This is a genomic window from Pseudomonas sp. Marseille-Q1929, from assembly GCF_017316265.1.
Classification (GTDB): Bacteria; Pseudomonadota; Gammaproteobacteria; order Pseudomonadales; family Pseudomonadaceae; genus Aquipseudomonas.
Genome location: NZ_JAFLWU010000001.1, coordinates 226723 through 283609, shown reverse-complemented (window position 1 = coordinate 283609; position 56887 = coordinate 226723). Strand labels below are relative to the sequence as shown.

Annotated in this window: 55 protein-coding genes (2 of these 55 running past the window's edge); 26 read left to right on the top strand and 29 right to left on the bottom strand. The window is 60.6% G+C overall.

The features are described from left to right. From J1G37_RS01350 to J1G37_RS01335, 4 genes are all read right to left on the bottom strand, one after another. Positions 1 to 597 carry the 5' portion of an OpgC domain-containing protein gene (locus tag J1G37_RS01350; RefSeq protein WP_207039913.1) on the bottom strand. It extends 519 nt beyond the left edge of the window, so 597 of the gene's 1116 nt are visible here — the first part of the coding sequence; it begins with the start codon at positions 595 to 597; its stop codon lies beyond the left edge, outside the window. Positions 598 to 721: 124 nt separating this feature from the next. Continuing rightward, complete coding sequence (locus tag J1G37_RS01345; protein WP_207039912.1) at positions 722 to 1018, bottom strand: cupin domain-containing protein; 297 nt, start codon at positions 1016 to 1018, stop codon at positions 722 to 724. A 63-nt stretch (positions 1019 to 1081) separates the two neighbouring features. Further along, a complete protein-coding gene (locus tag J1G37_RS01340) occupies positions 1082 to 1366 on the bottom strand; it encodes a putative quinol monooxygenase (RefSeq protein ID WP_207039911.1) in 285 nt (94 codons plus the stop codon). A gap of 11 nt (positions 1367 to 1377) precedes the next feature. Next, positions 1378 to 2997 carry an FMN-binding glutamate synthase family protein gene (locus tag J1G37_RS01335; protein ID WP_207039910.1) on the bottom strand — a complete coding sequence of 540 codons (1620 nt, stop codon included), beginning with the start codon at positions 2995 to 2997 and terminating at the stop codon, positions 1378 to 1380. A 181-nt stretch (positions 2998 to 3178) separates the two neighbouring features. On the opposite strand from J1G37_RS01335, the gene J1G37_RS01330 reads away from it, so the two are divergent. The 5 genes from J1G37_RS01330 (at position 3179) to J1G37_RS01310 (ending at position 6707) form a co-directional block, all read left to right on the top strand. Continuing rightward, complete coding sequence (locus tag J1G37_RS01330; protein ID WP_033896384.1) at positions 3179 to 3451, top strand: type B 50S ribosomal protein L31; 273 nt, start codon at positions 3179 to 3181, stop codon at positions 3449 to 3451. 167 nt (positions 3452 to 3618) lie between these two features. Further along, positions 3619 to 4959: an HD domain-containing phosphohydrolase gene (locus J1G37_RS01325; RefSeq protein WP_207039909.1), complete on the top strand. Its 1341-nt coding sequence runs from the start codon at positions 3619 to 3621 to the stop codon at positions 4957 to 4959. Between the two features lie 168 nt (positions 4960 to 5127). Further along, the gene (locus tag J1G37_RS01320; RefSeq protein WP_207039908.1) at positions 5128 to 5541 is read left to right on the top strand and encodes an NUDIX domain-containing protein; all 414 of its coding nucleotides are present in this window, start codon (positions 5128 to 5130) and stop codon (positions 5539 to 5541) included. Between the two features lie 24 nt (positions 5542 to 5565). Further along, complete coding sequence (locus J1G37_RS01315; protein WP_207039907.1) at positions 5566 to 6204, top strand: LysE family translocator; 639 nt, start codon at positions 5566 to 5568, stop codon at positions 6202 to 6204. Then, positions 6201 to 6707, top strand: a complete 507-nt coding sequence (locus J1G37_RS01310; RefSeq protein WP_207039906.1) for a GNAT family N-acetyltransferase — start codon at positions 6201 to 6203, stop codon at positions 6705 to 6707. The genes J1G37_RS01315 and J1G37_RS01310 overlap by 4 nt, the downstream gene beginning before the upstream one ends. A 129-nt stretch (positions 6708 to 6836) precedes the next feature. On the opposite strand, the gene metR is transcribed toward J1G37_RS01310, so the two are convergent. Then, on the bottom strand, positions 6837 to 7754 hold the full coding sequence (gene metR / locus J1G37_RS01305) for a transcriptional regulator MetR (protein WP_017736266.1): 918 nt from the start codon (positions 7752 to 7754) through the stop codon (positions 6837 to 6839). 182 nt (positions 7755 to 7936) lie between these two features. Between metR and J1G37_RS01300 the strand changes: the two genes are divergently transcribed. The 5 genes from J1G37_RS01300 to J1G37_RS01280 all read left to right on the top strand — a co-directional run bounded on the left by J1G37_RS01300 (position 7937) and on the right by J1G37_RS01280 (position 11542). After that, entirely contained in the window at positions 7937 to 8956 is a 1020-nt protein-coding gene (locus J1G37_RS01300) for an alpha/beta hydrolase (protein WP_124526135.1), read from the top strand. 55 nt (positions 8957 to 9011) lie between these two features. After that, the gene (locus J1G37_RS01295; protein WP_207039905.1) at positions 9012 to 9665 is read left to right on the top strand and encodes a DsbA family oxidoreductase; all 654 of its coding nucleotides are present in this window, start codon (positions 9012 to 9014) and stop codon (positions 9663 to 9665) included. A gap of 190 nt (positions 9666 to 9855) precedes the next feature. Next, on the top strand, positions 9856 to 10776 hold the full coding sequence (locus tag J1G37_RS01290) for an arginase (RefSeq protein ID WP_207039904.1): 921 nt from the start codon (positions 9856 to 9858) through the stop codon (positions 10774 to 10776). Then, positions 10773 to 11153, top strand: a complete 381-nt coding sequence (locus J1G37_RS01285) for a transporter (protein ID WP_017736270.1) — start codon at positions 10773 to 10775, stop codon at positions 11151 to 11153. Before J1G37_RS01290 ends, J1G37_RS01285 begins: the two co-directional genes overlap by 4 nt. Further along, positions 11150 to 11542 carry an EamA family transporter gene (locus tag J1G37_RS01280; RefSeq protein ID WP_207039903.1) on the top strand — a complete coding sequence of 131 codons (393 nt, stop codon included), beginning with the start codon at positions 11150 to 11152 and terminating at the stop codon, positions 11540 to 11542. Before J1G37_RS01285 ends, J1G37_RS01280 begins: the two co-directional genes overlap by 4 nt. A gap of 134 nt (positions 11543 to 11676) precedes the next feature. On the opposite strand, the gene J1G37_RS01275 is transcribed toward J1G37_RS01280, so the two are convergent. Next, a complete protein-coding gene (locus J1G37_RS01275) occupies positions 11677 to 12447 on the bottom strand; it encodes a MipA/OmpV family protein (RefSeq protein ID WP_207039902.1) in 771 nt (256 codons plus the stop codon). 217 nt (positions 12448 to 12664) lie between these two features. On the opposite strand from J1G37_RS01275, the gene J1G37_RS01270 reads away from it, so the two are divergent. The 6 genes from J1G37_RS01270 to J1G37_RS01245 are packed head-to-tail and all read left to right on the top strand — an operon-like array spanning position 12665 to position 20000. After that, a complete protein-coding gene (locus J1G37_RS01270) occupies positions 12665 to 13366 on the top strand; it encodes an HAD-IB family phosphatase (RefSeq protein ID WP_207039901.1) in 702 nt (233 codons plus the stop codon). Next, the gene (locus J1G37_RS01265) at positions 13359 to 14753 is read left to right on the top strand and encodes an aminotransferase class III-fold pyridoxal phosphate-dependent enzyme (protein ID WP_207039900.1); all 1395 of its coding nucleotides are present in this window, start codon (positions 13359 to 13361) and stop codon (positions 14751 to 14753) included. Before J1G37_RS01270 ends, J1G37_RS01265 begins: the two co-directional genes overlap by 8 nt. Continuing rightward, on the top strand, positions 14750 to 15688 hold the full coding sequence (locus tag J1G37_RS01260; protein WP_207039899.1) for an alpha/beta fold hydrolase: 939 nt from the start codon (positions 14750 to 14752) through the stop codon (positions 15686 to 15688). Before J1G37_RS01265 ends, J1G37_RS01260 begins: the two co-directional genes overlap by 4 nt. Before the next feature lie 31 nt (positions 15689 to 15719). Then, a complete protein-coding gene (locus J1G37_RS01255) occupies positions 15720 to 16844 on the top strand; it encodes a GNAT family N-acetyltransferase (protein WP_207039898.1) in 1125 nt (374 codons plus the stop codon). After that, positions 16844 to 18613 carry a HAMP domain-containing sensor histidine kinase gene (locus J1G37_RS01250; RefSeq protein WP_207039897.1) on the top strand — a complete coding sequence of 590 codons (1770 nt, stop codon included), beginning with the start codon at positions 16844 to 16846 and terminating at the stop codon, positions 18611 to 18613. The genes J1G37_RS01255 and J1G37_RS01250 overlap by 1 nt, the downstream gene beginning before the upstream one ends. Further along, positions 18603 to 20000 (top strand): sigma-54 dependent transcriptional regulator, encoded by a 1398-nt coding sequence (locus J1G37_RS01245; RefSeq protein ID WP_017736167.1) that lies wholly within the window; start codon positions 18603 to 18605, stop codon positions 19998 to 20000. Before J1G37_RS01250 ends, J1G37_RS01245 begins: the two co-directional genes overlap by 11 nt. A 147-nt stretch (positions 20001 to 20147) precedes the next feature. Here the strand turns inward: J1G37_RS01245 and J1G37_RS01240 are convergent, their stop codons facing one another. From J1G37_RS01240 to J1G37_RS01190, 11 genes are all read right to left on the bottom strand, one after another. Further along, positions 20148 to 20486, bottom strand: a complete 339-nt coding sequence (locus J1G37_RS01240; RefSeq protein WP_124526125.1) for a GlpM family protein — start codon at positions 20484 to 20486, stop codon at positions 20148 to 20150. After that, the gene (locus J1G37_RS01235) at positions 20486 to 21823 is read right to left on the bottom strand and encodes a sigma-54 dependent transcriptional regulator (protein ID WP_207039896.1); all 1338 of its coding nucleotides are present in this window, start codon (positions 21821 to 21823) and stop codon (positions 20486 to 20488) included. Before J1G37_RS01235 ends, J1G37_RS01240 begins: the two co-directional genes overlap by 1 nt. Then, complete coding sequence (locus tag J1G37_RS01230) at positions 21820 to 23721, bottom strand: sensor histidine kinase (protein ID WP_207039895.1); 1902 nt, start codon at positions 23719 to 23721, stop codon at positions 21820 to 21822. The genes J1G37_RS01235 and J1G37_RS01230 overlap by 4 nt, the downstream gene beginning before the upstream one ends. 231 nt (positions 23722 to 23952) lie before the next feature. Continuing rightward, positions 23953 to 24687, bottom strand: a complete 735-nt coding sequence (locus tag J1G37_RS01225; protein WP_017738301.1) for an amino acid ABC transporter ATP-binding protein — start codon at positions 24685 to 24687, stop codon at positions 23953 to 23955. Continuing rightward, positions 24684 to 25355 (bottom strand): ABC transporter permease subunit, encoded by a 672-nt coding sequence (locus tag J1G37_RS01220; RefSeq protein ID WP_017738300.1) that lies wholly within the window; start codon positions 25353 to 25355, stop codon positions 24684 to 24686. The genes J1G37_RS01225 and J1G37_RS01220 overlap by 4 nt, the downstream gene beginning before the upstream one ends. After that, positions 25355 to 26101 (bottom strand): amino acid ABC transporter permease, encoded by a 747-nt coding sequence (locus J1G37_RS01215; RefSeq protein WP_017738299.1) that lies wholly within the window; start codon positions 26099 to 26101, stop codon positions 25355 to 25357. Before J1G37_RS01215 ends, J1G37_RS01220 begins: the two co-directional genes overlap by 1 nt. Positions 26102 to 26295: 194 nt before the next feature. Further along, positions 26296 to 27222: a glutamate/aspartate ABC transporter substrate-binding protein gene (locus J1G37_RS01210; protein WP_133074503.1), complete on the bottom strand. Its 927-nt coding sequence runs from the start codon at positions 27220 to 27222 to the stop codon at positions 26296 to 26298. Positions 27223 to 27534: 312 nt separating this feature from the next. Beyond that, positions 27535 to 29073, bottom strand: a complete 1539-nt coding sequence (gene glpD / locus J1G37_RS01205; protein ID WP_207039894.1) for a glycerol-3-phosphate dehydrogenase — start codon at positions 29071 to 29073, stop codon at positions 27535 to 27537. 285 nt (positions 29074 to 29358) lie between these two features. Next, positions 29359 to 30114: a DeoR/GlpR family transcriptional regulator gene (locus tag J1G37_RS01200; protein ID WP_034118315.1), complete on the bottom strand. Its 756-nt coding sequence runs from the start codon at positions 30112 to 30114 to the stop codon at positions 29359 to 29361. A gap of 83 nt (positions 30115 to 30197) precedes the next feature. Continuing rightward, positions 30198 to 31703, bottom strand: coding sequence for a glycerol kinase GlpK (gene glpK / locus J1G37_RS01195; RefSeq protein WP_017738296.1), 1506 nt, complete (start codon positions 31701 to 31703; stop codon positions 30198 to 30200). 78 nt (positions 31704 to 31781) lie between these two features. After that, positions 31782 to 32639 carry an MIP/aquaporin family protein gene (locus J1G37_RS01190; protein WP_207039893.1) on the bottom strand — a complete coding sequence of 286 codons (858 nt, stop codon included), beginning with the start codon at positions 32637 to 32639 and terminating at the stop codon, positions 31782 to 31784. A gap of 326 nt (positions 32640 to 32965) precedes the next feature. On the opposite strand from J1G37_RS01190, the gene ybaK reads away from it, so the two are divergent. Beyond that, the gene (gene ybaK / locus J1G37_RS01185; protein ID WP_207039892.1) at positions 32966 to 33436 is read left to right on the top strand and encodes a Cys-tRNA(Pro) deacylase; all 471 of its coding nucleotides are present in this window, start codon (positions 32966 to 32968) and stop codon (positions 33434 to 33436) included. A 138-nt stretch (positions 33437 to 33574) separates the two neighbouring features. On the opposite strand, the gene J1G37_RS01180 is transcribed toward ybaK, so the two are convergent. Together J1G37_RS01180 and argF are read right to left on the bottom strand one after the other, a co-directional pair. Continuing rightward, a complete protein-coding gene (locus J1G37_RS01180; RefSeq protein WP_207039891.1) occupies positions 33575 to 34684 on the bottom strand; it encodes an ABC transporter ATP-binding protein in 1110 nt (369 codons plus the stop codon). Continuing rightward, positions 34681 to 35601 (bottom strand): ornithine carbamoyltransferase, encoded by a 921-nt coding sequence (gene argF, locus J1G37_RS01175; protein ID WP_207039890.1) that lies wholly within the window; start codon positions 35599 to 35601, stop codon positions 34681 to 34683. Before argF ends, J1G37_RS01180 begins: the two co-directional genes overlap by 4 nt. Before the next feature lie 435 nt (positions 35602 to 36036). Here argF and J1G37_RS01170 point away from each other — a divergent pair, with 435 nt between their 5' ends. Together J1G37_RS01170 and grxD are read left to right on the top strand one after the other, a co-directional pair. Continuing rightward, complete coding sequence (locus tag J1G37_RS01170) at positions 36037 to 38145, top strand: molybdopterin oxidoreductase family protein (protein ID WP_207039889.1); 2109 nt, start codon at positions 36037 to 36039, stop codon at positions 38143 to 38145. Between the two features lie 77 nt (positions 38146 to 38222). Further along, positions 38223 to 38561: a Grx4 family monothiol glutaredoxin gene (grxD, locus tag J1G37_RS01165; protein ID WP_135287643.1), complete on the top strand. Its 339-nt coding sequence runs from the start codon at positions 38223 to 38225 to the stop codon at positions 38559 to 38561. A 69-nt stretch (positions 38562 to 38630) separates the two neighbouring features. On the opposite strand, the gene bfr is transcribed toward grxD, so the two are convergent. After that, positions 38631 to 39101 carry a bacterioferritin gene (gene bfr / locus J1G37_RS01160; protein WP_017738288.1) on the bottom strand — a complete coding sequence of 157 codons (471 nt, stop codon included), beginning with the start codon at positions 39099 to 39101 and terminating at the stop codon, positions 38631 to 38633. A 201-nt stretch (positions 39102 to 39302) separates the two neighbouring features. Beyond that, positions 39303 to 39521, bottom strand: coding sequence for a bacterioferritin-associated ferredoxin (locus tag J1G37_RS01155; protein WP_003208706.1), 219 nt, complete (start codon positions 39519 to 39521; stop codon positions 39303 to 39305). 242 nt (positions 39522 to 39763) lie between these two features. On the opposite strand from J1G37_RS01155, the gene J1G37_RS01150 reads away from it, so the two are divergent. Further along, positions 39764 to 40366, top strand: a complete 603-nt coding sequence (locus J1G37_RS01150; protein ID WP_003172097.1) for a peroxiredoxin — start codon at positions 39764 to 39766, stop codon at positions 40364 to 40366. 65 nt (positions 40367 to 40431) lie between these two features. Here the strand turns inward: J1G37_RS01150 and rnt are convergent, their stop codons facing one another. Together rnt and pyrC are read right to left on the bottom strand one after the other, a co-directional pair. After that, complete coding sequence (gene rnt / locus J1G37_RS01145) at positions 40432 to 41103, bottom strand: ribonuclease T (RefSeq protein ID WP_017738287.1); 672 nt, start codon at positions 41101 to 41103, stop codon at positions 40432 to 40434. Next, entirely contained in the window at positions 41100 to 42146 is a 1047-nt protein-coding gene (pyrC, locus tag J1G37_RS01140; protein WP_207039888.1) for a dihydroorotase, read from the bottom strand. Before pyrC ends, rnt begins: the two co-directional genes overlap by 4 nt. A 156-nt stretch (positions 42147 to 42302) precedes the next feature. Here pyrC and J1G37_RS01135 point away from each other — a divergent pair, with 156 nt between their 5' ends. The 3 genes from J1G37_RS01135 to J1G37_RS01125 all read left to right on the top strand — a co-directional run bounded on the left by J1G37_RS01135 (position 42303) and on the right by J1G37_RS01125 (position 45827). Then, the gene (locus J1G37_RS01135) at positions 42303 to 43211 is read left to right on the top strand and encodes an OmpA family protein (RefSeq protein WP_207039887.1); all 909 of its coding nucleotides are present in this window, start codon (positions 42303 to 42305) and stop codon (positions 43209 to 43211) included. A 129-nt stretch (positions 43212 to 43340) separates the two neighbouring features. Next, on the top strand, positions 43341 to 44558 hold the full coding sequence (locus J1G37_RS01130) for an argininosuccinate synthase (protein WP_017738284.1): 1218 nt from the start codon (positions 43341 to 43343) through the stop codon (positions 44556 to 44558). A gap of 636 nt (positions 44559 to 45194) precedes the next feature. Further along, positions 45195 to 45827, top strand: a complete 633-nt coding sequence (locus J1G37_RS01125; protein WP_122719714.1) for a response regulator transcription factor — start codon at positions 45195 to 45197, stop codon at positions 45825 to 45827. Between the two features lie 91 nt (positions 45828 to 45918). On the opposite strand, the gene J1G37_RS01120 is transcribed toward J1G37_RS01125, so the two are convergent. The 4 genes from J1G37_RS01120 to metG all read right to left on the bottom strand — a co-directional run bounded on the left by J1G37_RS01120 (position 45919) and on the right by metG (position 50269). After that, a complete protein-coding gene (locus J1G37_RS01120) occupies positions 45919 to 46101 on the bottom strand; it encodes a hypothetical protein (RefSeq protein ID WP_207039886.1) in 183 nt (60 codons plus the stop codon). Between the two features lie 107 nt (positions 46102 to 46208). Beyond that, positions 46209 to 46847 carry an endonuclease III gene (gene nth, locus J1G37_RS01115; RefSeq protein ID WP_207039885.1) on the bottom strand — a complete coding sequence of 213 codons (639 nt, stop codon included), beginning with the start codon at positions 46845 to 46847 and terminating at the stop codon, positions 46209 to 46211. 93 nt (positions 46848 to 46940) lie between these two features. Further along, positions 46941 to 48134: an electron transport complex subunit RsxB gene (gene rsxB, locus J1G37_RS01110; RefSeq protein ID WP_277990628.1), complete on the bottom strand. Its 1194-nt coding sequence runs from the start codon at positions 48132 to 48134 to the stop codon at positions 46941 to 46943. Positions 48135 to 48217: 83 nt separating this feature from the next. Then, positions 48218 to 50269: a methionine--tRNA ligase gene (metG, locus tag J1G37_RS01105; protein WP_207039883.1), complete on the bottom strand. Its 2052-nt coding sequence runs from the start codon at positions 50267 to 50269 to the stop codon at positions 48218 to 48220. Between the two features lie 172 nt (positions 50270 to 50441). On the opposite strand from metG, the gene apbC reads away from it, so the two are divergent. Next, positions 50442 to 51536, top strand: a complete 1095-nt coding sequence (apbC, locus tag J1G37_RS01100; RefSeq protein ID WP_207039882.1) for an iron-sulfur cluster carrier protein ApbC — start codon at positions 50442 to 50444, stop codon at positions 51534 to 51536. 486 nt (positions 51537 to 52022) lie between these two features. On the opposite strand, the gene fdxA is transcribed toward apbC, so the two are convergent. Both fdxA and mutS read right to left on the bottom strand, forming a co-directional pair. Then, a complete protein-coding gene (gene fdxA, locus J1G37_RS01095; protein WP_017738276.1) occupies positions 52023 to 52346 on the bottom strand; it encodes a ferredoxin FdxA in 324 nt (107 codons plus the stop codon). Between the two features lie 143 nt (positions 52347 to 52489). After that, positions 52490 to 55081 carry a DNA mismatch repair protein MutS gene (mutS, locus tag J1G37_RS01090; protein WP_207039881.1) on the bottom strand — a complete coding sequence of 864 codons (2592 nt, stop codon included), beginning with the start codon at positions 55079 to 55081 and terminating at the stop codon, positions 52490 to 52492. 198 nt (positions 55082 to 55279) lie between these two features. Here mutS and J1G37_RS01085 point away from each other — a divergent pair, with 198 nt between their 5' ends. Continuing rightward, the gene (locus J1G37_RS01085) at positions 55280 to 56014 is read left to right on the top strand and encodes an XRE family transcriptional regulator (RefSeq protein WP_207039880.1); all 735 of its coding nucleotides are present in this window, start codon (positions 55280 to 55282) and stop codon (positions 56012 to 56014) included. A 595-nt stretch (positions 56015 to 56609) separates the two neighbouring features. Next, positions 56610 to 56887: the 5' portion of a phage holin family protein gene (locus J1G37_RS01080; protein WP_207039879.1), read on the top strand. The gene runs 52 nt beyond the window's last position; 278 of the gene's 330 nt are visible here — the first part of the coding sequence; its start codon is at positions 56610 to 56612; its stop codon lies off the right edge, out of view.

Genomic DNA, 56887 nt, shown 5'->3' with positions numbered 1-56887 from the left:
CCAGGTCACTGGGTTGAAATACCAAACGCCATCCTCGATGGCCCGCAGGTTCCAGCCCATCCATGGCGCCAACAGGTACACCGTCGCCGACACCGCCACCACTGCCCACGGCGCGCGCAGCATTAGTGGCAACACCAGCGGCAGGCTGGCCAGTAATACGATGTACAACGGCAAAGGGTCCATCAGGTTGGGCTTGAAGCGCAGCAGCAACTCATCCAGCAAGGCTTGCTGCGGGTGGGTGATGAAGTGGGTCATGCCCATCTCTTGCACCAGATCGCGGGTCTCCACATGGCTGTTGGCGAAAAACACGATGCCCATCAGCATCGCCAGCAAGAAGATGTGCACCACATAGAGCACCCAGGTGCGCCGCAAAATCTTCAGGCAGGCCATCCAGTAGCCTTCGCGCTGCAGGACCTTGCCGTAGGCCATCACCGAGGCGAAGCCGGCGAGGAACACGAAGACTTCCGCCGCATCGCTGAAACCGATGTTGCGCAGGGTAATCTGGCCGAGAGGGTTGTGGGGGACGTGATCCCAGAAAATGAAGATCAACGCCAGGCCCCGAAAAAAATCGATGCGCGGGTCGCGTCCGTTCAGCATGGCAGCGGGCTCTTGTACAGAATGTTGAGTAGTGACGGGCAGGCGCGAGGGCGCCTCACGTCGGGCGGGCGCAGGTTGGCGGTATTTGTAAGCAATTGCAAAGGTTGGGTATTACTGAATGTCTCTAGACATCAATGATCACCAGGGTGCCTTGGCTACCGGCGAGAACCCCATGGGCAATGCCGGCTTCCACGAGGTACATCTGGCCGGCCTCCACGCGGATGGCTTGATCGGCGATGCTCAACAGCAGATGGCCGCTGATCACCAGCAGCCCTTCGGTGTAATCGTGGGTCTCTTCCTCATAGGCCTGCGCATCCATGCGCAGCACCTTGATCTGTGCCGGGCCGACCTGGCCCAGGCGCGTGGATTTCCAGGTGTCGGGCAGTTGTGCGGCAATGGCAGTGAAGTCCAGCAACGGCATGTGAATCTCCTTGTTTCAACAATGCCGTCGGTGGTCCGGTTCAGCGGGGGAAAGGTGGTTGGCTCAGAACGCATCCATCAGCAGCACTCGGCACGGCTTGGCTTGATACGCGTTGATCTGCGGCACCAGGCGGGTGAAGTGTTCGGTCTGGCAATGGGTGTCGAGGGCGGCCTGGTCGGGCCATAGCTCGATGAAGATAAAGTGCCCGGGGTCTTTTTGATCAATGAACAGATCGTAGGCAATGCACAGCGGTTCCTGGCGGGTTTTTTCCACCAGTTCGGCGTACCACGCGCGTACCGTTTCGACGTGTTCGGGCTTGATGAAATCTTCGGCGATGACCTTCAACACAGTGCGGCTCCTTAAGCGGCAACAACTTCATGGGGTTCAAAACTGTCGGCCCGCGCCATCTGCCACATGCGCGAATAGAACTCGCCATTCACCTCGCCGGTCAGCAGTTCGCCGGGCTTGAGGAACACATGCAGTTGCGAGAACAGCTTGATCTCGGTCGCCGACATACGCCGCACCAAGTGCTTGGCCGACAATTGCGACGGGTGATCAAGGCCGGCAGCGGCGAGCATTTCCGCGAGGGCCTTGAGGGTGTTGCGGTGGAAGTTGAACACCCGCTGGGCCTTGTCCGGCACCACCAGCGCGCGCTGGCGCAGTGGGTCTTGGGTGGCGACGCCCGTCGGGCATTTGTTGGTGTGGCAGCTTTGCGACTGAATGCAGCCGATGGCAAACATAAAGCCGCGTGCCGAGTTGGCCCAGTCGGCGCCGATGGCCAAGACGCTGGCAATGTCGAACGCGCTGACAATCTTGCCGCTGGCACCGAGCTTGATCTTGTCGCGCAGGTTCAGGCCCACCAGGGTGTTGTGCACAAACAGCAGGCCTTCACGCAGCGGCACACCGATATGGTCGGTGAACTCCACCGGTGCAGCGCCGGTGCCGCCTTCCTTGCCGTCGACCACGATAAAGTCGGGGAGGATGCCGGTTTCGAGCATGGCCTTGGCGATGCCCATGAATTCCCACGGGTGGCCCAGGCAGAACTTGAAGCCCACCGGTTTGCCACCGGACAGTTCGCGCAGTTGAGCGATGAACTGCATCAGCTCGATCGGCGTGGAGAACGCGCTGTGGCGTGACGGCGAGATGCAGTCTTCACCCATCAGGATGCCGCGGGTCTCGGCGATTTCCTCGGTGACCTTGTGCTTGGGCAGAATCCCACCATGGCCGGGCTTGGCGCCCTGGCTCATCTTGATTTCGATCATGCGCACTTGCGGGTTCTGCGCCTGCACGGCGAAGCGTTCCGGGTCGAAACGACCGTCGCTGGTGCGGCAGCCGAAGTAGCCGCTGCCCAGCTCCCAGGTCAGGTCGCCGCCGTTTTCGCGGTGATAGGGGCTGATGCTGCCTTCACCGGTGTCGTGGGCAAAGTTGCCAAGCTTGGCGCCCTGGTTGAGCGCGCGGATCGCGTTGGCGCTCAGCGAGCCAAAACTCATCGCCGAGATATTGAACACCGACGCCGAATACGGCTGCTTGCACTGCGGGCCGCCGACGATCACGCGAAACGCGCTGGGATCGCTCAACGGCGCTGGGCGCATGGAGTGGCCGATAAACTCGAAGCCCGACTGGTACACGTCGATCAGAGTGCCGAAGGGTTTGTCGGCGGATTCGTTCTTGGCGCGCGAATACACCAGCGAGCGCTGGGCGCGGGAGAAGGGCAGGGCGTCGCTGTCGGACTCCAGCAGATACTGGCGGATTTCCGGGCGGATGGCTTCCACCAGGTAACGGATATTGCCCAGGATCGGGTAGTTGCGGCGCACCGCGTGGGGGCTTTGCAGCAGGTCGAAAATGCCGATCAGGCTGAGAATGCCGGTGACCACGGTGATCGGCCACAGCCACTCATGCTGGATAAACGGAAGGCTGGCGAGGGTGAAAATGACGCACACGGCAAAGAAGGCGTAACGGCTTAGCAAAGACAGGCTCATACGGTTTCCTTGGGTTCGGACTCTTGAGGTCGATCCGCCATTCTGCGCCAGTAAGGAAACCACAGACAACCTAAGGGATTGTTCTGCATGGAATCTGCGGGTCTATGCTTATTGCAATCGGTTCTCGTTTGGGTGCATTATTTGTGTTACTGTATAACACTAAGTATGCCCCGGAGGCCTTATGAAAGCTGGAATCCATCCCGACTACCGCACCGTGCTGTTCCACGACACCGCCGCTGATGTGTTCTTCCTGATCGGCTCTACCGCCGACAGCGACCGCACCCACAAACACAGCGACGGCAACACCTATCCCTACATCCCGCTGGACGTGTCCAGCGCCTCGCACCCGATCTACACCGGGCAACAGCGCAAGACCCAGGTCGAAGGCCGGATCGCCGGGTTCAACAAACGTTTTGCGTCGTTTGGCTCAAGCCCGAAAAAAGCCGACGCGTGAGGCGTGCCGGTTTCACCGCGAAGGCCGCTCCTGTTTTAGGAGCGGTTTTTTTATGCGCTGATATCTAAAGGCCATCATTTTTGCAAAAACCTACTAAACTACTCAGTAATCGCCAGGAAGGCAGGCCCATACCCTAAGGAACGCACACCGCCGATCCGAGGTGTCCCATGGGAGAGTCCGTTACCTTTACCGATGCCGACCGTGCCGTGGTGCTGTTGATCGATGCCCACCCGGACGTCCTCCACAGCCTCACCCAACTGCTGCGGCTGGAGCCTTTCGACCTGTACAGCGCCACCTGCGCCGCTGACGCCTTGGCGATCCTCGCCAGCCAACCGATCGACCTGGTGATGAGCGCCGCGCGCCTGCTGGACATGGACGGTGCTTCGTTGCTGGCGCATATCCACCAGCACTACCCGCACACTGTGCGCATCCTGCTGACGGGCGAAACCGACCTGACCCTGATCGTCAAAGCCATCAACGAAGGCGAGATCTACCGCTACCTCAGCAAACCCTGGAACGACGAGGAGTTGCTGCTGGCCCTGCGCCAATCCCTGGCCCACCAGCATTCCGAGCGTGAACGCCTGCGCCTGGAACAACTGATCCTGCAACAGAACGACGAGCTCAAACGGCTCAACGCCTCCCTGGAAAAACACGTGGCCGCGCGCACCAGCGAGCTGCAACAAACCGCCGACATGCTCGACCTGGCCTACGAAGAACTCAAACACAGCTACGCCACCGGCACCGAAGTGTTCTCGCTGCTGGCCAACCTGCGCCTGCCGCGCGCCAAGCAGACCAACCGGCAGATCATCGAACTGGTGCGCACCTGGTGCGTGGCTCACGGCGTGGATGACGCCAGCAACCGCGACCTGACCATGGCCGCCGCGCTCTACAACATCGGCAAATTGAGCTGGAGCGACAGCATGATGGCCTCGCCCTCGGACCTGCTGCACAGCAGTGACCGCGAGCGTTATCGCGCCTACGCCACCCAGAGCGAATCGCTGCTGATGACCCTGGATCCGATGAAAGATGCTGCGCGGCTGATCCGCCATCACCAGGAGCGCTGGGACGGCAGCGGTTTCCCGGATCACCTCAAGGGTGAGGCGATTCCCGCCGGTTCGCGCCTGTTGAAACTGGCGGTGGATTTTATCGAGCTGCAAAAGGGCCTGATCCTGGAGCGGCAGATGAACAGCGACGAGGCGCTGCTGTACATCCGCAAATACGCCGGGCGCCTGTATGACCCGGTGATGGTCGAGGACTTTGTGCAGGTGTGTGCCACTTACCTCAATGACGTGACCCTGGGCGACCCCAATGTCAAAGTGCTCGGCACCCGGGAGCTTGCGGAGGGCATGGTGCTGGCGCGCAGTTTGAATGCCGATAACGGCATGTTGCTGCTCAATGCGGGCAAGGTGTTGAACCTGCCGTTGGTGGATAAGTTGATTGCCTTCGAAACCATGGAGGGCGCGCGGTACAGCGTATTCATCAAAGAACACACTGAAACTCCAGGTTGAACGCAGTCAAAATGTGGGAGCGGGCTTGCCTGCGATAGCGGTTTGACTGACAGACCGCTATCGCAGGCAAGCCAGCTCCCACACAAGCCCGGTTCCCACATTGGATTGCGGCGTTCCCAACGATCATGTGATCCTTGCGCCCTTTTTCGCAGCCAAGGAAGCCCTCCCATGCCAACCACCATCCGCATCGCCGCCGCCCTCCTGATCGGCAGCGACGGCCAGACCCTGCTGGTGCGCAAGCGCGGTACCCAGGCGTTCATGCAACCGGGCGGCAAGATCGACGCCGGCGAACAACCAGCCGAAGCCCTGGCGCGCGAGCTGCACGAAGAACTCAACCTGCGTATCGACCCCAGCGCCGCCGTCTACCTCGGCCACTTCTCGGCACCGGCGGCCAACGAGCCGGGGTTCACCGTGGAAGCGCAGCTGTTCCAGGTGAATATCGACGTACCGGTGAACCCCGCCGCCGAAATCGAAGAAGTGCGCTGGATCGACCCGGCCGGCGATGGCGGCCTGGTGTTGGCGCCCTTGACACGTGACCTGATCCTGCCGTTTTATCGCGCATCGCTGACCACCATCGCCTGACGTGCAGGCGCAAAGGACTGAACCGTGATCCCACTCAACGAGTTGCTGATTTTCGCTGCGGCGTGCCTGCTGATGGTGTTGACCCCCGGCCCGAACATGATCTACCTGATCTCACGTTCGATCTGCCAGGGACGCAAGGCGGGTTTGGTGTCGTTATTGGGCGTGGTCGCGGGGTTCTTTGTGCACCTGTTCGCCGCTGCTGCGGGGTTGACGGCGGTGTTTCTCGCGGTGCCGATGGCCTACGAAGTGCTGAAATGGGCCGGCGCGCTGTACCTGCTGTGGTTGGCCTGGCAAGCGGTGAAACCCGGCGCGCGTTCGCCGTTCGAAGCCCAGCAACTGCCGCCTGACTCCACGCGCAAGCTGGTGACCATGGGCTTTCTCACCAGTGCGCTGAACCCGAAGATCGCGGTGTTCTACCTCTCGGTATTCCCGCAATTCATCACCCCGGAGCACGGTTCGGTGTTCACCCAGAGCGTGCTGCTGGGCTTCACCCAGATCAGCGTCAGCTTTATGGTCAACGCGCTGATCGCGGTGTTCGCCGCGAGTATCGCCAGCTGGTTTATCAACAATCCGACCTGGTTGGCGGTGCAGCGTTATTTCATGGGCTTTGTCTTGGCGGCGCTGGCGGTGCGGCTGATGCTTGAGCAGCGCCGCAACGCATGATCATCCGCACGCTCGGCCCCCAGGATGCCGAGGCTTATCGAGCGTTGATGCTGGAGGCGTATGGCGTTTATCCCCAGGCGTTCACCTCCAGCGTGGCCGAGTGGGCAGCGATGCCCCTGAGCTGGTGGGAGAAGCGCCTGGACAGCCCGTTGGATTGCCTGCTCGGTGCTTTTGACGGGGATGAACTGGTCGCTATTGTCGGCCTGGCGTACGAGCCTCGGGAGAAGGCCAAGCACAAGGTGACGTTGTTTGGCATGTATGTGAATGCCCGTTATCAGCACCAGGGTGTGGGCCGTCAACTGGTCGAGGCGGCACTGGATGAAGCACGCAAACAGCCGCGTCTCAAGCTGATTCAACTGACCGTCACCGCCGGCAACGACGCCGCCTTTGCGCTATACCAACGCTGCGGTTTCATCCAATACGGCCTGGAACCGCTGGCCGTGCGGGTGGGCGTTGAATACTTCGACAAGATCCACATGTGGCGCGAATTGGTCGACCGGTGATATTCCCTGTGGGAGCTGGCTTGCCTGCGATAGCGGTGTATCAGCCAGTACATCTGGCACAGACAGACCGCCATCGCAGGCAAGCCAGCTCCCACAGTTAGATCACATTGTTTGTGGGCGCCGGTTCCTTCAGCGAACGGCGCTGACGCCATCCAATGTCGAGAACGACGTGTCCTTCGCTGTCAGCAAGAAATCGCGCATATACGGCGCATCCAGCATGTCCGCACGAATCCCCGCATACAGCGTTGCAAACAAGCCTTTCTCACCCAAACGCTTGGCCTTCACATACCCGCGCGAGCTGTATTCATGCAGCGCCCAGTGCGGCATACCGCATACGCCACGGCCGCTGGCCACCAGTTGCATCATCATCACCGTCAATTCCGAGGTGCGCACCTGGGCCGGTTCGACGTCGGCGGGTTCGAGGAAGCGGGTGAAGATGTCCAGGCGGTCGCGTTCCACCGGGTAGGTGATCAGGGTTTCTGTCAGCAGGTCTTCCGGCACGATGTAGGATTTGCCCGCGAGCGCATGCTGGTTGGCCACCGCGAGCATGGCTTCGTAGGTGAACAGCGGCACATAGGTGATGCCCGGCAGCTCCAGCGGGTCAGAGGTCACCACCAGGTCCAGATCGCCACGGGCTAGGGCCGGCAGTGGCGCGAAGGCAAAACCGGAGGCCAGGTCCAGCTCGACTTCCGGCCACGCATCGCGGAACTGGTCGATGGTCGGCATCAGCCACTGGAAGCAGCTGTGGCATTCGATGGCCATGTGCAGGCGCCCGGCGGTGCCGCCGGCCAGCCGCGCGATGTCACGCTCGGCACCGCGCAGCAGCGGCAGGGCCGCATCGGCCAGTTGCAACAGGCGCAGGCCGGCGCTGGTGAAGCGCAGCGGCTTGGTCTTGCGCACGAACAGCTGCATGCCCAGGCGTTCCTCCAGCTCCTTGAACTGGTGGGACAACGCCGATTGCGTCAGGTGCAGGCGCTCGGCGGCTTCCACCAGGCTGTCGGCTTCGCGCAGGGCGTGCAGGGTCTTGAGGTGACGGATCTCGAGCACGGGCTCTCCATGAAGGCAATTTGTGATGAAGCGCAATCGCGTGAGTTTGTCTCATGTTTCCGTTTGTGTCGACCATGACCGCTGGGCACTCTTCATTAAACTGTCATGGAACTGTGGCAGCGCGCTTGAACAAACTTCATCAGACTCGCGCTCTACTGGGGTTCTGCGTTTCGGTGTTTTTCATGCGCGTGTTGCTTTTACTGGCCGCTCTATTGTTCGGCCTGCCGTCTTTTGCGGCTTCTCGATGTGATGTCAATGTCCCGACCCAAACGGTCGATCTGGCTCAGGTGAGCATCGCCTACCAGAGCATCGGCCGTGCCTCCGATCCGGCGTTGCTGCTGGTGATGGGGCTGGGCGGGCAGTTGATCCACTGGCCGGATGAAGTGGTCGTCGCCCTGTGCCAGCAGGGTTTCCGGGTGATTCGCTACGACAACCGTGACGTCGGCCTGTCCACCTGGCGCCAGGCGCCGGCCAGCGCCAACCTGACCTTTGAAGTGCTGCGCTACAAGCTCGGGCTGCCGGTGTCGGCACCGTATACCCTGACCGACATGGCCGACGACGCGCTCGGCCTGATGGACGCGCTGCAGGTCCGCCAATTCCACGTCCTGGGCGCAAGCATGGGCGGCATGATCGCCCAACACCTGGCGGCCATGGCCCCGCAGCGCGTGGAAAGCCTCACGTTGATCATGACCAGCTCCGGCGCCGAAGGCCTGCCGGCACCGAACGCGGCGCTGGTGCAATTGCTGTCACGGCGCAGCGCACCCAACCGCGAGGTGGCGCTGGAGCAACAGGCCGATCTGCTGGCGGCGCTGGGCAGCCCGAATGTGAAGGATGATCGCCAGGCCTTGCTGCACCAGGCGGCGCTGTCCTACGACCGCGCGTTCAACCCGGACGGCGTCAAGCGCCAGATCATGGCGATCCTTGCCGAGCCGAGCCGCGTGCCGTTGCTCAACCAACTGCGCGTGCCGACCCTGGTGGTGCATGGCACCGCCGACCCGCTGTTGCCGGTGATGCATGGCGTGCATTTGGCCGCGCATATCCAGGGCAGTGAATTGAAGCTGATTCCCGGCATGGCCCACCGTTTCCAGGAAGCGTTCAAGGCGCCGTTGCTGACGGCGGTGTTGCCGTACCTGCAAGCCCATCGCGAAGATGCGGCGCACTGGGCGCAGATTGACCTGGGCGAGCCTTCGAAGGTGCTGTGACATTGGTGTATCGTGCAACCTTTACGGCGTTTTTTTGCCTACGAGGTTGCTAGCCATGAGTACTCCCCTGAAAATCGATTTCGTCAGCGACGTGTCCTGCCCCTGGTGCATCATCGGCCTGCGCGGCCTGACCGAAGCCCTCGACCAGCTGGGTGCCGAGGTGCAGGCCGAGATCCACTTCCAGCCGTTCGAACTGAACCCGAACATGCCCGCCGAAGGGCAGAACATCGTCGAGCACATCACTGAAAAATACGGTTCTACCGCCGAGCAATCCCAGGCCAACCGCGAGCGCATCCGCGACATGGGCGCCGCGCTGGGCTTTGCCTTCCGCACCGATGGCCAGAGCCGCATCTACAACACCTTCGATGCTCACCGCCTGCTGCATTGGGCCGGGCTGGAAGGCTTGCAGTACAACCTCAAGGAAGCGCTGTTCAAGGCGTATTTCAGCGACGGCCAAGACCCTTCCGACCACGCAACCTTGGCGATCATTGCCGAAAGCGTTGGGTTGGACTTGAAGCGCGCCGCCGAGATTCTCGCCTCTGACGAATACGCCGCCGAGGTGCGTGAGCAGGAGCAGTTGTGGGTGTCCCGTGGCGTGACGTCGGTGCCGACCATTGTGTTCAACGACCAGTACGCGGTGAGCGGTGGGCAGCCGGCCGAGGCGTTTGTGGGGGCGATTCGGCAGATCATCAACGACACAAAAAACTAAATTCGAACACAATTCCAAGTGTGGGAGCTGGCTTGCCTGCGATAGCGGTGGGTCAGCCAGTGCAGCAATAACTGACAGACCGCTATCGCAGGCAAGCCAGCTCCCACATGGGTTACTCATTGTCCTCAAGAGATCCGCTGGCCCGGCCCTTGCATTGCCCCCCTGAAGCCATAAAGGGGGCACCTCTGCCTTGAATATTCTTGATCTCGACCACAGCCTCACCAGCCAGGCACCGATTGCCCGGCGTCTGGCCAGCGGCCAGGCCACGCGCCTCGACCTGCTGGACCTGGGCCCGAAGCTGCGCCTGTGGTCCACCGAAAAAACCTGGAACGCCTTCTCCGCGCGCCTGGCCCAGCGGCCCCGGCCGGTGGATGCACGGCCGGAAATCCTATTTGTCGGCTCCGGCGACTATCACCACCTCACGCCGGCGTTTCTCGCCGACCTCAAAGAACCCATCAGCCTGATCCACTTCGACAACCACCCTGACTGGGTGCGCTTTGCGCCCAAGCGTCACTGTGGCTCGTGGGTCAACCGCGCGCTGAACATGCCGGCGATCAAACGCATCGTCACCCTCGGCCCGTGCAGCGATGACCTGCATAACCCGCAACTGCGTGGCGGTAACCTGGGTGCGCTCAAGCGCGGGCATTTGCAGCTGTTTCCCTGGCAGCATCCGCCGTCGAAAGTCTGGGGCCGGGTAGGGGACGGCGCCGGTCACCAACAGCAGGAAAATCACCTGCACTGGCGCAACCTCGCCGAGTTGGACTGGGGCATGTTTCTCGAGCAGATGATCGCCAGCCTGCCCACCGACGCGATCTGGATCACCATCGACAAAGACGTGCTGGCCAGCGAAGACGCCGCCACCAACTGGGACCAGGGCGGTATGCGCCTGGCCCATCTGCTGCAAGCCCTGCGCGCCTTGGCGGCGGGCAAGCGGATCATCGGTATCGACGTGTGCGGCGAGTTCGCCAAGCCAGCGTTCAGCAACGCCTTCAAGCGCTGGGAGGCCAAGTCCGACCAGCCGCCGGCCGAGCGCTGGAGCCCCGAGGATTTGCAGCGCAATGCCGCGACCAATGAAGCCCTGATCGACCTGTCTGAGGAGCTGTTCCCGTGACGTTGACCGTGGTGTTGCTGGTGGCGTTTTCCATCGTGCTCGATGTGATCGGCCAATTGTGCTTCAAGCTCGGCCTGGACCGCTTGCCGGAGCTGGAAGGCGGCTTTCGTCTGAATGCGTTCTGGGGCCAGGTGTTCAATGCGCCGCTGTTGTGGGCGGGGATCGGGGCTTACGTCATCGAGTTTTTTGTCTGGCTGGAAGCCTTGTCCCGCGCGCCGTTGAGCCTGTTGTTTCCGGCGGCGGCGTTGGCCTATTGCGGGGTGGTGCTGGTGGGCAAAGTGGTGCTGGGTGAAACCGTCAGCCGCCGCCGTTGGGCGGGGACCTGGGTGATTACCCTGGGCGTGATGTTGGTGGCGATTGCAGGAGGGCAGGCATGAATACGCACGCGTGGTTGCATGGGCGCTTCGGCACTGTGGTGCTGTGGGCCTTGTTGATCTGTACTGAAAGCGCCGGGCAGTTGTTTACCAAAGTGGCCGGCGATCAATTGGGGCAGATGGATTTCAATTGGCAGTGGTTGGCGGATGTGGCGCGCAACCCGGGGATTCTCGCGGCGATTGCCTGCTACATCGGCGCGTTTTTCGTGTGGATGCTGATCCTGCGGCGCAGCAGTCTGTCCCTGGCGTTCCCCCTGAGTTCACTGGTGTTTGTGGTGGTGTTGCTCGGTTCGTGGCTGGGGCTGGGGGAACATATCAGCCCGCTGCACTGGGTGGGGGTGGCGGTGATTATCGGCGGAATTGCCTTGCTGGCCGAAGGCGAAGAAAACTGAAACGCCTGCGATGAAATGCAGGCCCCTGTGGGAGCTGGCTTGCCTGCGATAGCGGTCTATCAGTTATTGCTGTACTGACTGATCCACCGTCATCGCAGGCAAGCCAGCTCCCACATTTTTTGCTCTGCGGTGAGTCAGTTGAATTTGTAGCTGATCGCCGTCTGCACCTGGCCTTGGTTCACATCCCCCGTGTCCTTGACGATGCTGCTGTTCGCCGCCGAACCCACCAAATGCACCCAGCTCGCACTGGTCAGCAACGACCAATTGGGCGCCAGCGGAAATTCAAAGCTTTGCGTCAGCGTCAGGTTCTGGAACCCCGCACTGGCGTTATAGGGCCGAAACCCCGACGCCGTAGACTCATTGGCGTCCACCCCAAAATACGTCTGGGTCTGGCGCGCGTCGGCAAAGTGCGCCATCAGGCCGCTGCTGCCGATGATCCCGCCGCCCAGCGGGTAGCCTAGCTCGCCGCCGACCTTGCCGAGCACGCCGCTTTGATCGCGCCCGCCGCCCACGGCCTGGCCCACCTGGGCGTACACGCGCCAGAACTCGGCCGGGGCGTATTGGATGAAACCGCCCACTTCAGCCATGTCCGAGACATTGCGCAGGCCCTGCAGCGAGCCGTTGGACGTACGCCCCTGCAAGTAATTGATATACGGCCCGGCGGTAAACCCCTGGGTGTTCAGCGCGCTCCAGCTCAGGCCGTCATCGGTGCTCAGGCTGACATTGCCCCAGTCCAGGTCCACATAGGGCACGGGGCGGGTTTCGTAGCGGCTGCCGGTGGGGTCGTGGGGCTGGTAGCTGAGGCCCGCGCCCACTTCGCCGCTGATGCCATCGGCCCGGGCCGTGCTGGCAACGCCCCACAGCCCCAGTAAACCGGCGAATACAGCAGAACTGACCTTGTGCATGGAACGGCTTCCTTCTCTGAACATGCGCGCATGAACGCGCGAAGGGCTGCCTTCGCGCAAGCACTGATCTTGTTTGTAGCAAGCTACGAAAATTGTAGCTTCCACGACACATAGGCGCCCGCACGCCCAGCCCCGCTGGGGATTCGCCGGTTGGCACAGTCCCTGCTCTACCCCTTGTGAAAGCGCAGACAGCGCGCTCATCTTCAAGGTAACCGCAATGATTGACTGGCATATCGTGTGCGACTTCGACGGGACCATCACTCCCACCGACGTCATCGACAACGTCCTCCAACGCTTCGCCGGCCCCGAGTGGGAAACCATCGAGCAGCAATGGCTGGATGGGCATATCGGTTCGCGCGAATGCCTGAGCCGCCAACTGGCGCTGATCAAGGCCACGCCGGGCGAACTGCTGGCCTACTTCGACAGCGTCGAGATCGACCCGGACTTCCCCGACTTCGTTGATCAGGTCATTGGCCTGGGCGCGTCCATCGAAGTGGTCAGTGACGGCATCGAGCAGGGCATCGCGCGCATCCTGTCGCGCAACTACGTGACCCTGCTGCCGATCCTCGCCAACCGCTTGCGCCAGGTTGACCAGAACAGCTGGCGCATCGACTTCCCGTATGCCAGCGACGCCTGCCGTGCCGCGTCCGGCAACTGCAAGTGCAAATCCACGCCGCGCAACAAGCGCGTGCTGGTGATCGGCGACGGCAAGTCCGACATGTGCGTGGCCTCCACCGCCGACTTCGTGTTCGCCAAGGGCAGCCTCGCCGATTACTGCGTCACCCACCAGATTCCTCACGCGCGCTTCGACACCTTTGCCGAAGTGCCTGCACTGCTGGCGCTGCTGCCCCAGGGCAACGCCGCCAACGCCACCGCCTTTACTGCTGCCGACAACCAGGAACTCTTCCACCATGTCTGATATCCGTATCGCTACCGCCGAAGACCAGATCCTTCTGGATAAAGAAGCCAAGTACTGCTCCTACGGCGACACCGTCCACTACATCGAGCCGCCGCGCATTTTCAGCCGTTGCGAAGGCTCCTACGTGTGGGACACCGAAGACCAGGCCTACCTCGACCTGCAAATGTGGTACTCGGCCGTCAACTTCGGCTACGCCAACCCGCGTCTGAACAACGCGCTGAAACAGCAGATCGACACCCTGCCGCAAATCGCCAGCCAGTACCTGCACAAGGGCAAGATCGAGCTGTCGGAAATGATCGCCGTCGACGCCAAGAACAAGTTCGGCCTCGACGGTCGTGTGCACTTCAACGTCGGCGGTTCGCAGTCCATCGAAGACTCCTTGAAGGTTGTGCGTAACGCCACCAACGGCAAGAGCCTGATGTTTGCCTTCGAAGGCGGCTACCACGGGCGTACCCTCGGCGCTTCGTCGATCACCTCGAGCTACCGCTACCGTCGCCGCTACGGCCACTTCGGCGAGCGCGCGCAGTTCATCCCGTTCCCGTACCACTTCCGTGGCCCTAAAGGCATGACCAAGGAAGAGTACGGCAGCCACTGCGTGCAGCAATTCGCCCGCCTGTTCGAGACCGAATACAACGGTGTGTGGGACCCGAAAGTCGGTTCCAGCGAATACGCCGCGTTCTACGTCGAGCCGATCCAGGGCACCGGCGGCTACGTGATCCCGCCGATGAACTTCTACCGCGAGCTCAAGCACGTGCTGGACCAGCACGGCATCCTGATGGTCAGCGATGAAATCCAGATGGGCTTCTACCGCACCGGCAAGCTGTGGTCGATCGAGCACTTCGACGTGCAGCCGGACGTGATCGTGTTCGGCAAGGCGCTGACCAACGGCCTCAACCCACTGGGCGGCATCTGGGCCCGTGAAGAGCTGATCAACCCGAAAGTCTTCCCGCCAGGTTCGACCCACTCCACCTTCGCCTCCAACCCGTTGGGCACAGCGGTGGGCCTGGAAATGTTCAAGATGACCAGCGAAGTCGACTACGGCGCGATGGTCATGGCCAAGGGCAAATACTTCCTTGAAGGCCTGCAAGACCTGCAAAAACGCTTCCCGATCATCGGCGACGTCGACGGCCTGGGCCTGGCGCTGCGCTGCGAAATCTGCGGCCCGGACGGCTTCACTCCGGACAAGGCGACCCTGGACTACATGGTCGAGGAAGGCATGAAAGGCGACATGATCGTGGACGGCCAGAAACTCGGCCTGATCCTCGACGTGGGCGGCTACTACAAGAACGTGATCACCCTGGCGCCGTCCCTGGAAATCAGCTACCCGGAAATTGACCTGGGCCTGAAACTCCTGGAGCAACTGCTGGTGCGGGCGACCAAACGGTGAACAACATCGGGATCGACCTCGGTGAAGGTGATGCCGGCTTCGTTCTCGGTGCAGGTCCGGTCGGGATCCTGTTGATCCACGGCCTGACCGGCACGCCGACGGAATTGCGCCAGGTCGCCAAGGGCCTGGCCAAGGCGGGCAACTGCACGGTGTACGTGCCCACCCTGGCCGGGCATTGCGGCGATAACAGCGACTTGCAGGCCACCGGCTGGCTGGACTGGTACGCGGGTGTGCGCAACACCTTCGCCCAGGTCAAGCAGCGCCACGAACAGGTGTTTGTCGGTGGCTTGTCCATGGGCGCGGTGATGTCGATGTACGTGGCCGCTGAGCACCCGGGGCAGGTCGCCGGGCTGCTGATGTATTCCACCACCTTGAAGTACGACGGTTGGAGCATCAACAAACTGGCGTTCCTCACGCCGTTGCTGATGCGGATTCCATTCGGCGTGCATATCTGCAGCTTCGAGGAGAAGCCGCCGTACGGCATCAAGAACGAACGCCTGCGGGCCATCGTCGAACGGCAGATGAAGCAGGGCGAGAGCAGCGAGGCGGGCTTGTTGACCATGGAGGGCATCACCGTGCGTGAGTTGCACCGGATGAACGCCGTGGTCAAGAAACGCATGCCCGAAGTCAAGGTGCCGGCGTTGGTGTTGCATTCCATCGAGGACGACATCACCAGCCGCTGGAACGCCGATTACGTCGAGCGCCACCTGGGCGGGCCGGTGACCAAGATCCTGTTGGACAACTGCTACCACATGATCACCGTGGACCTGCAATACCGCCGGGTGATCGAGTTGAGTGCGCAGTTCGTAGAGCAACACACCGCCTTCAAGCCAGCACCGGTCAATGTGGGAGCTGGCTTGCCTGCGATGGCGGTGTTGACTGATCCACTGCTATCGCGGGCAAGCCCGCTCCCACAAAAAGCTGCACACAGTTGAATGGTGTTGGCCATAGCGATAAGGGAAAAATGTGATTACCGCCCAAGCCTTCCCCAGCATCCGGGCCCTCCAGCGCAGTGCCTGGAATGACTGCTTCCCCGGTGCCCTGGAGGACTGGGACTATTACGTCGCCGTGGAAAGCGCCGCCATCGCGGATTTCCAATGGCGATACCTCGCGGTGTACGACAATGGAACGCTGGTGGCCGTGGCTGCCGCGTTCATCACCCATTACCGCCTCGACACCACAGTGTCAGGCGCCGGCAAGCGTTTGACCGAACGCCTGGACCGACTGTGGCCGGGTCTTTTGCAGTTGGGCTTGTACGCCATCGGCTCGCCGGTGGCCGAGCGCTGCGATGCCGGTTTCGCCAGCAACGTGCCTGAATCACGCCGCCCGCTGTTGCTCAAGCACCTGCTCGCCGCCGCACGCCAGGACGCCGATGAATTCGGCATCGGCCTCGTCGCGGTCAAGGACGCGCCAAGCAACGATCCGCACTGGTCCGACAGCTGCCGCGCCGCCGGCTTCCAAAGCATGCCGAGCTTGCCCACAGGCGTGTTGCCGCTGCCCTACGGCTCGGTGGACGCCTACCTCGGCTCCCTGGGTAAATCCACGCGCAAGGACCTGCGCCGCAAGCTGCGCGCGCCGGGGCCACGGGTGGAGTGGCGGCGCACTATCGACGATGTGCTGCCCGAGATCATGCGCCTGTACGAAGCCACGCTCACCCGCGCCGACTTGCAGTTCGAGCGCCTGCCCGCCGGCTACTTCACCGGTGTGCTGGAACGCCTCGGAGAACGCGCGGTGTGTGTTCTGTACTGGGTAGATGACAACCTGGTGGCGTTCAACCTGATCCTCGTGGACGAGCACCGCCTGGTGGACAAGTTCTTCGGGCATGACGTCGAATTCACCCGCGACTACAACCTGTACTTCCGCAGCTGGCTGACCAATGTGGACTACTGTATTGAACACAATATTGCGTTGTACGAGTGCGGGCAGGCCGGGTATGCCAGTAAGCTGCGCCTGGGCTGCGAGTTCCAGGGCAACAGCGTGTTCTTCCGCCACCGCAACCGGCTGGTCAACGGCCTGCTCAAGCTTGTAAAACTGTTTATTCGACCGGATCGTTCCGACCCTGCCATGGCTGCTGCGATAAGCGAAACCTGATGATCACCAAGACCCGCCAGAAAGCCCGTCCGTTTGCGATTTCACGCTGGAGTGTCCAGCGCAAGCTGGTGCTGGCGTTCTGGCTGGTCAGCGTGATCCCGACGATGATCGCCGCCGAGTTGGCCGCGACCACCCTGTCGCAGATCTTCGACAGCAACGTGCGGATCTGGCTGCAAGAGTCCACCCGCATCGTCAAGGACGAGATTGGCGACATCGTTCACGACAACGCGCGCATGGCCAAACTGTTCCTGCGCTACGCCAGCCCGCCCTCGGACCGTCTGGCCGCCAAGCACGACCGCTTGACCGCCGACATCGCCGATGCGACGGACATCGACGTGGTCGCGCTGATTCGCGTCAGCGACCACAAGATCATGTTCAGCACAGCGTCCGATGACATCGTCAAGCAGATCAGCCTGACCAGCAACGCGGTCCTGCAAACGGTGAGCGTGTCCGGCGTCGACACCGGCATCGTCGTCTCCACCTTCGAGACCAGCAAGGAAGGGGTGGATTACCTGCTGCTGGTGGCGACGTACCTGGACAGCAGCTTCCTCACCAGCGTGGCCGAAGTGCATTCACTCGACCTGCGCCTGTACCTGGCCAACCCGAAAGGCTTCTCGGAAATTTTCTCCACCCAGCGTTTCCAGGATCACCCCTCGCGCATCCCCAAGGACGTGGAAGCGGCAATGCGCAATACCAAGCAGCCGAGCGAGCAGTTCACCAACAACTACAGCGGTTTGTACTGGCCGATCTTCAACGACGCCGGTGACTTGCAGGGCGTGATCTTCAGCGGTCTGTTGCGCCATTCGAGCCTGGTGGGGTTGGTCAACCAGAGCAATCTGTTTGTGCTGATCTTCCTGGTCAGCTCGGCGCTGTCCCTGGGCGCGGGCGTGTTGGTGTCACGGCGCCTGACCCGGCCCTTGCGCGACTTGTCCCAAGGCGTGGATGCGGTGATTTCCGGCAATTACCAGCACCGCGTGGCGGTCAGCGGCGGCGATGAGTTGGCGCAACTGAGCAGCACGTTCAACCACATGACCGAGCGCCTGGGCGAGTTGCATCACCTCGAAGCCCAACTGCGTCGGCGTGATCGCCTGCATGCCCTGGGCGAAGTCGCCATGGGCCTGGCCCACGAAATCCGCAACCCGCTGGGCATTATCAAGACCGCCACCCAACTGTTGCATCGGCGTGCGGACCTGGCGGAGACCGACAAGCGTCACCTGGAATATGTGGTCAGCGAGGTCAGCCGCATCAACGAACTGATTACCGAGTTTCTCGACTTCGCCAAGCCCAACCCGCCGTTGCGTGTGTTGCAACCGGCGCGGCCGTTGGTGGACGAGATCCTCGGCTTTTGCGCGCCGGAACTGGCGGCGCACAATGTGGATGTGCAGGTCGATGACCAGGCGCCGGGCGCGACGATCTACGCGGATGCCAAGCAACTCAAGCAGGCGTGCCTCAACCTGATCCTCAATGCCATCGACGCCATGCCCGACGGCGGGCGCCTGAGCCTGGGCATTCGCAGTGTCGGCGACAACACCCTGATCAGCATCGCCGACAGCGGCCAGGGTATTCCGGCAGAAATGATCGAGCGCATCTTTACCCCGTTCGTCACCACCAAGGCCTCGGGCACCGGCCTGGGGCTGGCCAAGGTCTATTCGATCATGGAAAGTCACGACGGCAGCATCGAATGCGTCAGCGAGAAAGATGCCGGCGCCACGTTCAGCCTGTACATTCCGGCTATCGGCGAAGACGACGAGGACAGTCATGACGCATAACATTCTGGTAGTCGATGACGAGCCCAAGCTCTGCGACTTGCTCGCATCGGCCCTGGGCCAGAGCGAGGTGCAGGTGTTTGTCGCCGGCAACGGCTTGCACGCGCTCAAGGTGCTGGAGCAGGAAGACATCGACCTGGTGATCAGCGACTGGCGCATGCCCGGCATGGACGGCCCGGCGCTGTTGGCCGAGATCAAGGTGCGCTATCCCCAGGTGCCGGTGATCGTGATGACCGCCTACAGCACGGTGAAGAACGCCGTGCAATCGATGCGCAACGGCGCCTATGACTACATCGCCAAACCGTTCGACATCGACGAGCTGGACATCACGGTGGCCAAGGCCTTGCAGTTTCGCGACATCCTGCGCGACAACGCACGCCTGCGCGCCGAGCTGGATGAGCACGCCCAGTTCGACAGCCTGGTGGGCGACAGCCCGGCGTTCCGCAGCGTGCTGCAAGCGGTGGACGCGGTGCGTGACAGCGCCGCGACCATCCTGCTCACCGGCGAAAGCGGCACCGGCAAGGAGATGGTCGCGCGGGCTATCCACAAGCACGGCAGCCGTGCCGACAAACCGTTCGTGGCGGTCAATTGCGCGGCGATCCCCGAGGGTTTGCTGGAAAGCGAAATGTTCGGCCATCGCAAAGGCGCGTTTACCGGCGCGGTGTCGGACCGGGTAGGGCGCTTTCAGCAGGCGGACAAGGGCACGCTGTTCCTCGACGAAGTGGGCGACATGCCGCTGGCGTTGCAGGCCAAGATCCTGCGGGCGTTGCAGGAGCGGGTGATCGAACCGGTGGGCGACCCGCGCGAGCGCAAGGTCGATGTGCGGGTGATCGCCGCCACCAACAAGAACCTGCTGGAGGCGGTGGCCAACAAGGAGTTTCGCGAAGACCTGTATTACCGCCTCAACGTGTTCCCGATTCCCCTGCCGGCGTTGCGCGAGCGCGTGGAAGACATCGCGCCGCTGGCCCGACACTTCGCCCACACCCTGAGTGCCACGGCCGGCAAGCGCATCACCGGCTTCAGCGCCGAGGCGTTGCAGGCGATGGCGGCGTATCACTGGCCGGGCAATATCCGTGAACTGCAAAACTGCGTGGAGCGGGCGACGATTGTGGCGGCTACGCCGGTGATCGAAGACATCGACTTGCCGGGGTATCTGTTTGCGTCGAGGCCGAGTGAGGGCGGTGTTGCGGCGATCCTCAGTGATGGCCCGGGCGTGCCGCAGGATCTGGATGCGGCGCTGGCTGAGGTGGAGAAGGCTTACATTCTGGCGGCGTTGCAGGAGAGCAACGGGGTGCAGGCGGCGGCTGCGGCGAAGATCGGGATTTCGGAGCGGAGCTTCTGGTATCGCCTGAAAAAGCTGGGCATCCAGGTCGACAAAATAGTCCGCTGATCTTTCTGTCAGGCAGTGATCCAAATGTGGGAGCTGGCTTGCCTGCGATGGCGGTGTGTCAGTCAAAGATGTTCCAACTGAACCACCGCATTCGCGGGCAAGCCCGCTCCCACATTTTTAGCTCCCACAGTTTTTGACCGAGTTGGGTCAGGTGTGGACGCGGACCCAGATGCTCACCAGCACAGTCGCGGCCATCAACCAAGCCACTGCCGCCACTGCCAGCGAAGCCTCCAACCGCAACCGATCCACCACCACATACAACGTCGCCAAATACACAAAATACGGAATGATCGACCACATCCCAAACAGGATCGTGGTCTTCAAATCCTCCACCGAACGGCCTTTGCCGACGATGTAGTGGGCGATCAGCGCAAAGGTCGGAAACAGCGGCACCAGACCCGCAATGTAATAGTTTTTGGTTTTGGCCAGTGCAGCCAGGATCAACACGACGGCCGCGCCCAGGGCGGCTTTCAAGAACAGATCCATCAGTGGCTCAACCCGTATTTCTTGACCTTGTCGAACAAGGTGGTCTTGGCCATGCCCAGTTCCAGGCTGGCCTGGGTCAGGTTGCCGCCGCTGCGTTGCAGGGCATCGCCCAGCAGGTTGCGTTCGAAGGCTTCCACCGCTTCGGTGAAGGCCAGGCCATGGCCGCTGCCGGCGGCGCCGCTTTTCTTGAAGGCGGGCAGGCCAAGGGCGAAGCGCTCGGCGACGTTGCGCAGTTCGCGCACGTTGCCCGGCCAGTCGTGGCTCATCAGGCTCGACACGGTCTGGTTGTCCAACTCCGGCGCGGCGCGGTCGAAGCGCAGGGACGACTGCTGCAGGAAGTGTTCGAACAGTTGCAGGATGTCTTCGCGGCGTTCGCGCAGGGGCGGCAGTTCCAGGGTCACCACGTTGAGGCGGTAATACAGGTCGCTGCGGAACTGGCTGGCGCGGCTCAGTTCGTCAAGGTCGGATTTGGTCGCGGCGATCACCCGGCAATCCACCGCCACGCTCTGGTTCGAGCCCAGGCGTTCGAGGGTGCGTTCCTGCAACACCCGCAGCAATTTGATTTGCAGGTTGATCGGCATGCTTTCCACTTCATCGAGGAACAGCGTGCCCTCGTGGGCGTGTTCGATCTTGCCGATGCGGCGTTTGCCGGCGCCGGTGAAAGCGTTGGCTTCGTGGCCGAAAATCTCGCTTTCGAACAGGTTCTCCGGCAGGCCGCCGCAGTTCAGCGCGACGAATTGGTGCGCGTGACGGCGGCTGAAATCATGCAGGCAACGGGCGACCAGTTCCTTGCCGGTGCCGGTCTCGCCTTCGATCAGCACGTTGGCCGAGGTGTCGGCGACGTTGGCGATCAGCTCGCGCAGGTTTTGCATGGCCGGCGAGCGGCCGATGATGCGGCCTTCCAGGGAATCGCGCTCGGCCAACTGACGGCGCAGCGCCCAGACTTCCCGCGCCAGCCCGCGTTGCTCCAGGGCGCGGCGGGCGACGTCCACCAGGCGCTCGGGGGAGAAGGGTTTTTCCATGAAATCATAGGCGCCGTTGCGCATCGCGCCGACGGCCATGGAGATATCGCCATGCCCGGTGATCAACACCACCGGCAGGCTCTTATCCAGGGCCTTGAGGCGGGTCAGCAACTCCAGGCCGTCGATGCCCGGCAGGCGGATATCGCTGATGACAATGCCCGCGAAGTTCTCGCCGATGCGCTTGAGCGCTTCCTCGGCACTGGCCACGCCGACGCTGGGAATATCTTCCAGGGCCAGGGCTTGCTGGCAGCCCAGCAGCACGTGGGGGTCGTCCTCGACAATCAGGACGGTGAGGTCTTTGGGATCAGTAGTCATGTCGGCTCAGCTTTTTGAGCGCCTACCAACGGCAGGCACAGGACAAAGGCGGTACCACCCCCCACCGGATGCTCCACGGCAAGGTTGCCGCCGGTGGCTGCAGCGAGGCTAGCGGACAGGGTCAGGCCCAGGCCCAGGCCTTGCTCACCGGGTTTGGTGGTGAAAAACGGTTCGAACAAATGCTTGCGCGCCTCGGGGTCGATGCCGTGGCCGTTGTCGCGCACGTGCAGGCGGTATTTGCCCTCGGCGCTGCTGCCGTCCAGCCACAGTTCCGGGGCGGGCTGGGCTTGCATGGCGTCGAGGGCGTTGCCGATCAGGTTAACCAGGATCTGCTCCAGGCGCGTCTGATCAATCTGCAATTGGGCGTGGGAAAAGTCCCTGTGTACGGTCAGCGGCAGGCCGTCCAGGCGTGCGCCGAGGACCTGGAACGCGGCATCCACCGCCTTGCCCAGGTTGGCTTCGCCCTGGTCGTCACCGCGCCGGGCGAACGAGCGCAGGCTGGCGGTGATGCGGCCCATGCGGTCGATCAGTTCGTTGATGGTCTTGAGGTTGGCGCTGGCGGTGTCCAGGGCGCCGCGCTCAAGGAAGCGCACGGTATTGCCGGACAAGGTGCGCAGTGCGGCCAGCGGCTGGTTCAATTCGTGGGCGATGCTGGTGGACATCTGGCCGATGGCTGCCAGTTTGCCGGCCTGTACCAGCTCGTCCTGGGCGCGGCGCAGGGTTTCTTCGGCCTGGCGGCGTTCGCGGATTTGGCCCTTGAGCCGTTCATTGCTGGCACGCAGATCGGTGGTGCGTTCGGCAATCCGACGCTCCAGCTGGCTGTTGGCTTCCTGCAAGGCCTCCCGCGCAGCGAGGCGGGTGGCGATGACCTTGCGCCGCTCGTTCCAGGCGATCAGCAGGAACGCCACCAGGCCAAAGGCGACGGCCACCAGGATGCCCTGGTTGATCGCAGCGCGGCGCAGGTCGTTGAGCGGGGTGAGCAGGGTGAAGTTCCACGGCGTGTCGTTGAGCGGGCGGGTTTGCGCCAGGTAGCTGACTTCGTGCTCGTCGTTGACCACTTCGCTGTTGGCCGGGAAGGTGAGCTTCTCGGTGCCTTCGTTGAGGCGCTCGCGGGCCAGGGGTTCCAGCTCGTTGAGCGTCGCCCAGTAATATTGCAGGCTGTGGGCCAGGCGGTCCTTGGTGTCATCGCTCAGCGGGCGCACGGCCTTGAGGCGGCGGGCCGGGTCGCTGGAGAGGATGATGATGCCGTTCTCGTCGCTGACAAATGCTTCGAGGCGCGCACGCTGCCAGCGCTCTTCCAGGGCTTCGAGGCGCACTTTGACCACCGCGACGCCGATGATCTTGCCGTGTTCTTCCAGGCCATGGGCCAGGTAATAGCCGGGCTCGCCATTGGTGCTGCCGATGCCGTAGAAACGCCCGGGCTGGCCGCGTACGGCGTTCTGGAAATAGGCACGGAAGGACAGGTCTTCACCCTGGTAACTGTCGGCATCGCGCCAGTTACTCGTGGCCAACACGCGGCCGGTGGTGTCCATCACGTAGATGGCCCGGCTGCGACTGCGTCGGTTCAGGCCTTCAAGGTAGTCGTTGACCGATTTGCGGGTTTCCTGGCTCGGCTCGGCCAGCAGCTTGGAGACGCTGGCTTCCAGCTCCAGCAGGCTCGGCAGGTAGGTGTATTTGCTCAGTTCGCTTTCGACGGTACGGGCGTGCAGCTCCAGCTGGCGTTCGCCAGTGTCGCTGAGCGTGCGGATGCCATAGTACTCACTGATCCAGAAGCCGACATAACCCAGGCCGATCATCAGGGCGATGATCAACGGCGGCAGGAACAGTTGGCGAATCAGGCGTGGTTTCACGGCAAGTGATGGCGGTGCGGCGCGAAATTGGTTGGGGTCGCATTTCATCACAGATGCCTTGGGTCAACCAGAGCTGTTGGCCCGGTGTTTGTGTGGGCACCGGGACTGTGTGGGGGTGGCTTGTGTGGGAGCTGGCTTGCCTGCGATAGGATTGCCTCGGTGTCACTGCTGCACCGAGGTGTCTGCATCGCAGGCAAGCCAGCTCCCACACAAGCCAGCTCCCACACAAGAGCCAGTGCCTGCACAGGCCCGGTTCCCACAGGGAGCGCGAGCCCGGTTTTAGTGTTGCAGGATTTTCTCAAGGAAGTGCTGAGCGCGTTCGGAGCGGGCGCTGATGTCGCCGAAGAACTCTTCTTTCGGGCAGTCTTCGATGATCTTGCCGGCGTCCATGAAGATCACGCGGTCGGCCACTTTGCGGGCGAAGCCCATTTCGTGGGTCACGCACATCATGGTCATGCCTTCCTGGGCCAGTTGCACCATCACGTCGAGCACTTCGTTGACCATTTCCGGGTCGAGGGCCGAGGTCGGTTCGTCGAACAGCATGACGATCGGGTCCATCGCCAGCGCGCGGGCAATCGCCACACGTTGTTGCTGGCCGCCGGAGAGTTGGCCGGGGTGCTTGTGGGCATGTGCCGACAGGCCGACGCGCTCAAGCAGTTGCAGGCCTTTCTTGGTGGCTTCTTCCTTGCTGCGGCCCAACACCTTGATCTGCGCGATGGTCAGGTTTTCGGTGATGGTCAGGTGCGGGAACAGTTCGAAGTGTTGGAACACCATGCCCACGCGCGAGCGCAGTTTCGGCAGGTTGGTCTTCGGGTCGGCGATGGAGGTGCCGTCCACGATGATGTCGCCCTTCTGGAACGGTTCCAGCGCGTTGACGCACTTGATCAGGGTGGATTTGCCCGAGCCGGACGGCCCGCACACCACGATCACTTCGCCTTTTTTGACATCAGTGCTGCAATCGGTCAGCACCTGGAAGTCGCCATACCACTTGTTGATGTTCTTGATAGAGATCATACGGCAAACCTTTTTTGCAGACGCTTGACCAGCAGCGAGGCGGAAAAGCTGATGATGAAGTAGACGACACCGGCAAAGATCAGGAACTCATTGGAGCGGCCGATGATGTCGCCGTTGGAGCGGGCGGAGTTGAGGAAGTCCACCAGGCCCACGGTGTAGACCAGCGAGGTGTCCTGGAACAGGATGATCGACTGTTGCAGCAGCAACGGGGTCATCTTGCGGAACGCCTGGGGCAGGATGATCAGGCGCATGGTCTGGCCATAGGTCATGCCCATCGCTTGCGCCGCGCCCATCTGGCCCTTGGGGATCGATTGCACGCCGGCCCGTACGATTTCACAGAAGTACGCGGCTTCGAACATCATGAAGGCCACGACGCAGGAAGCGAACGCGCCGATCGGGGTGTCTTCGCCGGTGATCCAGCGCAGCACGAACGGCACTGCCAGGTAGAACCAGGTGATCACCAGCAGCAACGGGATCGAGCGGAAGTAGTTCACATAAGCGCCAGCCACACGCGACAGCAATTTGTTGGACGACAGGCGCATCAGCGCGAGGACCGTGCCCAACGCGATGCCGCCGACCACGCCCATGACCATCAGCTGCAAGGTCATGACCATGCCGTTCCACAGGCCCGGGATGGCGGGGATGATACCGCTGAAATCGAGTTCCATTATTTACCCCCCACGGAGATCAGGCCGGGCACCGCGACTTTCTTCTCGACCAGGCGCATGAGCAGCATCAGGCTCATGTTCAGGGTGAAGTAGATCAGCGTGGCCAGGGTGAAGGCTTCAAACAGGTTGGCCGAGAACTCGGCGGTCTGCTTGGTTTGCGCCAGCAATTCCATCAGGCCGATCAAGGACGCCACGGAGGAGTTCTTGAACACGTTGAGGAATTCCGAGGTAAGCGGCGGAATGATGATCCGATAGGCCTGGGGCAGCAGCACGTTCCAGTAGATCTGCGGCAGCTTGAAACCCATGGCGCGCGCGGCTGATTCCTGGCCGCGTGGCAGCGCCTGGATGCCGGTGCGTACTTGCTCGCACACCCGGGCGGCGGTGAACAGGCCCAGGCACACGACAACGCTCAGGTAGGCCGAGGTGGTCGGGTTGAGGTCTTGTTTGTACCAGTCCTGCAGGTTTTGCGGCAGCAGGTCGGGGATCAGGAAGTACCAGATGAACAGCTGCACCAGCAGCGGCACGTTACGAAACAGTTCCACGTAGCAGGTCGCGATGCCCGATACGAGGCGGTTTGGCACGGTGCGCATGACCCCCAGAATGGAGCCCAGCAGCAAGGCGATAATCCATGCCACGACAGCGATGGCGATGGTCCAGCCCAAGCCGGCGATGTACCAGTCGAGATAAGTCTCGCTGCCCACGCCGGTGGACTTGAAGAACACGCCCCAGTCCCAGTTGTAATTCATTAGGGTCTCCCCTCGAAGTCGATCAATGTACAAGCACCCGCTTGGGGAAAATCCATTCCCGCCCGGCGGTGAACGCCAGGCACACAAGATCGGCTCGAAAACCGCCAGGTCGAGTGTTCCAAATAAAAGCCAGCAGGTAGTAACAGACGCCTGAGGGAGGGTTGGCTCCCTCAGGAGATAAGCTTAGTCAGGTATCAGATTTTTACGTCAGGCGCTGGTTTGTCGCTTGGGTTGGCGATCAGCTCCTTCACCTTGTCGCTCATCGGGAAGTTCAGGTTCAGGCCTTTTGGTGGAATCGGGCTCTCGAACCACTTGCTGTAGATCTTGTTGATCTCGCCGGATTTGTACAGGGCGACGATGGCGTCATCCACGGCCTTTTTGAAGGCTGGGTCGTCTTTGCGCACCATGCACGCGTACGCTTCGAAGGACTGCGGAGTACCGGTAATGACCCAGTCGTCCGGCTTCTTGGCCTTGGCTTCTTCACCGGCCAGCAGGGCGTCGTCCATCATGAAGGCTACGGCGCGGCCGCTTTCCAGCATCTGGAAGGATTCGCCGTGGTCTTTGGCGGAGATGACGTTCATGCCCATCTGCTTGTCGGCGTTCATCGCCTTGATGATGCGCTCGGACGTGGTGCCGGCGGTGGTCACGACGTTCTTGCCTTTGAGGTCGGCGAAGTCAGCGTAGGACGGCTTGCCTTCCTTGTCTTTCTTGACCAGCAGGCGGGTGCCGATTTCGAAGATGTTGACGGTGAAATCAACTTGCTGGGCGCGTTCGGCGTTGTTGGTGGTGGAGCCGCACTCGAGGTCCGCGGTGCCGTTCTGGATCAGCGGAATACGGGTTTGCGAAGTCACCAGGTTGTACTTGGCCTTCAGATCGGGTTTGTTCAGGTCTTTTTTCAGTTGTTCAACGACGGCCAACTGAATGTCGTGGGAGTAGCCCACTGGCTTGCCCGAACCATCCGCGATGTAGGAAAACGGAATGGAGCTGTCGCGGTGCGCGAGGGTGATGGTGCCGGAGTCGTTGATTTTCTTCAGTGTGCCGGTGAGTTCGGCGGCGAAAACTGGAGTGCTGATCAGAGCAGCAGCGATAGCTGCGCCCAGGATATGGGGAACGATGCGCATCAATACTTCCTCGACATTTGTTTTTTTTATGAAGCCGGCTAAACGGCTCTCTTGTACAGCGAATGCCCGTGACGGCTCCTGAGGCGTCTCAGGCAATCGTCAAGGAGTGTAGAGCATGAGTCGTGCCAGACCTTGCACAAAAGGTTAACTCTATGATTTATAAGGTGATTAACTTTGTGTGACGGTGGAGTCTCCGAGATTTGATCCGGCAAACCGAATAGGCAGGGGCGTTGCGTTCGGAAAACCGAATGACGGAACCCATAAAAAAGCCCCTGGACCTTCCGGTGCAGGGGCTTTTGTACGATCGGTCTGTCAGGCCGCTTCGATCTTGCCGCGATTGCGCTCAACCTTGGACAGATAACGCTGCAGGTTGTCCTGTTCTTCCGGCGTGGTGAACAGGCCAAGCTTGGTGCGGCGCCACAGTACGTCCTGGGGCTGGGTCGCCCATTCTTCCGTGCACAGGTAATCGACTTCGCGGGTGTACAGGCCGCCACCGAGGTGCTCGCCGAGGTCGGCCAGCGACTGCACGCCTTCCAGCAGGCGCCAGGTGCGGCTGCCATAGGTGGTGGACCAGCGGCGTGCGATTTCGCTCGGCACCCAGTCGAACTTCTGGCGAATCGCTTCGGCCAGGGCTTCTGGCGTGGTCATGTCTTCGCCGCCGGGCAGGCTGGCCTTGGCGGTCCAGCTCGGGCGCATCTGCGTGAAGTACGGGGCCAGTTGGGCCATCGCCGACTCGGCGAGCTTGCGGTAGGTGGTCAGCTTGCCGCCGAACACCGACAGGATCGGTGCTTCGCCCGTGCCGCCGGACAACGCCAGGGTGTAGTCGCGGGTGATGGCCGACGGGTTGTCCGACTCGTCGTTGCACAGCGGGCGCACGCCGGAGTAGGTGTGCACGATGTCGTCGCGGCTCAGCTGCTTCTTGAAGTGCGCGTTGACCACCTTGAGCATGTAGTCGGTTTCACCTTCGGTGATCGCAACTTTCGCCGGATCGCCAGTGTATTCGCGGTCGGTGGTGCCGATGATGGTCAGGTGGTTCAGGTACGGAATGGTGAAGACGATGCGCTGGTCTTCGTTCTGCAGGATGTGGGCGTGGGCGCCTTCGTACAGTTTCGGCACGATCAGGTGGCTGCCCTGGATCAAGCGGATGCCGTAGGGCGAATCCAGCTTGAGGTCGTCCTTGATGAATTTGGCGACCCACGGACCCGCGGCGTTTACCAGAGCGCGGGCGCGGATCGAGAACAGGCTGCCATCGGCACGCTCCATGTTCATTTCCCACAGGCCCTTGCTGCGGTGTGCGCTGATGCAACGGGTCTGGGTGTGGATGTGTGCGCCTTTTTCACGGGCGGCCATGGCGTTCAGCACCACGAGGCGGGCGTCATCGACCCAGCAATCGGAGTATTCGAAGCCTTTGGTGATTTCGCTTTTCAGCGGGCTGTCGGCGCCGAACTTGAGGCTTTTAGAACCGGCGAGTTTTTCGCGCTTGCCGAGGTGGTCGTACAGGAACAGGCCCGCACGAATCATCCACGCCGGGCGCAGGTGCGGGCGGTGCGGCAACACGAAACGCATCTGCTTGACGATGTGCGGGGCTTTGGCCAGCAACACTTCACGTTCGGCGAGGGCTTCGCGCACCAGGCGGAATTCGTAATGTTCGAGGTAACGCAGGCCGCCGTGGATCAGCTTGCTGCTGGCAGAAGAGGTGTGGCTGGCCAGGTCGTCCTTTTCGCAAAGGAACACCGACAAACCGCGCCCGGCTGCGTCTGCTGCAATGCCGACGCCATTGATCCCGCCGCCGATTACGGCGACGTCATAGACTTCGGCAAGCGGTGGAGCAGGCAAGGTGGAAGGGTTCATCGGCTGGCCTCGCGATTTATTCGTCTTGGAATTCGAACATTAATGTTCATTTGCGAAAATGGTAGCTGATAAATGCGCGCACAGCCACCCGACTTTGATTGAAAAAATTCATCGAAGGGCTGGGGAGGGCGGAATTGTGAATATGAGCCCGGGGTAGGCTTTAGGGCATGGGTATTGGATAGGCCGCCATTGCGGGCAAGCCCGCTCCCACAGTTGACCGAGTTCCAGCATGGGAATGCGTTCGATGTGGGAGCGGGCTTGCCCGCGATGGCGCCAGTACAGGCGCTAAACGACTTCCAGCCGCACCTTATGATCATTCAACAACTGTACCAACGCCGGCACCGGCTGTTGGTCGGTCACCAAGCAATCCACCAGGCTGATCGGCCCCAAGCGAATCATGGCATTGCGCCCAAATTTGCTCGAGTCCGCCGCCAGGATCACCTGCCGTGCATTGGCAATAATCGCCTGGGACACCCGCACTTCCTGGTAATCAAAGTCCAGCAGGCTACCGTCTTCATCAATGCCGCTGATGCCGACCAAGGCAAAATCCACCTTGAACTGGTTGATGAAATCCACACTGGCCTGACCCACTACGCCGCCGTCACGACGCACATTACCGCCGGTCAGCAACACATCGAAGTCGTCCTTGGCACTGAGCATGGTGGCGACGTTGAGGTTGTTGGTGATGATTTTCAGGTGGTTGTGGTTGAGCAGCGCGCGGGCGATGGATTCGGTGGTGGTGCCGATATTGATGAACAGCGAGGCGTGGTCGGGGATCTGTGCGGCAATGGCTTCGCCGATGCGCTGTTTTTCGTCGCGCATCTGGTCGGCACGCATGGCGTACGCGGTGTTTTCGACACTGGAGTCATAGGCCGCGCCGCCGTGGTAGCGGCGCAGCAGATTGGCGTCCGCCAGCTGGTTGATATCGCGGCGGATGGTTTGCGGGGTTACGACGAACAGCTGCGCCATTTCCTCGATACTGACGTAGCCGCGTTCGCGGACCAGTTCGAGGATTTGTTGTTGGCGGGGAGGCAGATTCATTGGGCGTCCTTTGGGCTGCCATACAAAAGTGGCCCATGATGACGCAGGAATCGACTCCCGGCCAGTTACAACCTGACGTTGGCTTATTCGGCGCCTTCGTGGGGCTCCCAGTCACGGGTGCGGCTAACGGCTTTTTGCCAGCCGGCGTAGAGCTTCTCTTTCGCCGCTTCGTCCAGTTGTGGTTCGAATTCGCGCTCGATCACCGCCTTGCCGCGCAACTCGTCCAGGCTGCCCCAGAAACCGCATGCCAGGCCAGCCAGGTAGGCCGCGCCGAGTGCCGTGGTTTCGCGCATTTGCGGGCGCTCGACCTGGGTGCCGAGGATGTCGGCCTGGAACTGCATCAGGAAGTTGTTGGCCACGGCGCCGCCGTCCACACGCAGGGCTTTGAGGCGTTCGCCGGAGTCCTGTTGCATGGCGTCGAGTACGTCACGGGTCTGGTAGGCAATCGACTCCAGGGCTGCACGAATAATGTGATCCACACGTACGCCACGGGTCAGGCCGAACAGCGCGCCACGGGCATACGGGTCCCAATAGGGAGCGCCCAGGCCGGTGAAGGCGGGCACCAGGTACACGCCGTTGCTGTCCTTGACCTTGCCAGCGAAGTATTCGGTGTCGTGGGCGTCGTTGATGATTTTCAGCTCATCACGCAGCCACTGCACGGTGGAACCGCCGTTGAACACCGCGCCTTCCAGGGCGTAGGCCACTTCGCCACGCGGGCCGCAAGCGATGGTGGTGAGCATGCCGTGCTTGGATTTCACCGCCTTGTCGCCGGTGTTCATCAGCAGGAAGCAGCCGGTGCCGTAGGTGTTCTTGGCCTGGCCGGCTTCGACGCACATCTGGCCGAACAGCGCGGCCTGTTGGTCGCCGGCGATACCGCCGATGGCGATGCCGCTTTTGGTGCGGCCGTAGATTTCCGACGACGACTTCACTTCCGGCAACATCTCGCGGGGAATGTCGAGGATCTCCAGCATCTTCGCATCCCACTCCAGGGTGTGGATGTTGAAGAGCATGGTGCGCGAGGCGTTGGTGTAGTCGGTGACGTGGGTCTTGCCGCCGGTAAATTTCCAGATCAGCCAGCTGTCGACGGTGCCGAACAGCAGTTCGCCGTTGCGCGCACGCTCGCGGCTGCCTTCGACGTTGTCGAGGATCCACTTGAGCTTGGTGCCGGAGAAGTACGGATCGGTGACCAGGCCGGTGGTGTCGCTGATGTATTGTTCGTGGCCGTCGCGCTTGAGCTGCTGGCAGATCTCGGTGCTGCGGCGGCACTGCCATACGATGGCGTTGTAGATCGGGCGGCCGGTGATCTTGTCCCACACTACGGTGGTTTCACGCTGGTTGGTGATGCCGATGGCGGCGACCTGGTCATGGTGCAGGCCGGCCTGGGCCAGGGCCTCGACCATCACCGCGCTCTGGGTGGCGAAGATCTCCATCGGGTCATGCTCGACCCAGCCGGCTTGCGGGTAATGCTGGGCGAACTCGCGCTGGGCGGTGCACACCACGTTGGCGTCACGATCAAAGATGATCGCTCGCGAGCTGGTGGTGCCTTGGTCGAGGGCGATGATGTAGTTCTTATTCTGAATGTCGGTCATGTCGAATGCCTTGGGAAATAAGAAAGTCGGTAATCAGCCTGGGCCGCAAAAAGGGCAGGTGCGTCCAGGCTGGCGCTATCAGGAAATACGGGTCTTGCCGTTGACAGCCGTGTCAGGTGTTTCTTCAGCAGCAGTAGGTGCGGCGCTCGGCAGATGACGGGCGATCAGCCCGCGATAGGCCGCAGCACCCAGGCATGCGCCGACAATTGGCGCGAAAACCGGAATCAGGAAGTAAGGAATATCGCGGCCGCCAGTAAAGGCTATTTCACCCCAGCCAGCGAAAAAGGTCATCAGCTTGGGCCCGAAATCCCGCGCCGGGTTCATCGCAAAGCCGGTCAGCGGGCCCATGGCACTACCAATCACGGCGATCAGCAGGCCAATCAGCAGCGGGGCCAACGGGCCGCGTGGCAGGCCATTGTTGTCATCGGTGAGGGCCATGATCACGCCCATCAGGATCGCGGTGATGACCATTTCCACCAGGAACGCCTGGGCGGTGCTCAGCAGCGCATGGGGGTAGGTGGAGAACACCGACGCCAACTCCAGGCTGGCCTGGGAGCCGCGCACCATATGGTGGGTTTGTTCGTAATCGAAAAACAGATTGCTGTAGAGGGTGTACACCAGGGCGGCCGAGCAGAAGGCACCGGCGATCTGGGCGAGAATGTAGAAGGGCAGTTTGCGCTTTTCGAAGTCGGCGAAAATGCACAGGGCGATACTTACCGCCGGGTTGAGGTGAGCCCCGGAAATACCGGCGCTCAGGTAGATCGCCATGCTGACGCCTACCCCCCAGATAATACTGATTTCCCACAAACCAAAGCTGGCACCCGCGACCTTGAGCGCGGCGACGCATCCTGTACCGAAGAAGATCAGAAGCGCAGTCCCCAGGAATTCGGCCATGCATTGGCTCGAAAGTGAAGGCTGTTGAAGAGCAGTTGTCATGGAAAACCTCAGTTGTTGTTCTTGTCTGGCGCACGCTCTCAACGGAGCGTTGCGCGATTTTCACCGTGGCAAGGATCCCCATCCCGGAAACGGCTTACTGCTCGAGTGCTGCAGGTGCATTCCTACAGTATTCGGAAACGAAAAAATATAGACAAGAATGACGGCTGTCAAAGGTCGAAAGTGAACCATTGGTCACTTTCAAACTATTGATCGGGTGAATGATCACGCTTGTAACAATGTGTGTGTACGGCGAAGCGTGCGCAGTAGAGCGTTTTGCGCGGGGTTGGCCTAGAATTGGCCATCTGTTTGCCACGCCTGGAGCCAGCATGACCCCTGCATTGGACCTGTTGAAAAAAGTTCGCGCCGAACATCGTATCCACAGTTATGAACATGATCCCAAGGCGGCTTCGTATGGCCTGGAGGCCGCGGAGAAGTTGGCGCTGGATCCGTCGCAGGTGTTCAAGACCTTGCTGGCCAGCAGTGAGAAGGGCGAATTATTGGTGGCGGTGGTGCCGGTCGTCGGAAGTCTGGATTTAAAGGCTTTGGCTCATGCGGCGGGGGTTAAAAAAGTTGAAATGGCGGATCCAGCGGCGGCGCAGCGCTCTACCGGTTACTTGCTGGGCGGGATCAGCCCGCTGGGGCAGAAGAAGCGCTTGCGTACATTTATCGACGAGACGGCGCAGCCGTTCGCGACGATTTTTGTGAGTGCTGGGAGAAGGGGGCTGGAGGTTGAGCTGCCGGCAGCGGTGCTGGCGGAGCATACCCAGGCCAAATTTGCGCCGATTGGGCGGGCCTGATCACTGCATCTGAAACCTATACAAAACCAATGTGGGAGCTGGCTTGCCTGCGATAGCGGTATGCCAGTCGATATATTTTTGACTGACATACCGCTATCGCAGGCAAGCCAGCTCCCACATTTTTTTGATCCGGTTTTGTCAGTGGGCAGCGCTGTAACGGCGTACGCCTGAGTCGGATTGAGGGATTTGCGCCGCCACACTTCCTGACGCCTGGAACAGTACGAGGTGTTCAGCCGCCACCCGAATCCCCACGTCCGCCCCCACCTGATGATCGGCATGGCTTGGGAAAATCGACTCCAGCTGTGCACCGGTCGGCAGTTGCAGGCGGTACAGGGTCGATGCGCCGAGGAAGGTCTTGCCCACGATCCGCGCTTTCAAGGCGCTGTCTGGCGCGTAGACGATGTCATCGGGGCGCAGCAATACATCCACGGCGCTACCGGTTGGCCAAGGGTAGGCCCGGTTCCCGCGCAGGTCGCCCAGTTCGGTGCTGACCGACTCCGGCGAACTCAATTGGCCACGGATGAAATAACCCTGGCCGATAAAGCTCGCGACATAGGTTGTCTGCGGTTCGTGATAGAGGTTGTAGGGCGTGTCCCATTGCTCCAGGCGGCCTTCCTTGAAGACGCCGACCTGGTCACTCACGGCGAAGGCTTCTTCCTGGTCATGGGTGACGAGGATCGCACTGGTGCCGCGAGTCTTGAGGATGTCGCGCACTTCGTGGCTGAGCTTGCGCCGCAGTTCGCCGTCGAGGTTGGAGAACGGCTCATCCAGCAGCAGCAGTTGCGGTTCCGGCGCCAGGGCGCGGGCGAGGGCAACGCGTTGTTGCTGGCCGCCGGAAAGCTCGTGGGGGAAGCGTTTGCCCAGGTTCTTCAGGTTGACCAGCTCCAGCAGTTCGGCGACCACGCGGTCTTTTTGCGGGTGCTTGCGAATGCCGAAGGCGATGTTGTCCGCCACGCTGAGGTGGGGAAACAGCGCGTAGTCCTGGAACACCATGCCGATGCGACGTTTCTCCGGTGCCAGGGTGAAACCGGCGCTGGAGATCACTTCGCCCGCCAGGCTGATTTCCCCTTCGTGTACCGGCTCAAACCCGGCGATTGCCCGCAGGGTGGTGGTCTTGCCGCAGCCCGACGAGCCCAGCAGGCAGCCGATGTCGCCGGCGTTGAGGTGCAGATTGAGGTTCTGCACCACCCGTTGATCTTGATAGCCGCATGCCAGATTGCGCAGGTTCAGCAGGAATGGCTGGCTCATGCGTGGTGGTACGACGGGGGCACGAGGAATTCGAGCAGGGCCTTTTGCGCATGCAGGCGGTTTTCGGCCTGGTCCCAGGCGACCGAACGGGTGTCGTCCAGCAGGTCGAGGCTGATTTCTTCACCACGGTGGGCCGGCAGGCAGTGCATGAACAGCACATCCGGTGCGGCCAGGTCGAGCAGGGCGCGGGTCACCTGGAACGGCGCGAACAAGGCCAGGCGCTTGGCGGTTTCTTCTTCCTGGCCCATGGAGGTCCAGACGTCGGTACTCACCAGGTGTGCACCGATCACCGCATCGCGTGGGTCGCGTACGACGGTGACGCGATCGCCGGCCTGTGCCAGGAAGCGTGGGTCAGGCTCGTAGCCTTCCGGGCAGGCAACGCGCAGTTGGAAGTCGAACTGGATCGCTGCTTCTATATAGCTGTTGCACATGTTGTTGCCGTCGCCGATCCAGGCCACGGTCTTGCCCTGGATCGAACCGCGATGCTCAAGGAAGGTTTGCATATCGGCCAGCAACTGGCACGGGTGCAGGTCATCGGACAGGCCGTTGATCACCGGAACGCGGGAGTGGGCGGCAAATTCGGTCACGGTGCTGTGGGCAAAGGTGCGGATCATCACCGCATCGAGCATGCTCGACATCACGATGGCGCTGTCGGCAACGGTCTCGCCACGGCCCAGTTGGGTATCGCGCGATGACAGGAAGATGGCTTGGCCGCCCAGTTGGATCATGCCGGCTTCAAAAGACACGCGGGTGCGGGTCGAGGATTTTTCGAAAATCATCCCGAGCACGCGGTTTTTCAAAGGCTCGAACAGTACGCCGCGGTTACGCAGGTCTTTAAGCTCAATGCCTCGACGGATCACGCTGACCAGCTCTTCGGGCGTGCAATCCATCAGGGAGAGAAAGTGCCTTGCGCTCATCATTAACTACCTTTTTGCAACAGACCGCAGATACTCAAAGCCTTGTTTATTGTGACAACGGGCGAGACCTGCGGCGAAAGCCGCACGGGGCGACGAAATAGGGGAAGGCGCGATATTGACATTAAATGTCGCGTCTTACCAATAGGGGCTACGTTTTTAGGGGTGTTCAAGAAGGGCGCCTGAGCGCTTTTGAAGACGAATTCCTGACAGCAGCGAGCCATTTGTACACTGGCCCCGCAACCTTTTGCAATCCGCTGGGGCGGGCCTGGGGCGGGTTGTGTCGGTTTCAGCGGCGATATCGGAAGTTTCTGAAACATTTACTCATGCTTACCCATGGCTTGGCCTGATGTCCGTCGATTCACGGGACGAACCTTGGTGGCGCCCCAGCCGGTCGCGGCCCATAGTGGAATCAAAGCCCTAATAAAGAGACTGGCCATGACCAAGACTCTCCATCACCGTGCCTGCCATCTGTGCGAAGCCATCTGCGGCCTGACCCTGGAAACCACGCGCGCCCACGACGGCAGCCTGGCGATCACCTCGATCAAGGGTGACCCGCTGGACACGTTCAGCCGTGGCCATATCTGCCCCAAGGCCGTGGCGTTGCAGGACATCCAAAATGACCCGGATCGCCTGCACCAACCGATGTTGCGCGTGGGCAGCGAATGGCAGCCGATCCCGTGGGACGATGCGTTCAAGCTTGTAGCCGAGCGTATGGCAGGTATTCAGGCCCGGCATGGGCAGAATGCGGTGGCGGTGTATCAAGGCAACCCCAGCGTGCACAACTATGGGCTGATGACCCACAGCAACTACTTCCTGGGCCAGCTCAAGACGCGCAGCCGGTTCTCCGCGACCTCGGTGGACCAGTTGCCCCATCACCTCACCAGCTACCTGATGTACGGACATGGCTTGTTATTGCCGATCCCGGACATCGACCACACCGACTTCATGTTGATCCTGGGCGGCAACCCGCTGGCGTCCAATGGCAGCATCATGACCGTGCCTGATGTGGAGAAACGCCTGAAAGCCATCCAGGCCCGGGGTGGCAAGGTGGTGGTGGTCGATCCACGGCGCAGTGAGACGGCGGCGATGGCCGACCAGCATCTGTTCGTGCGTCCTGGTGGGGATGCGGCGTTGTTGTTCGCCGTGCTCAACACGTTGTTTAGCGAAAACCTGACCCGTGCCAGTCATTTGCCCGTCGAAGGCCTGGAGGATGTGCGACGCGCCATTGCCGGGTTTACCGCCGAGGCCATGAGCCGCCAATGTGCAGTGCCGGCCGAGCAGATCCGCCAGTTGGCGCGGGACTTTGCGGCGGCGGACAAGGCCGTGTGTTACGGGCGCATGGGGGTTTCGACCCAGGCGTTCGGCACGCTGTGCCATTGGCTGGTGCAGTTGATCAACCTGGTCACCGGTAACCTGGATCGGGTCGGTGGTGCGTTGTGCACGTCGCCAGCGGTGGACCTGGTGGCGTCTACCGGCGGCGGGCATTTCAATCGCTGGCAGAGCCGGGTTTCCGGGCGCCCGGAGTATGGCGGCGAGTTGCCGGTGTCGGCCTTGGCTGAAGAGATGCTGACGGAAGGCGAAGGGCAAATCCGCGCGCTGGTGACCGTCGCCGGTAACCCGGTGTTGTCCACGCCGAACGGTCGTCAGTTGGAACAGGCTTTGGATGGCTTGGAATTCATGGTCAGCATCGACCTCTATATCAACGAGACCACGCGTTACGCAGACTTGATCCTGCCGTCCACGTCGGCTCTGGAAAACGATCACTACGACACCACGTTCAATATGTTCGCCGTGCGTAATGTCACCCGTTTCAATCGCGCGATCCTGCCCAAGCCGCCAGGCGCGTTGCATGACTGGGAGATCTTTGTCGGCTTGGCCCAGGCATTCGCCGCGCAGACGGGGGCAGCGCTCAAGCCGACCATGGCACCGGCGCAGATGATCGACTACGGGCTACGGGCCGGGGCGTACGGTGATGCGTCCGAGCACAAGCTGTCCGTCGCGATGCTGGCCGATCACCCCCATGGCATGGATCTGGGGCCGCTCAGGGCCAACCTTGCCCAGCGTCTGAAAACCGCGGATGGCAAGGTGCAGGCGGCGCCAGCGGTGATCCTTGCCGACCTGGCGCGGTTTGCCGCGCAGCCGCTGCCGGTAGCTGACGAACTGTTGTTGATCGGGCGCCGGCATGTGCGCAGCAATAATTCCTGGATGCACAACTATCACCGCTTGGTGAAGGGCAAGCCGCGGCATCAGTTGCTGATGCATCCAGATGACCTGTCCAGCCGGCAGTTGAGCGATGGCCAGCGGGTGCGCGTGAGTTCACGCATCGGCATGATCGAGGTGGAAGTGCTGGCCAGCCTGGACATGATGCCCGGCGTGGTCAGCCTGCCCCACGGCTGGGGCCATGGCCGCCCGGGCGTGCAGATGAGCATTGCCAGCGGGCAGCCGGGGGCGAGCGCGAACGACTTGACCGACGAACGGCAATTGGACGAGTTGTCGGGCAACGCTGCGCTTAATGGCGTTCCGGTGCAGGTCGCAGCTGCCTGAGCACCCGGCTGGAATTTTGCGTTACAATGCGCCACCGTGCCGACCTGTGAGTCGCAAAGTTCCAGCCGAGGTGTTCCATGGATATCATCGAAACGATCAAAGAGCAGATTGCTGCCAACACCATTCTGCTTTACATGAAGGGCGCACCTAACGCTCCTCAGTGCGGTTTCTCCGCGAAGGCGTCCCAGGCCATCATGGCGTGTGGCGAGAAATTCGCTTACGTGGATATCCTGCAAAACCCTGAAATCCGCGCCAACCTGCCGAAGTACGCCAACTGGCCTACGTTCCCACAACTGTGGGTGGCCGGTGAGCTGGTCGGCGGTAGCGACATCATCGTTGAGATGGCGGCTGATGGTTCGCTGCAAACGCTGATCAAAGAAGCAGCGGCCAATGCGGCGGCCAAGACCGACGCTTGATTCGTATGCAATAAAAAGCCCCGCTTCTCGTGAGAGAGCGGGGCTTTTTTATACCTGAGTACTGAGGGCTTATTCGCCCATCTGCGATTGCAGGTAGTTTTCCAGACTGACTTTATCGATCAGGCCCAGCTGGGTTTCCAGCCAGTCGATGTGTTCTTCCTGGTCTTCCAGGATGTCTTCCAGCAGTTCGCGGCTGCCGAAGTCGCCCTTGGTTTCGCAGTGAGCGATGGCGGCCTTGAGGTCGCTGTGGCTCTTCTGCTCGAACTTGAGGTCGCTGCTGATCATTTCCTGGGTGTGCTCGCCGATGTTCAGCTTGCCCAGGTCCTGCACGTTCGGCAGGCCTTCCAGGAACAGGATGCGCTTGATCAGCGCGTCGGCGTCCTTCATGGCCTTGATGGATTCTTTGTATTCACGCTTGCCGAGCTTTTCCAGGCCCCAATCGTCATACATGCGCGCATGCAGGAAGTACTGATTGATCGCGACCAGTTCATTGGCAAGGATTTTGTTGAGTTGCTGGATGACTGAGATGTCGCCTTTCATGACTGGGGTCCTGCCCTGTAATCGCTGTGTATAGGGCGGAGTTTGAGCGGCGAAAACCTTAGTGTCAAACCTAAGTTATTGAATAATAAATGAAAATTAATCGGAATAAGAATGTTTGTGTTCCGCGTCTTGGCGCTAACTAATTGAATTGCGGGCATAAAAAAACCGGACACTAAGTCCGGTTCTTTAAAACACGCCTATTTAAGCGTGTGTAAATTCTGCTGAATAGGGGATCGCGGCCTGGGCTGTTTGCAGCTGCGTCAGGGTTTCCCGTACCACTTGCTTGGCGAGGCAGGCACATTTACCGCACTGGCTGGCAACGCCGGTGGTTTCACGCACTTCCTTGTAGCTGCAGCAACCTTCGTAGATTGCTTCGCGGATTTGTCCGTCGGTGACGCCAGTACAGAGGCAGACATACATAAGGGAGAACCGTCGCGGGTTTAAGGCTTAAGTGCGGTGGATCTTAATGTTAACGAGAATGATTGTCAAAGTAGATTCGTAGGGTATTCGCTGGCGGCGTGCCCGCACTGACGAACGGTTTTTTCAGTGTATGATGGCCGGTCTTCACGAAGCGTGACTGCGTCACAGGGCTGTCGCTTATACGCGACAGACTGGGCCGGTCCTTTTACTTCAATCGTCACCCTTACATCAGGAGATACCCAATGAGCGTACTCGTCGGCAAACAAGCCCCGGATTTCGACGTACCAGCCGTCCTCGGCAATGGCGAAATCGTTGACAGCTTCAAGCTGTCTGAAGCCATCAAAGGCAAATACGGCCTGGTGTTCTTCTACCCGCTGGACTTCACCTTCGTCTGCCCTTCGGAGCTGATCGCTCTGGACCACCGCATGGACGATTTCAAGGCGCGCAACGTTGAAGTGGTAGCCGTTTCCATCGACTCCCATTTCACCCACAACGCCTGGCGCAACACTGCCATCAATGATGGCGGCATCGGCAAAGTCAAATACACCATGGCTGCCGACATGAAGCACGACATCGCCAAGGCCTACGACGTTGAGTCCGAAGGCGGCGTGGCGTTCCGTGGCGCATTCCTGATCGATGACAAGGGCGTTGTGCGCTCCCAGATCATCAACGACCTGCCACTGGGCCGTAACATGGAAGAGCTGATCCGCCTGGTCGACGCCCTGCAATTCCACGAAGAGCACGGCGAAGTCTGCCCAGCCAACTGGAAAAAAGGCGACAAAGGCATGAACGCTTCGCCAGAAGGCGTTGCGGCTTACCTGACCGAGAACGCTGGCAAGCTGTAAGCCAGAGTCGCGGTACAAAAAAACCGGCCTGAGAAGGCCGGTTTTTTTATGCTCGGGAAATGGCTTCAGTCGCCGAAATCTTCCCAGCCGCCCATCTGCTTCCAGCGATTGACGATGCCGCAGAACAGGTCGGCCGTCTTCTCGGTGTCGTAGCGCGCCGAGTGGGCTTCGCGACCGTCAAAGTCGATACCGGCTGCCTGGCAGGCTTTGGCCAGTACGGTCTGACCGTAAGCCAGGCCGGCGAGGGTGGCGGTGTCGAAGCTGGAGAACGGGTGGAACGGGTTGCGCTTCATGTCCAGCCGCGCCACGGCGGCGTTCAGGAAGCCCAGGTCGAAGCTGCTGTTGTGCCCGACCAGGATCGCGCGTTTGCAGCCATTGGCTTTCAACGCCTTGCGCACGCCACGGAAGATATCGGTCAGTGCGGCCTCTTCACTCACGGCCATGCGCAGTGGGTGATCGAGCTTGATCCCGGTGAATTCCAAAGCGGCTGCTTCGATGTTCGCGCCTTCAAACGGCTCGACGCGGAAGAAGTGGGTGTGTTCCGGGAACACAAAACCCTGCTCATCCATGCCGATGGTGGTTGCGGCAATTTCCAGCAACGCGTCGGTGGCGCAATTGAAACCACCGGTTTCTACGTCGATGACAACCGGCAGATAGCCGCGAAACCGCTCGGCCATCGGGTGACGGGAACCGCCACCACTGTGCTCGTGTTCGTCGTCGTAATGGTCTTCACTCACTTGCTTTCCTCCAGCAGGCGCCAGCGCAGTGTTTCACCGGCGCGCAGCGGGATAACAGTCAGCTCGCCAAATGGCAGGCTGGCAGGGGCGGTCCAGTCTTCACGGACCAGGGTGATGCGGTCGGTGTTCGCCGGCAGGCCGTAGAAACGCGGGCCGTTGAGGCTGGCAAACCCTTCAAGCTTGTCCAGGGCGTTGCGCTGTTCGAACGCTTCGGCGTACAGCTCAATCGCCGCATAGGCGGTGTAGCAACCGGCACAGCCGCACGCGGCTTCCTTGGCGTGCTGGGCGTGGGGCGCCGAGTCGGTGCCGAGGAAGAACTTCGGGTTACCGCTGGTCGCCGCATCCAGCAACGCCACCTGGTGGGTGTTGCGCTTGAGGATCGGCAGGCAATAGAAGTGCGGTCGAATCCCGCCCACCAGCATGTGGTTGCGGTTGTACAGCAGGTGATGGGCGGTGATGGTCGCGCCGACGTTGGCCGAAGCCTCAGTGACGAACTGCACGGCATCGGCGGTGGTGATGTGTTCGAACACCACCTTGAGGGTCGGGAACAGCTCGACCACACGGCGCATATGCTCGTCGATGAAGATCTTCTCGCGGTCGAACACGTCCACGTCGCCACGGGTGACTTCACCGTGGATCAGCAGCGGCATGCCGACGTCGGCCATGGCTTCGATGGCCGGCAGGATCTTGTCGATACTGGTCACGCCGGAATCGGAGTTGGTGGTCGCGCCAGCCGGGTACAGCTTGGCGGCGTGCACGTAGCCACTGGCCTTGGCTTCACGAATCTCTTCGGGCTGGGTGCGGTCGGTGAGGTAGAGCACCATCAGCGGTTCGAAGCGGCTGCCGGCCGGCCGCGCAGCGAGGATACGCTGGCGATAGGCGTCGGCTTCAGCGGCATTACGCACCGGAGGTACCAGGTTAGGCATGATGATGGCGCGGCCAAACGTGCGCGCAACATCGGCCACGGTTTGGGGCAACGCAGCACCATCGCGAAGATGAATATGCCAGTCGTCGGGACGCAGCAGGGTCAGGCGGTCGGACATTGGGGATTCCAGGCGGGTCAATCTGGTGGGAATGCTACCGGAAAAGACTCTTGCAGGCACTCGCTATCAAGTTTTGCAGGATGCATCCGATAGCCTTTCGTATGCCTTATCGATGTATGACGCTTTGAAGTGTTGTAGAAACCAGTGGAGCCTCCCGTGCGCCAGCAATATCTAGCCCTGCTCAGTGTGTTCGCCAGCCTGCCTGCGATGGCCCTCACGTTCCAGACACGTCTGGAGAATATTGAGTGGAAGGTGGAGGGCGACAAGTTTGAGTGCCGTCTGACCCAGCCGATCACCGATTTCGGTTCGGGTGAGTTCGTGCGCCGGGCGGGCGAGCAGGCGACGTTTCGTCTGAAAGCCTATGGCGGATCGCTGGGGGCAGGTTCTGCGACCTTGTTGGCCGCCGCTGCACCCTGGCAGCCGGGCCGAGGTGATATCAACCTGGGTGCGGTGCGTGCCGGCAGTGGCGATGTGTTGTTCAACAGTTCCCAGGCCCAAGCGGGGCGGCTGTTCAATGGCTTGCTCGAGGGCCGCTCGCCGACGGTTCGGCATTACGGGCGTGAAGGTGGCTACTCGGAAATCCGCCTGTTGCCGGTGCGCTTCAACAAAGCCTACAGCGACTATCAGCTGTGTACCGCCAAGTTGCTGCCGATGAACTACGACCAGGTCAAGCAGACTGAGGTCGGCTTCCCCGGTGGCGGCATCGAGCTGGACGCAGCAGCCAAGCAGAAGCTGGCGGTGATCCTTGAATTCATGAAGGCTGACCCTACCGTCAACCACATCGAGCTCAATGGCCATTCGGACAATAGCGGCAATCGCCTGACCAATCGCGATGTTTCGCGTCGGCGCGCCTTGGCGGTCATGGAGTACTTCAAGGCCAACGGCATCCAGGAGTCGCAGGTCACCCTGCGTTTCCACGGCGAAAGCTACCCGCTGGCGCCCAACACCAATGCCGCCAACCGCGCGCGCAACCGCCGGGTCAATATTCAGCTGGAACGGGTGGCAGCCCCCGAGAAACCGGCGCCCACGGCCACCGGGCCGAGCAACCCAGCCGCCACCTCCTGACGTGCGACCATCGGTCGCTCGTTCGACATAATCTGTCGCTTTATCTTCATTTGCTGTCGCGCCCCTGTAATTTCACGGTTTTGATCGGTAGAATCGTCGCCTTTCCGTACAACCCCGTGGAGTGATGGCATGGCCGACGTAAACAAGGTCGTTCTCGCGTATTCCGGCGGCCTGGACACTTCGGTGATCCTCAAGTGGCTGCAGGATACTTATAACTGTGAAGTGGTGACCTTCACCGCTGACCTGGGTCAGGGCGAAGAGGTCGAACCTGCACGTGCCAAGGCGCAAGCCATGGGCGTGAAAGAGATCTACATTGACGACCTGCGCGAAGAATTCGTCCGCGATTTCGTTTTCCCGATGTTTCGCGCCAACACCGTCTACGAAGGCGAGTACCTGCTGGGTACCTCCATCGCACGTCCGCTGATCGCCAAGCGCCTGATCGAAATCGCCAACGAAACCGGCGCTGACGCCATTTCCCATGGCGCCACCGGCAAAGGCAACGACCAGGTGCGTTTCGAACTGGGCGCCTACGCCCTCAAGCCAGGCGTGAAAGTGATTGCCCCTTGGCGTGAATGGGACCTGCTGTCCCGTGAAAAGCTGATGGATTACGCTGAAAAGCACGCAATCCCGATCGAGCGTCACGGCAAGAAGAAGTCCCCGTACTCGATGGATGCCAACTTGCTGCACATCTCCTATGAAGGTGGCGTGCTGGAAGACACCTGGACCGAGCACGAAGAAGACATGTGGAAATGGACCGTCTCCCCGGAGAACGCTCCAGACAAGCCGCAGTACCTGGAACTGACCTACCGCAACGGCGACATCGTCGCGCTGGACGGCGTCGAGATGACCCCGGCCACCGTGCTGGCGACCCTGAACCGTATCGGTGGCGAACACGGCATCGGCCGCCTCGACATCGTCGAGAACCGTTACGTGGGCATGAAGTCCCGTGGCTGCTACGAAACCCCGGGCGGCACCATCATGCTGCGCGCTCACCGTGCTATCGAGTCCATCACCCTGGATCGCGAAGTGGCTCACCTCAAAGACGAGTTGATGCCCAAGTACGCCAGCCTGATCTACACCGGCTACTGGTGGAGCCCTGAGCGTCTGATGCTGCAACAGATGATCGACGCCTCCCAGGCCCACGTGAACGGCGTTGTGCGCCTGAAGCTGTACAAGGGCAACGTGATCGTCACCGGTCGCAAGTCCGATGAGTCGCTGTTCGACGCCAACATCGCGACCTTCGAAGAAGACGGCGGTGCCTACAACCAGGCGGACGCAGCGGGCTTTATCAAGTTGAACGCATTGCGCATGCGCATCGCGGCCAACAAAGGTCGCAAGTTGTTCTGAATGCCCGTGACGCTTTAAGAGAGGCCCCTTGTTAAAGGGGCCTTTTTTTTGCCTGTTAAAAAATCAAGGCAATAGCGCGTGTTGGCGGCGTTTATTGATGTTTAAAGAATGTTGAATAGTTAGCGTTTGTGAAGTTTTGTGGGTGTAGGAAATTGTTCTGGAGGCGGCGTATTAAAAGGAGAATGAATTATTTACACCGAAGTAGGAACTATGTCTTACAGAAGATTCACTCATGTAAGCGTGACATGGGTGTTTCTGAGAGAAATATCTGTAGGAAATTATGATGTAAGTGAATGTGTTTAAGGGAACTGAAATGATAGGGTTTTTCTTGCCGGCTTACCTGCGCGAAGGCAACAAGCAAGGGGCATTTGCTGAAAGTCATGTGCGCTACCTTCACCGCTTGCCCCGTACCCGTTGGATATTTCATTCAAATTGTGTGAGGGTCCAGAAAAGTCTGAAAGCCCCCATAAAACTCGATACATCCGAATCAGTGTTTTTTTGTAGGCTTATTCCTATATCGTTGTGGCTTGGGTCTCTGCTTGCTGTTACTCAGGGGGGAACGCTATGCCAACTAGGAAACGACTAGGCTATTGTGCTTGCTCTGAATAATTCGAACAGCGAAATTGGACTTTCCTTATGAATAAAGTGCTGATCGTGGATGATCATCCCGTCATTCGTCTTGCTGTGCGTATGCTAATGGAGCGTCATGGTTATGAGGTCGTTGCCGAGACCGATAACGGTGTCGATGCGTTGCAACTTGCGCGGGAGCATATGCCGGACATCGTCATACTGGATATTGGAATTCCCAAGCTCGATGGGCTGGAAGTTATTTGCCGGCTTTCCTCCGTCAAACAGCCAGCTCCGTTCAAGGTGCTGGTGCTGACGTCCCAGGCGCCTGGCCATTTCTCCATGCGTTGCATGCAGGCTGGCGCTGCGGGTTACGTCTGCAAGCAGCAGGACTTGACCGAGTTGTTGAGCGCCATCAAGGCGGTGCTCTCCGGCTACAGCTATTTCCCAAACCAGGCGTTGAATTCGGTGCGCTCAACCATGGGCAACGCGAGTGAGGCCGACATGGTCGAGCGCCTTTCGGGCCGGGAGATGATGGTGCTGCAGCAGTTGGCACGCGGCAAAACCAACAAGGAAATCGCCGACGGCATGTTCCTGAGCAACAAGACCGTCAGTACCTACAAGACGCGTTTGCTGCTCAAGCTCAATGCACGCTCGCTGGTAGACCTGATTGAGTTGGCGCAACGCAACGGGCTCGTATAGGGGAGGGTGCAACAACTCATGTGATATCCGGCCAGTGAGCCAGCTAGAAAAAAGCCTCCGTCAGGGAGGCTTCTGGTCGTCAACGGGCAGGTCAGAGGTCGAAGTCGTAATCGGCCAGTTGTTTTTGCAAGCGTCGCTCTTCCAGAAGATTGTCGATAGTGCGACGTTTGCTTAGATTGGTCTTGGCTACCTCCGCAACGGGGGCTTCGCCATCGTCATCCGATTCCGCAACGAGTTCGTCTTCTACATCCAGTTGTTCTTTGCCAGTGCTCATAAGGTTCACTCCGGGCTAAGACTGCCGTTGGCGCTCCTTATAACGATAATCCATGAATGGGTAAAAAAGATTTTTTCAATCGACTGATCGAAAAAAACAATGATTACTCAATCGTCGGACGTCTTGTCCTTGTATTCACACAGGTCTTCGATGCGACAGCTGCCGCAGCGTGGCTTGCGTGCCTGGCAAACATAGCGCCCATGCAGGATCAACCAGTGGTGGGAGTCGAGCAGGTAGGGCTTGGGCACGAACTTCATCAACTGGGTTTCCACCTCCACCACATTCTTGCCGCGGGCGATGCCCGTCCGGTTGCTGACCCGGAAAATGTGGGTGTCCACCGCCATGGTCAACTGGCGGAATGCCGTATTGAGTACAACGTTGGCGGTTTTGCGGCCTACGCCTGGCAGCGCTTCCAGGGCTTCGCGGGTTTGCGGCACTTCACTGCCGTGCAACTCCACCAGCATCCGGCAGGTCTCGATGACATTCTTGGCCTTGCTGTTGTAAAGGCCAATCGTCTTGATGTATTCGGACAAGCCATCGACGCCCAGGGCATGGATCGCCTCCGGTGTATTCGCCACCGGGTACAGCTTGGCCGTGGCCTTATTCACGCCCACATCGGTGGATTGTGCCGACAGAATAACCGCAATCAACAACTCGAACGGCGAAGAGTAGGCCAGTTCGGTTTTCGGTTCTGGATTGTCTTCGTGAAACCTGCGGAAAATTTCCAGGCGTTTTACGGCGTTCATGGGGCAGGCAATTCCTTGCAGACGGTCGGCGTAATGGTGAAAAGAGGTTCCAGGCACGGGGCCCTATGAGCAACAACCTCAACAGGATAGAGGTCAGGCGCCGACATGGGTATCGACCTGGCGCTGCACCTCTTCCAGTTTGTGTTGCGCCGCAGCCAGCGCTTCTGCGCCGACGCCCGGTTGGCGCTGCAACTTGCTGACCTCCGCGCGGGCGTAGGCCAGGGCGGTTTTCAGCTGGCGCAGTTGGGCATCAATGGGGCGTTTTTCCACGCGCTGCAAGTCGGGGCGGGGTTGCTCGGAGATCGCCTCGACGTGATGCAGGGCGTGCTCGGCAGCGGTCAATGCCGCGCTGAGCGTTGCCAGCTGTTGCTCGTCGGCGCACTGCTCTTGAGCCTTTTTCAACTCGGCGCGCCGCATGGCCAACTGGATTTTTGCACGCTTGAGCTCGGGGTCTTTGTTGGCCGGGAGCGGCGGCGGGCTGCTCGCTTCCAGCGCCGCAAGTGCCTGCTCCGCACCTTCGAACTGTTGTTGCAGGATGATCAGTTGCGATTGTTGCTCAAACGTTGGCGGGTGGCCGAAGGCTTTCAAGGATTTGTGTAGTTGCGCACGGCTCATGGCGACGCCGATCTTGGCTTTCTTGATTGCTGCATCCGAGGCCGCTTGCCCGGTATCTGCGTGGGCCGTGTGCGTCGGCACCGCGCGCTTGGCTCGTGCCAGGCGCTCAGCCAGCAGGCGTTGTTCTTCGCGCTGCAAGCGCGCGTTGCGCTGTTCATAACGCCGCCGCGCCCGGTCACGCTTGAGGCTGCGTGCGTGCTGCTCGTGTTCGTTGGCCGCCAACCCGCCCACCATTGGCACCAGGTTGACCAGCGGCCGCATATCAATGCAGTCGACCGGGCAAGGCGCGACGCACAGGTCGCAACCCGTGCACTCGTCACTGATCACCGTGTGCATCAGTTTGGCGGCACCCACGATGGCGTCTACCGGGCACGCCTGGATGCATTTGGTGCAGCCGATGCACTCGGCTTCGCGGATGTAGGCGACCTGGGCTGGGGCTTCGCCACGGCTGGTGTCCAGCGTCAGCACGGGGACGCTCAGCAGGTGTGCCAGGCCGATGATCGTTTCCTGCCCACCCGGCGGGCATTTGTTGATCGCCTCGCCTTTAGCGATGCCTTCGGCGTAAGGCTTGCAGCCCGGGTGCCCGCATTTGCCGCATTGGGTCTGCGGCAGCAGCGCGTCGATACGTTGAATGAGGTTCATGCTGGGATCATTGGCATGCCGGCTAGACAAACAGAGCCTGATTATCCGGCAAGCGAGAAGAGGGGACTAGCGCAAAAGCCCTGTCGCCGAAACGACAGGGTTGTTTTGCAGGCTTACTTGATGCGTTGACCTGGCTTGGCGCCGCTGTCAGGGCTAAGCAGGTAGATTTCTTCACCGCCAGGGCCCGCCGCCATCACCATGCCTTCGGAAATACCGAATTTCATTTTCCGAGGCTTGAGGTTGGCAATCATCATGGTCAGGCGACCATTCAGCTTGGACGGGTCCGGGTAGGCGCTCTTGATCCCGGAGAACACGTTGCGCTGTTCGTCACCGATATCCAATGTCAGGCGCAGCAGCTTGTCGGCACCTTCCACGGCTTCGGCCTTGATGATCAGCGCGACACGCAGGTCCACGGCGGCGAAAGCGTCAAAGTCGATTTCCGCCGAGATCGGGTCTTTTACCAATTCACCATTGCCTGCGGGTGCAGCCGAACCGGTGTCGGTCTGGCTGGCGACCAGGTCTTCTTTCGAAGCGTCGGTCATGGCCTGGACTTTTACCGGGTCGATCCGGGTCATCAGTGGCTTGAACTCGTTCAACTGATGGTTGCTGAGCAGGCTGGCGTGGTCGTTCCAGGTCAGCGGCGCGACGTTGAGGAACGCCTCGGCGTCGGCGGCCAGCAGTGGCAGCACCGGCTTGAGGAAGATCACCAATTGGCGGAACAGGTTGACGCCCGTGGCGCAGATCGCCTGGACTTCAGCCTGCTTGCCTTCCTGTTTGTTCAACGACCACGGTGCCTTGTCGGCGATCCAGGCGTTGGCGCGGTCGGCCAGGCCCATGATCTCGCGCATGGCGCGGGCAAAGTCACGGGCCTCGTAAGCGTCGGCGATGCTTGGCGCGGCGGCCAGGAACGCGTCGGTCAGCTCTGGCGCAGCGTTCTCGGCCACCAGCACACCGGCGTTGCCCTTGTGGATAAACCCGGCGCAACGGCTGGCGATGTTGACGACTTTGCCCACGAGGTCCGAGTTGACCTTCTGTACGAAGTCTTCCAGGTTCAGGTCCAGGTCATCGACGCCACGGCCCAGCTTGGAGGCGTAGTAGTAGCGCAGGTATTCCGGCGACAGGTGGTCCAGGTAGGTGCGCGCCTTGATAAAGGTGCCACGGGACTTGGACATCTTCTGGCCGTTGACCGTCAGGTAGCCGTGCACGGCAATGGCGGTCGGCTTGCGGTAGCCCGAGCCTTCGAGCATCGCTGGCCAGAACAAGGCGTGGAAATTGACGATGTCCTTGCCGATGAAGTGGTACAGCTCGGCGGTGGAATCCTTGTTCCAGAACGCGTCGAAGTCCAGCTCCGGCGTGCGATCGCACAGGTTCTTGAAGCTGGCCATGTAGCCGATTGGCGCATCCAGCCACACATAGAAGTACTTGCCCGGCTCGCCTGGGATCTCGAAGCCGAAGTACGGCGCATCGCGGGAGATGTCCCACTGTTGCAGGCCGCTGTCGAGCCATTCGGCGAGCTTGTTGGCCACGGCGTCTTGCAGGGTGCCGCTGCGGGTCCAGGTTTGCAGCATCTGCTGGAAATCCGGGAGTTTGAAGAAGAAGTGCTGGGAATCCTTGAGCACCGGGGTGGCACCGGAAATCGCCGACTTCGGATCCTTCAGTTCGGTTGGTGCGTAGGTTGCACCGCATTTTTCGCAGTTGTCGCCGTACTGGTCTTCGGTGCCGCATTTCGGGCAGGTGCCCTTGATGAAGCGGTCGGCCAGGAACATTTTCTTTTCCGGGTCGAAGTACTGGGTGACCGACCGCTGGTCGATATGCCCTGCTTCTTTCAACCGCAGGTAGATCTGGCTCGACAGCTCGCGGTTTTCTTCGGAGTGGGTCGAGTGGAAGTTGTCGAAGTCCACCAGGAACTCGGCAAAGTCGGCGCTGTGTTCAGCCTGCACGTTGGCGATCAGTTGTTCCGGGGTGATGCCTTCCTTTTCGGCGCGCAACATGATGGCCGAACCGTGGGCGTCGTCCGCGCAGACATAAATGCATTGGTTGCCGCGATGCTTCTGGAAGCGCACCCACATATCGGTCTGGATGTACTCAAGCATATGGCCAAGATGGATGGAACCATTGGCATAGGGCAGGGCGCTGGTGACGAGGATCTTGCGTGGCTCGGACATGGGGCTCGGCTACTTGATGAAACGGAGGTCGGCCACTATAAAGCGCCGGGAAATATATTTCACCCCGTGGAGCTGTTTCAGCATCTTCCCGGCCTGCGAAAGCATGCCGCTGACGGGCGGGAACGGTTAGGATAGCCGCCTGTTTCAGTCAGTCTTTTTTCGGGAGTAGCCCATGAGCGCCGTCAATCGCGCAGCGGTGGAAGCCGTTCTTCGCCAGTACACCGACCCTTATTTGAACCAGGACCCGGTCAGTGCCGGCTGTGTACGTGCCATCGAGGTACAGGGCGACCAGGTGTCGGTCCAGCTGGAGCTGGGCTATGCCGCAGGCCTGTTCAAGAACGGCTGGGCGCAGATGCTGCAAATGGCTATCGAAGGCCTGGACGGCGTGCGCTCGGCCAAGGTCGATATCCAGTGTGTGATTGCGCCGCACAAGGCCCAAGCGCAGATCCCGGGGCTGGCCAACGTCAAGAACGTCGTTGCCGTCGCCTCTGGCAAGGGCGGCGTGGGCAAATCCACCACCGCGGCCAACCTGGCCCTGGCGCTGGCCCGTGAAGGCGCACGCGTGGGCATCCTCGACGCCGATATCTACGGCCCGAGCCAGGGCGTGATGTTCGGCATCGCCGAAGGCACGCGGCCCAAGGTCAAGGACCAGAAGTGGTTTGTGCCGATCGAGTCCCACGGGGTGGAAGTCATGTCCATGGCCTTCCTCACCGACGACAACACGCCGATGGTCTGGCGCGGGCCGATGGTCTCCGGGGCCTTGCTGCAACTGGTTACCCAGACGGCCTGGGGCGATTTGGACTACCTGGTGATCGACATGCCGCCAGGCACCGGTGATATCCAGCTGACCCTGGCACAGAAAGTCCCGGTGGCCGGTTCGGTGATCGTCACGACGCCGCAGGACCTGGCCCTGCTCGATGCCAAGAAAGGCGTGGAGATGTTCCGCAAGGTCAATATCCCGGTGCTGGGCGTTGTCGAAAACATGGCGGTGCACATCTGCTCCAACTGCGGCCACGCCGAGCATCTGTTCGGTGAGGGCGGCGGTGAGAAACTGGCCACCCAATATGGTGTTGAACTGCTGGCCTCGCTACCGCTGTCGATGCTGATTCGCGAGCAGGCTGACGGTGGCAAGCCCACTGTTGTGGCCGAGCCTGACAGCCAGATTGCCATGATCTATCAGGAACTGGCCCGTCATGTGGGCGCACGCATCGTCTTGCAGGAAGCGGCGGCGCCGGCAATGCCGACGATTACTGTCAGCGACGACTAAGCGGTGTGAAGGGGAAAAGCCTCGACAGTGTCGGGGCTTTTTCATGCCCGCAAGATGCCCAGAACGTGGCCGTTACGCTTTTGCGCAATTGCTCGTGTAAGCATTTGCTTACTTTTTCGTAAGTGTTTGGTTTTTTTACCGGACATGTACGTCCCGAAACGCTGAAGGTTTTTTATAAGACGTTGAAAAATAACAATTAATTAAATCTTGTTGAGGGCCTTTGTGTGTCAGTCCATGGGTTGGATCCCGTTGAACTTCCCTTGGAAGTCTCTAAGATCAGCCCTGTGTCCACGGATTGACACAGCCATCAAGGAACGATGGTTTGAAGGAACGTCGCAGGATGCGATTCATCAGGATGATGAAAAGGAATACAGGGACTAGGGAAAAAATGTGGGCGGGTCATACCGCCCCTTTTTTTGCCTGCAAAAAAGTCCCCGGACGCAAAAAAGGCCCCTAAGGGCCTTTTTTTGTTTGGCGGCGGCGCTGTTAGCGCTCGAGGTCTTTGATCTTGCCTTTGACGCCATCCCACTCTGCTGCATCCGGCAGCGAGTCTTTCTTCTCAGTGATGTTCGGCCAGATTTCCGCCAGCTCGACGTTCAACTGAATAAATTCCTGCATCTCTGCCGGGACTTCGTCCTCGGAGAAAATCGCGACGGCCGGGCATTCTGGTTCACACAGGGCGCAGTCGATGCACTCATCCGGGTGGATGACCAGGAAGTTCGGGCCTTCGTAGAAGCAGTCCACCGGACATACTTCCACGCAGTCGGTGTACTTGCACTTGATGCAGTTGTCGGTGACGACGAAGGTCATTTCTAATTCTCTCCTCAGGCGGCGGCAGCGAAACCCTTTGTGGCAGGGCTCGCGAGGTTCGGGAGCGATAGTCTGCAGGCCAGGCTAAAAAGCCCGCAGCATCCCAAACCGCGCGAGAGTCTACCAGCTTGCAAGCGCCAGCGTTATATCCGAACCTTCAGTGCATATAACATTTCGAGCGCTTTACGCGGCGTCAAGTCATCCAGGTCAAGCTTTGCCAACTCTTCCAGCACCGGATGGGGCAGGGTGGCGAACATATCGCTCTGGTGCGGTGCGGCGCTTTTGCTCGCGGCCTTGGCTGGGCTGGCGACCACGGTTTCATGGGGCAATGCCGTGGTTTCCAGGCGACTGAGGTGCTCGCGGGCCCGGCTGATCACAATGTTCGGCACGCCAGCCAGTTGTGCCACGGCCAAGCCGTAACTCTGGCTGGCCGGCCCAGGCAACACGTGGTGCAGGAACACGATGCGCTCGTTGTGCTCAGTGGCATTGAGATGCACGTTGGCCACCAGCGGCTCGCTTTCCGGCAATACGGTCAGTTCGAAATAGTGGGTGGCGAACAGCGTGTAGGCCCGCAGGTGCGCCAAGCGCTCGGCCGCCGCCCATGCCAGGGACAGGCCATCGAAGGTGCTCGTGCCGCGACCGACCTCGTCCATCAGCACCAGGCTGCGCTCGGTGGCGTTGTGCAGGATATTGGCGGTTTCGCTCATTTCCACCATAAAGGTCGAACGGCCACCGGCCAGGTCATCGCTGGAACCGATCCGGGTGAAAATCCGGTCCACCAGCGACAACTCGCAACTGGCCGCCGGCACGAAGCTGCCGATATGCGCCAGCAGCACGATCAATGCGGTCTGACGCATGTAGGTGGATTTACCGCCCATGTTCGGACCGGTGATCACCAGCATGCGGGTGTCATCGTCCAGCGACAGGTCGTTGGCGACGAACGGTGTGGTCAGTACTTGCTCGACGACCGGGTGGCGGCCTTGCACGATGCGCATGCACGGCTCGCTGACAAAACGCGGGCAGTTCAGGTCAAGGTTCAGCGCTCGCTCGGCGAGGTTGCTCAGCACATCCAGCTCGGCCAGGGCGGCGGCGGTGTCTTGCAGCGGTGCCAGTTGGCCGATGAGGTCTTCGAGCAAGGCTTCATACAGCATCTTCTCCCGAGCGAGGGCACGGCTCTTGGCCGACAGCGCCTTGTCTTCGAACTCCTTGAGCTCCGGGGTGATAAAGCGCTCGGCACCCTTGAGGGTCTGGCGACGCTGATAGTCGATCGGCGCCGACTCGGCCTGCTTGCTCGGCAATTCGATGAAGTAGCCGTGCACGCGGTTGTAGCCGACTTTCAAGTTGGCCAGGCCGGTACGGGCTTTCTCGCGGGCTTCCAGGTCAATCAGGAACTGCCCGGCGTTTTCGCTGAGGGATTGCAGCTCGTCCAGCTCGCTGTCGTAACCGGTCTTCAACACACCGCCGTCACGGATAATCGCCGGTGGGTTGTCGATGATGGCTTTTTCCAACAGCGCCGCCAGTTCCGGGTAGGTGCTGGTGGTCACGGCCAACTGCTGCAGGTGCGGCGTGTCCAGTTCGGTCATCGCCGCTTGCAATTGCGGCAGGGCGCCGAGGGCATCGCGCAGGCGCGCCAGATCGCGGGGCCGCGCATTGCGCAGGCCAATTCGCGCGAGGATGCGCTCGATATCGCCGATTTCCTTCAACTGCGGTTGCAGTTTCTCAAAGCGATAGCCGTCCAGCAGGCAGGTAATAGAAGACTGACGCGCCTGCAGCACGCTCAAGTCCCGTAGCGGACGGTTCAGCCAACGGGTCAGCAAGCGGCTACCCATGGCGGTTTGGCAACGGTCTACCACCGATTGCAGGGTGTTATCGCGCCCGCCGGACAGGTTGGTGTCCAGCTCCAGGTTGCGCCGGCTGGCGCCATCCAGCACCACGGTATCGTCCAGGCGCTCATGGCGCAGGGCGCGCAAATGCGGCAGGGCGGTACGCTGGGTTTCCTTGGCGTAGCCGAGCAGGCAACCGGCGGCGCCGATGGCCAGGGTCAGGGTTTCGCAACCAAAGCCCTTCAGGTCCTGCACGGAGAACTGCTGGCATAGACTTTTCAGCGCCGAGTCACGTTCAAAGTCCCACGGCGCGCGACGCTTGGCCCCACGACGTTTTTCCGCTGGCAGATCCTTTGGCCAATCATCCGGGATCAACAACTCCACCGGATTGATACGTTCCAACTCGGCCAGCAGGTTTTCCCACCCCTTGATCTCCAGCACGCTGAAATTGCCGCTGGTGATGTCCAGCACCGACAGGCCGAACAAACGCTCATCGCCCAACACTGCGGCAATCAGGTTATCGCGACGCTCATCCAGCAACGCCTCATCACTCACCGTCCCCGGCGTAATAATGCGCACCACCTGGCGTTCCACCGGCCCCTTGCTGGTGGCCGGGTCGCCGATCTGCTCGCAAATCACCACCGACTCGCCCAGCTTCACCAGCTTGACCAGATAACCTTCCAACGAATGGTAAGGAATCCCACACATCGGAATCGACTGCCCAGCCGATTGCCCACGGGCGGTCAGGGTGATGTCCAGCAGCTTGGCGGCCTTCTTCGCGTCTTCGTAGAAGATCTCGTAGAAGTCGCCCATGCGGTAGAACATCAACTGATCAGGGTGCTGGTTTTTCAGGCGCCAGTACTGCTGCATCATCGGGGTGTGGGAGGACAAGTCGGAAGTGTTTTTACTCATTGGATAGTAGGCAAATTCGTTAAAAGGAGTGGGGCAAAGGGGGCGCTTGGCCCAGCTGATTTTGCGATGGCAGCAAGGTTAACACGCGAGGTCGGGGCTTCGCAGGTCACAAGCGGATAGCTGCACAGGCGCGATGAAAGCAAACAATATGCGGATTAGCATTTGCCAAGCCAAAAAACTCCCGTCACTATCCGCGCTATGCAAAAACGCAACGTTTCTATCGTCCTACGAGAACTGCTGGACCGCGACCGGATCTCTCCCATGGAGCTTCACCGGCGCACCGGCGTGCCTCAATCCACGCTGTCTCGGATCCTCAGCGGCAAGATCGTTGATCCCTCGGACAAACACATCTCGCGCATCGCCGAGTACTTTCGCGTCAGCACCGACCAGCTGCGCGGACGCGTCGCCATCGGCGCCTTGCGCGAAGACCTGCGTGACCCAACCCATTCGGAACTCAAGGACATCAGCCTGTGGGACGACGACACCCCCGTGAATGATGACGAGGTGTCGATCCCTTTTCTGCGCGAGGTTGAATTGGCTGCTGGATCAGGAAGATTCGTCATCGAGGAAAGCGAAAAGGCCAGCCTGCGGTTTGGCAAGCGCAGCCTGCGGCATAACGGTGTGCAGTTTGACCAGGCCAAGTGCGTGACCGTACGTGGCAACAGCATGTTGCCGGTGCTGCGTGATGGGGCGACGGTTGGGGTCAACGCGGGCAAGAGCGGGATTGGCGATATCGTCGATGGTGATTTGTACGCCATCAACCATAACGGCCAACTGCGGGTGAAACAGCTCTATCGCCTGCCTTCCGGGATTCGCCTGCGCAGTTTCAATCGCGATGAGCACCCGGACGAGGACTACAGTTTCCAGGACATCCAGGATGAGCAGATCAGCATCCTTGGCCATGTGTTCTGGTGGGGTATGTACGCCCGCTAACCACCTGATGTAAGACAAAACCCGCCAGTGCGCGGGTTTTTTTTCGCCTATCAAAAGCAGGCGCGCCCAATGCCCGCAAGGCTGTCGATGCACTGATGCAATATCGTCGCGAAAATAAATGCATCTGTGCATTGACTGTATATGCATACATGCATATTCTCCATCTCAAGCCAGCCAAGAAGGCCTGGTGGAGGCAGCAAGGATGCTGCCAAGGAAGACAGGGAAGGCACGCAACATCGGCATGGACGCCATCACAGCGATGGCAAGGACGCCAGGCAACACCGGCAAGGATGCCGACGCTCTTTAGTTACACCGCATGACAAGAACAGGCAGCGATGAACCGGCCTCAACGGTTCAGAGGGTTGGCAACTGACCCGGGTGTGCAGCGTAAAGCACCAGAAGCAGTTATCCGGCAGACAGGGATCGTGGTCGGAAAAACATCGAGGGAAGAACCGTACCGCGCCAGTAGCGCCGACAGTTCGCGGGACGCATTACTGAAAAGCCTGGGCAACCGGGCTTTTTGGAATGCCTACCCACACACGGAAGTATCCAAACCCCGGCACTGTGCCGGCATTGCTCAGCCAGGAGGCGTGACATGACAAACGAGCAGCAAGCGTTAGCGGAAATGCCGATCTGGCTAGTGATCGTACTGGCCCTGATCGGCGGGGTCAGCGGTGAAATGTGGCGCGCCGACAAGGAAGGCGCCCGAGGCTGGTCGCTGGTCCGTCGCCTGGCCTTGCGGTCTGGGGCGTGCATGGTCTGCGGGGTCTCGGCCGTGATGTTGTTGTACGCCGCCGGCCTGTCGGTCTGGACCGCCGCCGCACTGGGGTGCCTGACCGCCATGGCCGGTGCGGACGTGGCCATCGGCCTTTA

Bases quoted from the DNA above. Each gene is read 5' to 3' on its own strand.
- J1G37_RS01345 (WP_207039912.1), bottom strand. From the start codon at position 1,018: ATGCCGTTGCTGGACTTCACTGCCATTGCCGCACAACTGCCCGACACC.
- J1G37_RS01335 (WP_207039910.1), bottom strand. From the start codon at position 2,997: ATGAGCCTGTCTTTGCTAAGCCGTTACGCCTTCTTTGCCGTGTGCGTC.
- J1G37_RS01330 (WP_033896384.1), top strand. From the start codon at position 3,179: ATGAAAGCTGGAATCCATCCCGACTACCGCACCGTGCTGTTCCACGAC.
- J1G37_RS01325 (WP_207039909.1), top strand. From the start codon at position 3,619: ATGGGAGAGTCCGTTACCTTTACCGATGCCGACCGTGCCGTGGTGCTG.
- J1G37_RS01320 (WP_207039908.1), top strand. From the start codon at position 5,128: ATGCCAACCACCATCCGCATCGCCGCCGCCCTCCTGATCGGCAGCGAC.
- J1G37_RS01310 (WP_207039906.1), top strand. From the start codon at position 6,201: ATGATCATCCGCACGCTCGGCCCCCAGGATGCCGAGGCTTATCGAGCG.
- J1G37_RS01300 (WP_124526135.1), top strand. From the start codon at position 7,937: ATGCGCGTGTTGCTTTTACTGGCCGCTCTATTGTTCGGCCTGCCGTCT.
- J1G37_RS01295 (WP_207039905.1), top strand. From the start codon at position 9,012: ATGAGTACTCCCCTGAAAATCGATTTCGTCAGCGACGTGTCCTGCCCC.
- J1G37_RS01280 (WP_207039903.1), top strand. From the start codon at position 11,150: ATGAATACGCACGCGTGGTTGCATGGGCGCTTCGGCACTGTGGTGCTG.
- J1G37_RS01275 (WP_207039902.1), bottom strand. From the start codon at position 12,447: ATGCACAAGGTCAGTTCTGCTGTATTCGCCGGTTTACTGGGGCTGTGG.
- J1G37_RS01270 (WP_207039901.1), top strand. From the start codon at position 12,665: ATGATTGACTGGCATATCGTGTGCGACTTCGACGGGACCATCACTCCC.
- J1G37_RS01265 (WP_207039900.1), top strand. From the start codon at position 13,359: ATGTCTGATATCCGTATCGCTACCGCCGAAGACCAGATCCTTCTGGAT.
- J1G37_RS01250 (WP_207039897.1), top strand. From the start codon at position 16,844: ATGATCACCAAGACCCGCCAGAAAGCCCGTCCGTTTGCGATTTCACGC.
- J1G37_RS01245 (WP_017736167.1), top strand. From the start codon at position 18,603: ATGACGCATAACATTCTGGTAGTCGATGACGAGCCCAAGCTCTGCGAC.
- J1G37_RS01240 (WP_124526125.1), bottom strand. From the start codon at position 20,486: ATGGATCTGTTCTTGAAAGCCGCCCTGGGCGCGGCCGTCGTGTTGATC.
- J1G37_RS01235 (WP_207039896.1), bottom strand. From the start codon at position 21,823: ATGACTACTGATCCCAAAGACCTCACCGTCCTGATTGTCGAGGACGAC.
- J1G37_RS01230 (WP_207039895.1), bottom strand. From the start codon at position 23,721: ATGAAATGCGACCCCAACCAATTTCGCGCCGCACCGCCATCACTTGCC.
- J1G37_RS01225 (WP_017738301.1), bottom strand. From the start codon at position 24,687: ATGATCTCTATCAAGAACATCAACAAGTGGTATGGCGACTTCCAGGTG.
- J1G37_RS01220 (WP_017738300.1), bottom strand. From the start codon at position 25,355: ATGGAACTCGATTTCAGCGGTATCATCCCCGCCATCCCGGGCCTGTGG.
- J1G37_RS01215 (WP_017738299.1), bottom strand. From the start codon at position 26,101: ATGAATTACAACTGGGACTGGGGCGTGTTCTTCAAGTCCACCGGCGTG.
- J1G37_RS01210 (WP_133074503.1), bottom strand. From the start codon at position 27,222: ATGCGCATCGTTCCCCATATCCTGGGCGCAGCTATCGCTGCTGCTCTG.
- glpD (WP_207039894.1), bottom strand. From the start codon at position 29,073: ATGAACCCTTCCACCTTGCCTGCTCCACCGCTTGCCGAAGTCTATGAC.
- J1G37_RS01200 (WP_034118315.1), bottom strand. From the start codon at position 30,114: ATGAATCTGCCTCCCCGCCAACAACAAATCCTCGAACTGGTCCGCGAA.
- glpK (WP_017738296.1), bottom strand. From the start codon at position 31,703: ATGACCGACATTCAGAATAAGAACTACATCATCGCCCTCGACCAAGGC.
- J1G37_RS01190 (WP_207039893.1), bottom strand. From the start codon at position 32,639: ATGACAACTGCTCTTCAACAGCCTTCACTTTCGAGCCAATGCATGGCC.
- ybaK (WP_207039892.1), top strand. From the start codon at position 32,966: ATGACCCCTGCATTGGACCTGTTGAAAAAAGTTCGCGCCGAACATCGT.
- J1G37_RS01180 (WP_207039891.1), bottom strand. From the start codon at position 34,684: ATGAGCCAGCCATTCCTGCTGAACCTGCGCAATCTGGCATGCGGCTAT.
- argF (WP_207039890.1), bottom strand. From the start codon at position 35,601: ATGAGCGCAAGGCACTTTCTCTCCCTGATGGATTGCACGCCCGAAGAG.
- J1G37_RS01170 (WP_207039889.1), top strand. From the start codon at position 36,037: ATGACCAAGACTCTCCATCACCGTGCCTGCCATCTGTGCGAAGCCATC.
- grxD (WP_135287643.1), top strand. From the start codon at position 38,223: ATGGATATCATCGAAACGATCAAAGAGCAGATTGCTGCCAACACCATT.
- bfr (WP_017738288.1), bottom strand. From the start codon at position 39,101: ATGAAAGGCGACATCTCAGTCATCCAGCAACTCAACAAAATCCTTGCC.
- J1G37_RS01155 (WP_003208706.1), bottom strand. From the start codon at position 39,521: ATGTATGTCTGCCTCTGTACTGGCGTCACCGACGGACAAATCCGCGAA.
- J1G37_RS01150 (WP_003172097.1), top strand. From the start codon at position 39,764: ATGAGCGTACTCGTCGGCAAACAAGCCCCGGATTTCGACGTACCAGCC.
- pyrC (WP_207039888.1), bottom strand. From the start codon at position 42,146: ATGTCCGACCGCCTGACCCTGCTGCGTCCCGACGACTGGCATATTCAT.
- J1G37_RS01130 (WP_017738284.1), top strand. From the start codon at position 43,341: ATGGCCGACGTAAACAAGGTCGTTCTCGCGTATTCCGGCGGCCTGGAC.
- J1G37_RS01125 (WP_122719714.1), top strand. From the start codon at position 45,195: ATGAATAAAGTGCTGATCGTGGATGATCATCCCGTCATTCGTCTTGCT.
- J1G37_RS01120 (WP_207039886.1), bottom strand. From the start codon at position 46,101: ATGAGCACTGGCAAAGAACAACTGGATGTAGAAGACGAACTCGTTGCG.
- nth (WP_207039885.1), bottom strand. From the start codon at position 46,847: ATGAACGCCGTAAAACGCCTGGAAATTTTCCGCAGGTTTCACGAAGAC.
- metG (WP_207039883.1), bottom strand. From the start codon at position 50,269: ATGTCCGAGCCACGCAAGATCCTCGTCACCAGCGCCCTGCCCTATGCC.
- apbC (WP_207039882.1), top strand. From the start codon at position 50,442: ATGAGCGCCGTCAATCGCGCAGCGGTGGAAGCCGTTCTTCGCCAGTAC.
- fdxA (WP_017738276.1), bottom strand. From the start codon at position 52,346: ATGACCTTCGTCGTCACCGACAACTGCATCAAGTGCAAGTACACCGAC.
- mutS (WP_207039881.1), bottom strand. From the start codon at position 55,081: ATGAGTAAAAACACTTCCGACTTGTCCTCCCACACCCCGATGATGCAG.
- J1G37_RS01085 (WP_207039880.1), top strand. From the start codon at position 55,280: ATGCAAAAACGCAACGTTTCTATCGTCCTACGAGAACTGCTGGACCGC.